Genomic DNA, 57,671 nt, shown 5'->3' on the forward strand with positions numbered 1-57,671 from the left:
CGGTTCCGCTCAGCGGAACCGTAAACGACTGGAGGACGCCCACCTGGACGGGTTTGGAGTGCGGTTAACCCATGTTGATTGAAGCGGGAGACCAGACGCGCGACCCCTTCACCGGATCGACGCCCGCACAGCCGAGCCGCTTCGGTATACGGCACACCCGTCGAAACGGCGAGAATCGTCTTCGCCCGACCCACGATGATCGCGGCCGTGTGATGCGACCGGCTCAATCGCTCCAACATGGTGCGTTCTTCTTCGGTCAGGAGACGCAGCGGGTTCTTCTGGACACGAGCCATCCTCATACCCTACACCTATGGCAAGTGACCCACTAGGTTCAAAAATAATTGTTGAGTTCCGATAACCCGCAGAGACTTCGAGAAAGGGTTGAAGCTGTAGTCGTGGGTGAACTTTTCTAAAAAGCTGTCTCTGGATGCAGAACTGGCCACGGTGGGAGTTGAAATAATTGCGCCGACCCGCAAGAAGCAGAAGACACAAGATGGATGACCGCTGCGCTGATACAAGCGGCGCTAGAAATTTGAGCGAACCATCGCTTGGTCGCAGTTCTTCAGCCCCGACTACCAGTCAAAACTCGGCATCAGGGCGTGTAACGCCCGCCAGGACGAGGGCGAAGGGTGGAGCAACAGATCCTGCAGATGATCCAGCCCCAGTCGAAACATGGACACCGCACGGTGTCCATGTTTCTTGCGCTTCACAGGCCCAGATGAATGCCGCAGAGACGCACATGAGCAGGGTTGAGACGCGTTCAGCCTGAGTCAAGCCCGTATCTTCGAGATTGAAGCCTCGGGTTTTCAGGGCGGAGTGCAGGTTTTCTGCCTGCCAGCGCTGAGCGTAGCGGCGGAGATTGACCGAAGCATGGCCTCGATACGCGAAATACAGCACTTCTCCAGCGGCATTCTTGGTGGCACACACTCGCAAAGACACGCCGTAAACGACCAGAGGGCGGTGCCAAGGACGGATTTCACCCACCTGTAGCTTTTTGAAACATGCCCAGACTGGAAAGCTGCCCGTTCCAACGGTCGCCGTGGCTGGCAGACGGATACAAGGGACGATCCTGTGTTGGTTCAAAAATGTGAACCACGACTTGCCAATGAACTCGCGGTCTGCAAGCAGACTGCTGACGGAGCGCTCTGGACAATACTGAAGGAATCGGCTCAGAAGCTCTTCATGCGTCTGTTGGGAACTGCAGCCCCCATGGGGCAACAGCGTCCACATCAGCGGCAGACTGAAGTCGTCCCAGACCGCAGAGAGCAACAGAATGTTGACATCCTGGCTACTCAATTTCCAGTTGGTGCGATCCAGAATGAGATGCAGTTCGCCGTCCGGCAGGAAGGACAGAGCAAAACGCGCAAATAGCTGTTCAGGGAATGCGAAGCGGACAAAGCGGCGCAACCGCTGATACCGCATTTCCAGTGATCCGGGCAACTCGACGTGGGTCTTGAGGGTGTAGACCACCACGCTGCGAGCTTGCACCATGGTGAGAATTAAGGCTGCGAAGACTTTAAGGCGACGGGCATCAACTGGGAAGGTAGATCGCAGCGCAGTCTGCAAGGTCTCGTGTGGGTGTCGGCTCTGGTGTGTCTTCATCGCAGAAACACGCTATGGGAGCCGCTTTTTCATATCCGCAGGAGTTTTGACTGGTAGTCAGCCTTTGGCCATATTCGAATCCATGACGAGCGCAAAGCCCAGAACCTCCTAGACGTGAGTTCGGGTTAAGCGGCGAGCTTCAAAGGTCCTGCTTCAGGGATTAGCGAGGGTTTCTTGGGCTGACGTGAATAGGCAATCAGTCCACAGACGAGGTTGACCATGAAATTGACGGGGCTGCGGTGACGGGAATGCTCGACCTGGCTGATGTTTTTCAGTTGGTCAATGACGGACTCGATGATGGCTCTCTTCCTGAGGAAGAGAGCATCTTCGCTCAACACGGGGACAGCGCACTTCATGTTCTTGCGGAGCCGGGTGTGCAACGCCACTTGGTGCTCCTTCAGGAGCTCAGTGACGAGGGCTTGTGAAATGTACCTGCGATCTGCAAACACCTTCCCAAACAGGGAAAACAGGCCGTGCTGGAAAAAATCCCGCAAGGCTGCGCGGTCATCTCCATTTCCGGGAGTGAGGCCCACCCACAGCAGTTCACCCGTGTCGCCGCACATCAAATGCAGCTTGAAGCCGTAAAACCAGCCCATGGAGGTCTTGCCCAAGGCGGCGTTCTCTTTGAACACCCGGTGGGTGTTCATCCGCTTCAGCCGACAGACTTCCAATTTGGTGGAGTCAACGAAAGAAATCCCGGTACACGCCCCGAAGCTGCGATAGAGGGAGATCACCAGATGCAGCAGCGCCCGTGGCATCAATTCGACGAAACGGGAAGAGGTTAGCGCTTTTGGGAAGTCGGCTCGCCCATGCGTCAGGATTTCCGTCGTGTAGTACGCCTTGAACTGACGGTAGCTCGATTGATGGAAGGCGATGAGGATCGTCATGATTTCGCTGAGGTGCAGTCCAGTGGGACGATTCCGGATGAGGTGGGAGTGCAGGGCCTGCTCTGGGAGAGCAGGTTTGGTGAGCGACACTTGGAAGGGTGGGAGAGCTTGGCAGAAGTCGTCGACGTCGCAAAACAATTCGAGTATGTTCATGGTGGCTCCTGAGTGGGTGTCCAAACCAATCATCTCAGTGAGCCTCAACTCTCGCCAAATGTTCGTCTTTAAGCGTAATACATGGCGATAGTACGCTAATAAGCTTAACCCGAACTCACGTGTACGAAGCAACTTCAGGGCCAGTTGTGCAGGTGAGGGCGTTCCTTTGCCCCGCCACACCTGAACGGCCCAAGGCAACCGGAGTTGACCACAACACAGATACAGCACCACCAGATGGACGCCATGAACACTGTTGAAGGTGTGCATCCAGTCGTCAAGGTCAGCGAACTTGCCACTGTTCTCCAAGCTGGTCAAATCGACCAGCAGGTCGAGGCGAGGTCGCTGATGAGGCCGAAGTCGCCATTCATGCTGTAACAGTTGCAGGGCATGCTGGCGCATGACCCGGCAGAACTGCCGGGTGTTCCACGCGGCGTGATTCAGAAACCGGCTGATCGCTGCCGGTGATTTCACGGTGGCCCGTTCTGGTAAAGGCCGGCCAGAACCATCCAGCAACAGATCGAGGAACACCTCAAACGAGGCTCGATGTTGCGACCTTGAAAAGCACGTGAGGATGTCAGAATACAGGCGTCTGGAGCGCGGTTCTTTTGGGTTCACACCCCACTATGGGGCCAAAAGTGCGTTCCAGACATCGTTTTGAAAACTCGTAAGATGTCAGTGAACCGGGATGCGCTGCGGCCAGAAAATTACGGCAAGGAAGTGACGCTCGTCGCCGCCATTCCGACCAAAGTCGAAAATTACAAAGTTAAGTACATTGCATTTAACATCTAGATAAACTTCGCTTCAACAAGCCTCAAGCGAGCAAGGCGGGCCGTGCCTAACTCTAGATGTTAAATGCAACCTACTTAGTCCCTAACATTGATTCATTCACCGCGAATAGATAGCGTTGTTTTCGGATGGTGTCTACGTGTGGCCCACCACTCCTTGTGGCTATTTCACACGGCGCAGAGTTGATCTGAACATGCTTACGGTGGGATCTACAAACTGTTCTTACTGCGCCTGTGATGCACGTGCCGTAGTTATTTGTTTTTCTCAGCAAAGTAGGATTTGAGAATCGTATCTCAGTTAATTTAGGGCCACTCTACAAGCACGTCTGTAATATCCCGGCCCTTGATAGTTTTCACTGGAATAGTGCCATTGGGTCGTAGTGTGCATACATTCAGGTTGCCTTGACAATAGACCTGCTCCTCACCGCCGCCATTTTTAAGAGTTAGGACTAGAACGTTTATGTTCTGGGAACACTTATTCACAGCATAGAAGTTATTTACACGCCTTAGACAGTCTCTGGCAACACCTTTGAATGCATTTTTGCCGAGATTCCTTACTATGTTTGCGACCATAATGCTGGAAATAGGCTCAGACTTTGAGTATCCAGGATCAATCTGAACTAAGTTCCTCTGCTCCTTGAGCTTGGCACTGATGATTCCAGATGCTGTCTGGCGTGCTTGTGTCTCTAAATCGTAAGAAGCATATATATACACACTGGCGAAGGTGTCAATACCCATTGCCCTATACTGCATGACATGCGTGAGCTCATGCGCAACTAGCTCGGTATCATTTAGTAGATTGCTATTACTAAAGACAATAACGTTATCTAGCGTTATCGCCCCCTCCTGTTTCAGCCAGTCTCTCAAAATTTTGGCGAGAGATAGGCTACCAGGATTGTCGGTCCAGCGCACTTGGTCGAGAATTTCTTTTGGAAAGTACCCTGTTAATTCTTGTTTCAAAGAATCTGGAAGAGGCTTAGTGTTTTTCGCTGCATTTTTTGAGGTTCGAATAGCTAAAGCTAAAGCGTTTCCCGCTGGATTCAAAAAGAACTGAGCAGCATCTTTCGGAAGATTCTTTAGCATCTCAGGGATGGCCTTTGGCTCAGGTTTTGAAAACTTTACTGTCGCTGTTGAAAAGTCGATGCTAATACCTGTAATCTTACTAAGCCAGCTGGCGCTGGCATAGCTTATAAACAAAAGAAGCGACAAGGCGGTAATGAATCTCATTATTTTCATTACAGGTCTCCTTTTACACTATTTCTCTGTTAGTATAAAAAAGCTCACAGGATACAATCAGCGGTTGTTAGGCGAAATATATAAATATAATAGCTTGTACAGTTTTATATAGAATCGAAGTAGCGATCAAGTCAATGACTAGTTTTATAACTCTCTTTACACCTACGGAAGAACATTGTTAGAGGCCTATAAGGGATGCTGAGACGTGGATGTCGCTATGCATATCTGACGAGACTAAGTTCACCCCCTCTCCCAATCGTACACCCTAAACGCGACATCGGGTCATCAAAAAGACTGCCAAATTGGCCTACCGCGAATAGAGACTGCCCATTGGAGAATCAACCGTTGAGGTCGATGAATTTCGTGTTGTGCGCCAGGACATTCAGAGACACTTTTAATGGCAGGCTCAAGTGTGTTTTGACCTGACCCCAGCGCAGTCCTGCACCTACAACCACCGAGAACGCCGACTCCACACATGTTCTGGCCGCCCTATGTTCCGGCTTCCAGCATGGATCAACCCGTTTTGCATTGACCTTTGGAGGTGTCAGGCACGTTCCCGACTGGTAGTCTTTATCTCCGATCTGTTTTGGCCCGCCATAAGCATGCTAATCCCTATTCATTTCGCACAGCACGCTGAAATCGTGCTCATTCGCAGGACGAATCTCGGATTTAACGATCTTGCCGTTCAGCGCACTCCAAGCGTGCAATTTGAAGCCATAGACCGGCCCAGCCGTGCTGAATCCATAACGAGCGCCACGAAATTCGCATCGTGGCGCTCGCTTGAAGGTCGAGACAGGAAGCGGCTCCGAATCCACAGCGACGAAGTCCAGTGTCTGGACTTCGGTAGCCAGCTACTCGAAGACAGGGGTCAATCGCGCGAGCCGGATTCGGGCTTGCGGTTCAGAGGGGAAGTGCGGAAAGTGGTTCGGCTTCAGAAATTGCCACCGCCGGCTGAAATAGAGCACCTTGTGCAGTTTTTGAAGCAGTGCGACGGCCACGAGGTCAGCGTCCGAAATGTTTTCGTGTGGATGGAGCAGTTTCGGTGGAATGTGGGGTGCGATCCAGTGACTGAGGAGGGTAACAGCGGTGGAAAGCGATTGTAAAGTGAGGTCGGGACGGCCCATAGTACCGTCCCTTTCGCATGTTTTGCGCTACAGATCAACCCCTACTCGCGGTTATTCATCAAAACATAGAAGATTTTCGAACGTTATGCCTACTGGATGAGGAACTCTAGTGGGTCACTTGGTGAAGGTGTAAGGTTTGAATATGCCTCGTCGCCAGAAAAACCCGCTGCGTCCCCTGACGGATCAAGAGCGTCTGGAATTAGAGCGATTAAGCCGATCGCATCACGGTGCCGTGGTGGTGGTCGGGCGTGCCAAGGTGTTACTCGGCGTTGCCGCTGGTCTGCCCTACACCCAGGCGGCGCAAGAGGCGGGTCGAACCTCAGGGGATGGCGTGGCTCACTTGGTCGCGCGATTCAACCAACACGGTCTCAACGCACTGGCCACACGTCCAAGTCGGCGTCCTCCCCGTACTTACGGTTCCGCTGAGCGGAACCGGATTCTCGACACCGCCCGTCGTCCGCCAGATCGAGAACAGGACGGGACAGCGACTTGGTCGCTCTCGACACTGCAACGGGTCCTGCGCCGTGAGCCCGGCTTTGAGCAGCTCAGCACGTACACGATCTTGGGTGTGTTACGCGAGGCCGGCCTGACGTGGCAGCGAGACCGGACGTGGTGCGAGACGGGAGTGGCGCAGCGACAACGTAAGAGTGGCGTGGTGAAGGTGACTGACCCCAATGCTGAGGCGAAAAAAAGCTGATTGAACGTGCCTACCTCGAAGCTGAACAAGGTGGAATAGCGGTGTGGACGGAAGACGAAGCTGGCCCCTATCAGGCCATTCCCCACCTGGGATCCAGTTGGCAACCGCAAGGCGAACCTGCTCGTCAGTCTCACGAATACATTCGAGCGGGCACTGCTAAGTTGTTGACCCTCTTCCACCCCGCCAGCGGAGCAGTCCGCGTTCAAGGCGTCACGAGCTGCACGAATGCTGTGCTGCATCCCTGGATGCAGCAGACCCTGACCGACATCTTGGCGAGTCTGCCAGAGGCAAAGGTAGTGCCACCGGCAGAGAACCGAGCCATTTGGGAGCGTTGGCAGGAAGGACTGAGTGTGAAATGGACGCTGCAGGAGAAGTTGCCCCCCCTGCGGATGTTGCTCGTGTTGGACAATCTGAGTGGACACAAGACCCCGAAACTGGTGCACTGGTTGATGGCACAGGGCATCATGCCGCTCTATACGCCTATTGCAGGCAGTTGGTTGAACATGGCCGAGTCCATTCAGCGCATCCTCGTCCGCCGCGCGCTCGCAGGTCAGTCTCCCACCAATCCAACACAACTCATTGAGTGGTTGGAAGCCACAGCACGAGGATGGAATCAGCACCCGACACCCTTTATCTGGGGAGGCAAGCGACGAGCCCGCCGTCAGCGGGCTCAGACACAACGACATTCTCTGGGTGGGTCTGGTGCTTACACTCTACAGGTCATCCACTGAATCCTCATGCCTTGACCAAGTGACCCAATAGTTGATTTTGCCGTCGATGACCAGTTGTACGGCTTCGCGGCCACCGTCGATCGACAGCACCAGCACGTCTTTGCCAGGTTTCTTGCCAGCGGCTTCCAGCGCGGCGATCGCCCCGATGGCCATTTCGTCGTTGTGGGCGTACACCACGTTCACGTCGGGGTGGGCCTGCAGCAGGGTTTCCATCACCTGGCGGCCCTTGTCGCGGGCAAAGTCGCCGGTCTGAGAAGCGATGATCTTCATGCCGGGCTGCCCCTTGATGGCGTTCACGAATCCTGTGCGGCGGTCATTGGCTGGAGAAGACCCGGTCGTGCCTTCCAGCTGGATGATCTTGGCCTTGCCTTTGGTGGCCTTGACCAGCCATTCGCCCACGCGCTGGCCCTCCTTGACGAAATCCGAGCCGATAAAGGTGACGTAATCGGTGCCTGCCTTGGCAAGCTTCTGATCGACGTTGCGGTCGAGCAAGATCACGGGGATTCCGGCGGCCCGCGCTTTTTTCACTGCGGCGGCCAGCGGTTTTTCTTCCCGGGGTGCCAGAAAGATCATATCCACGCGCTGGGCGATCATGCTGTCCACGTCGCTGACCTGCTTGGCTGCCGAGCCTGCCGCGTCGGTGTAGACCAGCTGGTAGCCGAGGCGCTTGGCCTCGTCCTGCATGCTCTTGGTCTGGGCCAGGCGCCAAGGATTGTTGCTTTCGGTCTGGGCGAAGCCGACCTTGTAGGTGGCTTTCTGGGCCAGCTTCGGCAGCCCCTGGGCCACGGCAAATACAGTGAGTCCGGCGGCGGCGGTCGCGAGTACGGCGGTCAGGGCGCGCTTCTGTTTCATGGCTCCATCCTTGTCGTCCTGGGCAGGACGGGTGAGGGCGTTCCCAGCTCCCGCCGCTGTGGGCCGGAAGTCTGGTCAAGAAGACGGAAGTCAGCACTGCATGCTGCCCGAACTGGGCAACACCTGACTACACCTTATGAAACGTGGATGTATCTTTATTTACCCCCAATTCTCGCGGTTTGTCAAGCGGCTGCCTTGCACTGACCACCCCATTACTTTCGTCATTGTTGCTCACTCAACAGACTTCATTGCTGTATAACAGCTCAACCAGATCGTTTTGGCCTGTTTGTCAGAAGTTGAAACTTTCATTGCTTTCATTCTTGAGCAGCGTCATCCGGGAGTGTGGAGAGGTGTTTGAAGACAGCCGTTACGTTGGACATGGCCCCCCGGCTCAGCCCACAGGAGGCCGCAGATGAGGCAGCGCCACATCGAGATTCTTTCGCTGCTGCACCACAAAGAGCGGGTCAGCGTCTCCGAATTGGCGGTGGTGCTGGGCACGTCGGAGGTCACCATTCGTACCGATCTGGCGGAACTGGAAGACCAGAGTTTGTTGCGGCGCGTACGCGGTGGGGCGACCCGGCCCCTGCTGCCCTACCCCGAAACGCCGCTGGAAGAATCGCGCAAGCACCACGCCGAGGCCAAACGCCGGATCGGGCAGGCGGCGGCGGCCCTGATCCAGAACAACGACACCGTGTTTCTGGACGTGGGCAGCACCACCACCGAAATTGCCCGCCACCTGCCGCTGACCCTGACGGGCGTCACGGTGATCACTAACGGCCTGAACATCGCGCTGGAACTCGAACGCCTGCCGAACGTGCATGTCGTGGTCACGGGCGGCAGCCTGCGGCGGCTTCAGCACTCGCTGGTCAGTCCCTACGGGCTGGATATGCTCTCGCGCTTTCGGCCCGACAAACTGTTCCTCGGCTGCAACGGCGTCGACGCCGTGCAGGGCGTGACCAACAGCAATCACGAAGAGACCGAAGTCAAGGTGCGAATGGTGCAGTTTGCCCGCGAAACCGTCGTGGTGGCCGATCACAGCAAGCTGGGGCAGGTGGCCGCCGCCTTCATCATGCCCACCGCCGACGTGCAGACCCTGATCACCGATCACCGCAGCAAGCCGGAGCAGGTGCAGCCTCTGCGCGATCTGGGACTGCGCATTCTGATGGTGTAGGGCGCTCAGGCGTCAGCGGGCCGTGAGATTGGAGAATCCCAGGGCATACTGGCGCACCACCCGCACCTGCTGGCTGGCCCCTGGAGCAGGCAGGGTTTCGAGCTGTGCCAGCACCAGATCGGCCCGGTAAATTTTGCCCAGTCCGCCCTCCATGCCGCGCCGGAACACCTGAAAGACCACCGTTCGCGCCTCGCCGGGTTGCAGTTGCAGGTCGGTGGCCGCCTGCCGCGCCTCCAGCACGCCTATGCCGGAGGCGCTGGTGTCGTGGGTGCCCGCCGTGCCCCAGAAGTAGCGGTGGCCCAACTCGTCGGTGACGGTGCCGGTGGTGCCCACGTAGGCCAGAATCAGCGGGTTTTTGGTGGTGTTGGTCAGTTCTACGCTGATTCTGAGCAGGTGGTCACGGCGGTTGGCCGATACGCTGGCGCTGAGGTCGGTGACTCTGGCCGTAAATGGTCCGAGATTTTGCACGGCGGCCTGTTCGGTTCCGGGAGGCGTGACCTGTAACCTGCGGAATTGCAGCGTATACGGCGCACCCAGCGTCAGCTGTCCGGCGGCGGTGGGCTGAAGCTCGCGCAGCACCAGATCGAGGCCAAAGGTGCTGCCGATCCGGTCGCCCGCGCCGGGCCGCCACAGAAATTCCAGCCGCAGGTCACTGCCCGCACCGGGAGCCACTACGAAAGAGGGATCGCTGCTGCGCTCGGTGACGGTGCCGATGCCGCGAACCCCGGCGTCGCTGCCGATCACGTAGCGGTGGCCCTGGTCGTCGGTGGCGAGGGCCGACCCGCGCACCAGTCCCAGGATCAGGGGCCGCGCCGCCTTGTTCTCTATTCGCAGGCTGACCGCCAGAAACCGGTTGGCTCCGACCGAGCTGGCCCGCACGTCCGTTACCCTGGCCCGGAATGGGCCGACCTCGGCGGTGGGCGATGACTGCGCCGTTGTTTGCGCCGCTGCCTCTACTCCCCAGACGTTCGGCAGCCCCCAGCCGACCAAGAGCGCGAGGATCAGCCGCCACACCAGCCCCCCCTTCCACTTGCCCATATCGTCCTCCAGCAGCGCCGATTCAGTTCGGCTGGACTGTGGGGCACAGGCAGCTGAAGCGCGGCGACTGGGAAGCGAGTGGAACGGGAAGATGACCGCAGGCAGCCTGCCGGAGCCTCACCCCAAAAGTATATGGGGGAGCGGAGGCGCTGAGAAAGGGGCGGCGCATTGTCCGCAGCGCGGCCCAGGCTGCACAATGAATCATGATTCCTGCGGTGAGTGCAGAGCTGCTGCCTGATCGTCCAGCCCGCCGTCCACAGGCCCGAATCCTGTGGGCCGCGCTGCTTGTGGTTCTGCTGCCCGGAGCCGCCGCCCGTCAGTCCAGCTCAGCGGTGGCCACTCTGCCCGTTCCCACCGGAGCAGCTCTGCGCGGCCCGGTGCGCGAATTGGCGCTGGCGGCTGCCCCGGACGGCTCGCTGGTGCTGGCCCTGATGTCCGATTCGGGCACGTTCAACAGCGGGCGCGGCCTGTTCACGGCCCGTCGCCTGACCGCCTGGCGGGCCGAGAGCACCGACGACGACGGTGCCCCGGCGTGGCAACCCCTCGGCGGATCACTGAATTACGATGATCCCCGGCCCATTTCCAGCCTGAATCTGGCCCTCGACGGGGGCGGCGCACCTGTCCTGGTCTGGAACGAAAACTACGGCGATAACGATGTGGTGGTGTTCCGGGCCTACCAGAACGGAGCGTGGACGAGCTGGCAACCACGCTATCTGGGCGACGACCTGCCCTACGCGGCCCGCACCCGCGCCGTGGCCGCCCGGAACGGGGAGCCGGTGCTGGCGTGGGGCGAGTGGCTCCGCAAGCCGTACGGCAGCCGCCTGACCGTCAGGAGCTGGGACGAGGCGGCCAGAACGTGGACCCGCAGCCCCGCCTTCAACGATGTCAGCGCCTTTTCCAGAACGCCCGCCATCGCCCTGAACGCCGCCGGGCAGCCCACGGTGGCGTGGTTGCAGGGCGAGGTGCTGGAGAGCAATGTGTTCGCGAAACGCTGGACAGGCACGGCGTGGGAAGCCCTGGGCGGCCCGCTGAACCGCCGCCCCAACTCCTACCTCGCCTCCACCCGCATGGTGCTGAATCCGCAGGAGCAACCCGTGGTGGCGTGGCTGGAAGATCAGGACGGCGAGGACGCGTTGTACGTTTCGGAGTGGAACGGAACGGCCTGGACGGCGCTGGGCGGGCGGCTGGGTGAGGCCTCGGCTTCCGCGCCCTCGTTGGCGATAGGCCGGGACGGGCAGCCGGTGGCGGCGTGGGTGGAGGAGCGTGCAGGCGTGGGCCAGGTACATGTGGCCCGCTGGCAGGGCGGCGTCTGGCAGGACCTCGGCAGCGGCAACGAAGGCGCGGTGAATCTGAACCTCAAGCGCGACGCCCGCTCGCCGTCGGTGGCCGTGGACGCCTCGGGCGCGGTGGTGCTGGCGTGGCGGGAGGATGTGGGCGGCGTGTACCGGGCGCAGTTGCGGCGCTTTCGGCCCTGAATTCTGCCGGGGCGGGGGCGGCCCTGGTCCGCACGCTTTTTGGCTTAGCGCCCACAGCACACTGTCCTATTCCTGCCCCGCCGCATCTGCCACAGTAGAGCCGTGAGCACTCTGGTCATCGTGGAAAGCCCGGCCAAGGCCAAAAAGATCGCCAGTTTTCTGGGGGCCGGCTACGTGGTGAAGGCCAGCCTGGGCCATGTGCGCGACCTGCCTGCCAGTAAGGCCGAGTTGCCCGCCAGATACCAGAACGAACCCTGGGCCAATCTGGGCGTGAACCCCGAAACGTTTGTGCCCATCTACGTGGTTCCGTCCAAAAAGGCCGCCACCGTGCGCGACCTGAAGGCGGCGGCGGCCAGGGCAGACCGGGTGCTGTTCGCCTCCGACGCCGACCGGGAAGGTGAGGCGATCAGCTGGCATCTGTCGCGCCTGCTGGGGGTGAAAGACCCGCAGCGCATGACCTTTACCGAGATCACCAAAGCGGCCCTGCTGCGGGCAGTGGCCCATCCGAGGCCGCTGGACCTGCAACTGGTGGCGGCCCAGGAAGCGCGGCGCGTCATCGACCGTCTGGTGGGCTGGGAAGTGTCTCCGCTGCTCTGGAACAGCGTGGGGCGCGGCCTGAGCGCGGGCCGGGTACAGAGTGCGGCCCTGATGCTGCTGGCCGCCCGCGAACTGGCCCGCATGCGCTTCGTGCCCGCCGCCTACTGGCTGATCCGCGCCGACGCCCAGACCTCGCCGCCGTTCGTGGCAACCGTGGTGGCCGTCAAGAGCCGGGAATTTCCGGAAGGCAAGGCGCTCGCCAGAGCCAGCGACTTTACCCCCGATGGAGCGCTGAAACCCGGCGTGGACGTGCTGCAACTGAACGCGGAGCGGGCGGCGGCGTTGGCGGCCCATCTGGATGGCCGGGCGGCCAGCGTGACCCAGGTCGAGCAGAGTGAGGTGCGGGTACGGCCCCCGCCACCGCTGACCACCAGCACCCTGCAACAGGCGGCGGGCCGGGTGGGAATGGGCGCAAAAGCCGCGATGGACACGGCCCAGCGGCTCTATGAGGGCGGCCACATCACCTACCACCGCACCGACAGTCCGGCCCTGAGCGATGAGGCGCTGGACGCGGCCCGAACCGAGGCCGTGCGCCTGTTCGGGGCCGGGGCCGTACCCGAAAGGCCGCGCCAGTACGCCACCCGCAGCGCGGGCGCACAGGAAGCCCACGAAGCCATTCGCCCCGCAGGCCACGGCCCCTGGCATTCTGCCGATGAGCTGGGCCTCGGCGGGCAGGACGCGGCCCTCTACCGCCTGATCTATCAGCGCACGGTGGCCTCACAGATGCACGACGCGCTGTACGACAAGACCAGCGTGACCCTGCACTGCGGCGCGGCCACCCTGACCGCCTCGGGGCGCGTGCTGACGCAGGCCGGATTCACGGCGCTGACGGGCGCAGAGGACGACGCTGCCGATCCGCCCCTGCCCGCCCTGACGGTGGGCCAGACCTTTCCCCTGAAGGCCCGCAAACCCGAAGAGAAGAAGACCAGTGCGCCCACCCGCTACTCGGAGGCCACGCTGGTCAAGGCGATGGAACAGGCCGGAATCGGGCGGCCCAGCACCTACGCACAGACCGTCAATACGCTGCATCTGCGCGGCTACGCGGTGGGTCTGGGCAAACATCTGGCGGTCACGGCCACGGGCCTCCTGGTGGTCGCCTACCTCTCGCGCCACCTGCCCGATGTGCTGGAACGCACCCTGACCGCCACGATGGAAGCTGGGCTGGACGAAATCGCGGGCGGTCAGATCACGCGGGTCGCCTACCTGACGCGCTTCTGGACGAATGGGCTGGCCCCGGCGGTGCAGGGAGCACGGCGGGAAGCGGCAGTTCTGGCCCTGCCCCACCTGCCCGGAGCCAGCCTGATCGCGGGCTTGCAGGGGCCGCGCCTGCGCCTCGCCCTGCCCGATCTGCCTGTGCGGGAGGTGCCCTGGCCGTCCCACGCCCTTCCAGGCGAGATCACCGCAGACGACCTGCCCACGCTGCTGGCAGGCACATTCCAGGCAACGGCTGGAACGGGTCAGGCCAGGACAGGTCAATCTGGGCGGGGTCAGACTGGATCGGCAGCGCCGTCTCAGAAACGGGCGCGGCGCACGGGCAAAGGCGCGGCCAGAGCGGGTGCACCGGCTCCTGAGGGCACGACCGCCAGAACAAAGGCCACCAGAGCGAAGGCCAGCAAGACCACGGCGGCCAGAAGCGCGGCGGCCAAGACAGAAACCCAGCCTGCCAGTACCGGAGCAGGCACGGTCAGGCGGCGGGGCAAGAAATCCGGCATCTGAAGAGGGTTCCAGACTCGCCCACAACTCAGGATTCGCAGCACCTGCGCCCCTGACGCCCGCTTCTGATGACTCAGCGCCGACAGAACGTTCTGGCCGAGTGATCTGACTAGCGGTACAACCCAGTGGCATCACGGAGCCTGCTCGTCTTCAGACGCGGCCCTGAGCGTGAAATGAACCGCGCTTCCGCCTGCTCCGGCCGACTCCAGCCAGATTCGCCCGCCGTGCCGCTCCACGATTTTTTTGCACACCGCCAGGCCAATGCCGTTGCCACCCGTTTCGCTGCGGCTGTGCAGGCGCTGAAACATCACAAAGACCTGCTCGGCGTGTTCGGGGGCCAGTCCGATGCCGTTGTCCTGCAACGAAAACTCCACCTCTGCCCCCCTGACCTGCGCCCGCAGGCTCACGATCAGCGGGGCCGCAGAGCGGAAGCGGATGGCGTTGCTGAGCAGATTGGTCAGGAGTTGCCGAATCTGACCTTCCTGAGCCAGCACTGGCGGAAGCGGCCCGGCGTGCCACTGCGCGTCTGCGGGCCAGGGCAGGCTGGCCGTCACCTCCTCCCAGAGGGGTTCGAGTGCCAGCAGCTTCAACTCGGGCTGCATGCTGACCTGGGCCAGCGTCAGCACGTCTCGTACCAGCTGGCGTGCCCGCGTCACCTGCTCGCCGATGTGGCCCAGATAGCCCTCGGCCCGTGCGTCCAGGGTGCCCTGGTAGCGGTGGCGCAGCACATCGGCGTAGACCCCGATGGTGCGCAGCGGCTCCTGAAGGTCGTGCGAGGCCACAAAAGCGAACTGGGCCAGGTCGCGGTTGCTGTCTTCCAGGGCCTGATTCTTTTTCTCGATGGCCTGCTGGCTGGCTTCCAGCTGCGTGTTGAGGCGGGCCAGGGCCTCCTGACTCTGCTGCAATTCCGCCGTGCGTTCGGCGACTCGCTCTTCCAGCGTGCGGTTGAGTGCCCCCACCTCCAGTTCGGCCAGCTTGCGGCGGGTGATGTCCTCGTGGGCCACCAGTGCCAACCGCTGCTGACGCTGCTCGAAACAGGTGACCCGCATCACGAAAAATCGGCGCTGATAGGGCGTATCACAGGGGTATTCCAGCTCGAATGCAGGTTGCAGGCCTGCCAGGACGGCCCGGATGCCCGCTGCGGTGGCGTGTGCGTCGGCCTGCTCTGGCCCCTGCGCCGCGTCGCAGATACGCAGGTAGTTGCTGCCGACCGTGTCGCCGCCGCCCGACTCCTGGGCAAAGGCTGTCCAGGCCTGATTCACTTCCAGAATCGTGCCGTCAGCGGCCAGGACAGCCACCTGGGTCAGCAGGGCATCGAAGGCTTCCAGCAGGTAACGCCGCGCCGGGAACGGTAAAGGCTCCATTATTGTTTGAGGATCAGGCCAGAAGAAGAGGACATATACCCTACAGTATGCCTATGTCCCGTGCACCTTTCACGGTCTTGCTCGTTGAGGACGAGTTGGCCGACGCGCTGATGTTTCAGGAAATGTTGGAAGAGGTTTCGGCAGACGTGTCGTTTCACCATGTGGTCAACGGCCAAGAAGCCCTGCATTTTCTGAACCGCGCCGAAGGGTATGTGGCGGTCCCGATTCCTGACCTGATCGTTCTTGATCTGAATATGCCAGTCATGAACGGGCACGACTTTTTGCGGCGTGCCAAGAGCCTCGATGGCCTGCGCCGCATTCCTGTCCTGGTCCTTTCGACTTCCGACGATCCCAACGACATTCACCGCTCCTATGACCGGCAGGCCAGCGGATACGTCGTCAAACCCAGCACCTATGCGGAATACACGCGGATCATGGCGACCATCGATGCCTATTGGCGCGGCGTGGTACGGCTGCCCACCCTGTCCGACATGAGTTTGCAGAGCTGAGGAAACCGCAGACGGCGCGGCGCACACCCAGGTTCTGATCGTTGGCTGTCTTTACCTTGTCCTCAACCGCGCTGGCGGGCCGTCAGGCTAGGCTCGGGCATGACCCTGCTTTCTGCTGCTGCACTCGATACCTCGGCGCTGTCGGTCATCGGCTTTTACCAGCGTTGGTTGTCGCCCTATAAGGGGTTCCGGTGCGCCCACGCGGCCCTGTACGGGGGCGAATCCTGCTCTGCGGCAGTGGCCCGCCTGATCGGAGAACAGGGCCTGATGGGCAGCGCCCCCGCTGTCCGTGCCCGTTTTCAGGCCTGCCGGGGGGCCTTCGGTCAACTCCCGATCGGCCCGCAGATGACCAGCGGGGCGCGGGTGCGTGGGGTGTGTTGCTGCGGGCCGTTGCCCATTCCCTTCCGCTGCGGCTGACGCTGCTTTCATTCCTTCCCCGGAGGCTTTCCATGACCCTGAACCCTGACCTGAACACACCGGACGACCTGACCGCATTGCCCCGCCCCGCCGACCTGCCCGCCCCCACCACCGAGGCTCAGGCCCGCCGCCGACGCTGGATACGCCTCGGCCTGACCGGGCTGACCGGAGCCGTGACCGTGACCCTGCTGAACGAAACGGTACGGCGGATGATGCCCCATGCCCCGCGCATCGAGATTATTGGCGAGCGTGCCCTCAGTCAGTCTCTTCAGGCGCTGGACGTGACCCCACCACGCGGCCCGGCCCTCTACCGCTGGACGCTGCTGGGCGATCTCCTGTCCAATTCCATCTACTTTGGATTGGTGGGTCTGGGCAAGTCCGGAGGAGCTTGGAAGCGCGGCGGCGTGCTGGGCGTGGCAGCTGGAGTGGGCGCGGTGATTTTGCCCGAACCGCTGGGCCTGGGTAGGCAACCGGGCGCACGCGCTCCCCTCACGCCGCTGCTGACCGCCGCCTGGTATCTGGCCGGAGGTCTGGCTGCGGCAGCTCTCGCCCGCAGGATGGATTCGGAATAGGCAGCCGCGTCTAACGCCCCCGCTCCCGCCGTTCCTGCTGACGCATAGGCATGGTGTCGATCAGGGCGTTGACCGTGCTCAGCGCCGGAAATGCCCTGTAGCTGGCCTTCACGCCGCCGTCTTTGCCGATCAGGGTGGCCGGGCCGTACGGCTTGCCTTCTTTACCTCCCTGATCCACCAACAGGGTCAGCATCAGGGTGAGTGGCCCCTTGAGGCGGGCGTCTCCGGCAGGCAGCAGGGCCACGATGCGCAGGTCGCGGACCTGCAACTCGGTGTCCTGGCGGCGCATCTCCTGCAGATAGGTGGCGGGCGGATTACGAACGATCAGCACGCGCTCCCGCCCCCGGGCCTGACTCAATGACTGAGTCAATGACTGGGCCAGTGACTGGGTCAGTGGAGCAGAGGCGGCGTCTGTCAGGCCCGCACCCAGCAGGGCGGCGATCATCAATGGGCGGAGGGTGGACATGGCCCCAGCGTAGAGCCGCTGGATGGGACGCCCTCCCGAAAACCCTGAAGGTGGGATGACCTTCTGAATCTCAGGCAGCCGGTTCCTCTTTACCCCGCCACCAACTGCGCCGCCCGTTCCAGTTCGGCGTACCGTCCCTGTTGCCGCCGCAAGACCTCCGGCGCTCCCTCTTCCACGATCTGGCCGCCCTCCAGCACGATCACGCGGTCCACGCTGCGGGCCAGCGACAGGCGGTGGGTCACGATCAGGGCCGTGCGCCCACGCATCAGGCGTTCCAGTGCTTCCACAATCACGGCCTCGGAGGTGGTGTCCACGGCGCTGGTGGGTTCGTCCAGCAGCAGCACGGCGGGCTGGGCCAGCAGCACCCGCGCGATGGCGAGGCGTTGGCGCTGTCCGCCCGACAGTTTTACGCCGCGCTCTCCGACCACCGTATCCAGCCCCTGTGGCAGCGCGGCCACGAATTCGCTGGCTCCGGCCACCTCCAGCGCGTCCTGCACCTCCTGCGGCGCGGCGTCCGGGCGGGCATAGCGCACGTTCTCCAGCACCGAATCGTGAAACAAGAAGGTGTCTTGCTGCATGGTGCTGGCTGCCCGGCGCAGGGAAGGCAGGGTGAGGTCGCGCACGTCGTGTCCGTCCAGCGTCACGCGGCCCTGATCGGGGTCGTAGGTGCGGGTCAGCAGGCCCATCAGGGTGCTTTTGCCCGCGCCCGACGTGCCCAGGAGGGCCACCCGTTCGCCTGCCCGGATCCGCAGATTCAGGCCGCGCAGCACCGGCTGGGCCGGATCGTAGCCGAACGTCACGTTCTCGAAGACCACCTCGCCGCGTGCAGGCAGGGGCAGAGGCTGTGCGCCCGGGCGTTCGCTGACGCTAGCAGGCGCGTCCAGCACCTCGAAAATGCGCCGCCCACTGGCCTCGGCCCGCTGAAGCAGGTCGTTGATATTCACCAGATCATCGATGGGGCCGTAAAAGTAGCGCCCATATCCCCGGTAGGCCAGCAGGCCGCCCAGCGTGAATTGCCCCGCCATGATCAGCCACACGCCGCCGCCCAGCATGATGATGTTGCCGAAATTGGACACGAAGCGCACCAGTGGAAAAGTGCGGTTACGGATTTTGACGGCCTTGAGTCCCTCGGCATACAGCGCCTGTCCGATGAACGCCACCTTCTGCGCCTCGGCCTCTTCACGGGCAAAACCCTGGACCACACGGATTCCCGACAGGCGGTCGGCCACCAGCGCCGACAGGTCGCCCAGGCGGGTCCGGGCCGCCCGGTAGGCGGGGCGCACGCTGGCGTTGTAGCGCGTCAGCATCAGCGCCACCAGCACCATCGGCAGCGTGACCATCAGGCCCAGCACCGGTTGCAGCGCGATAAAAATACCGATGACGCCAATCAGCCTCAGGGCGTTGCCCAGCACGGCGTCGGTGCCGCGCAGCAGCACGTCCTGAATGCCGTCCACGTCCGCCGTGACCCTGGACAGCAGGTCGCCCGTGCGCTGGGATTCGAAGTAGGCCGCCGACTGCCCGGCAAGTTTGTTGTACAGCCGCATTCTCAGGTCCAGCGTGAGTTGCTGCCCGGCCCGCTCCAGCAGCAGGCCGCGCCACGCCGACAGCACCTGCTGCACGGCGAAGATCGCCACCAGCAGCGCCAGTTGCCAGCCGATATAATTCCAGTCGCGCTTCATCAGGCCCACATCCACCACCCGGCCCCACACCAGCGGCGGGTACAGTTCGGCGGCCACGCTTCCGATCAGGCACAGCATGCCCAGGAACACGGTGCGGCGGTAGGGGGTCAGCAGTCCGTACAGGCGGCGCACCACCGAGCGGTCAGGGGCAGGTGAACTGGGACGAGACGACATGGACATATGCGGGCGAGCGTAGCGCAGGGCGGCGGGCACTCACAGGGCGATGCGCTGCCTTGGGGGGCGTTCGTTAAGGTTCTGGACAGGTCTCCGGGCGGTCTATTGTGCGGTCTACTCTTGGGTCGGCGCTGGCCGGAAAACTGACTTACACTGCTCGCATTCGCGCCGTCCCCGCCCTTTTCCCGTCAGAGGTTCGCCATGTTCAGCTTCACTGCGTATGGTTCGCGTATGGTCAAGGTCACCGCGTATGTCTGACGCCGCCCTCTACAGCGCCACCCTGGGCCGCACACACCACCGATTTGCCGACCTGAAAGACGTACTTGCCAAAGCCTCGCCCCGCAAGGCTGGAGACGAACTGGCGGGGCTGGCCGCCCGCAGCGCCGCCGAACGGGAAGCGGCGCGGCTGTGCCTGTCGGAATTGCCGCTGACCCTGTTTCTGCAAGACCTGCTGATTCCCTACGAAGACGATGAGGTGACGCGCCTGATCGTGGACAGCCACGACGCCGCCGCCTTTGCGCCTGTGTCGGGCCTGAGCGTGGGCCAATTTCGGGACTGGTTGCTGTCGGACGCGGCCACGCCGGAAGCGTTGCGGGCGCTGGCCCCCGGCCTGACCCCCGAAATGGTGGCGGCGGTGTGCAAGTTGATGCGGAATCAGGATCTGGTGTTGGTGGCCCGCAAATGCGAGGTGATCACGCGCTTTCGCACTACGCTGGGGCGGCGCGGGCACTTTTCGACCCGCCTGCAACCCAATCACCCTACCGACGACCTGCGCGGCATTCTCGCCAGTACCCTGGACGGCCTGATGTTCGGTGCGGGCGACGCGGTAATCGGTGTGAATCCGGCGCTGGACAACGTGGACGCCTGTGTGCGCCTGCTGACCATGCTGGACGATCTGCGGCAGGGGCTGGGTGCGCCCATTCAGACCTGCGTGCTGACCCATGTGACCAACACGTTGCAGGCCATCGAGCGCGGCGCACCGGTGGATCTGGTGTTTCAGTCGGTGGCGGGAGCGCAGGGGGCCAACGCGGGCTTCGGCATCGATCTGGCCCTATTGACCGAAGCCCATGAGGCCGCGCAGTCGCTGGGGCGGGGAAGCTTATTTGCCGATGGGCAGCGCGGCCAGAACGTGATGTACTTTGAAACGGGGCAGGGAAGTGCCCTGTCGTCGGGTACCCACGCGGGTCTGGATCAGCAGACGGCCGAGGCGCGGGCCTACGCGGTGGCGCGGGCCTATTCGCCGCTGCTGGTGAATACGGTGGTCGGCTTTATCGGCCCCGAGTACCTGTACGACGGCAAACAGATCGTGCGGGCGGGCCTCGAAGACCATTTTTGCGGCAAGCTGCTGGGCCTGCCGATGGGCTGCGACATCTGCTACACCAACCACGCCGAGGCCGACTCCGACGATATGGACGGGCTGCTGACCCTGCTGGCGGCGGCGGGCGTGACCTTCATCATGGGCGTGCCGGGGGCCGACGACATCATGCTGGGCTACCAGTCCACCAGTTTTCACGACGCCTGGTATGTGCGTTCCGTGTTCGGCTTTCCGCCTGCGCCCGAATTTGCCGCCTGGCTGGAAGGAACCGGAATCACGCGGGAGGGGAGACTGCAGTTGCCCCCGGCTGGCTCGCCGCTGCGCGAGCAATTGCGCCAGTTGGGGGCCGGATGAGTGGCCCGCCTGACCTGCCCGAGCTGTTGACTCCCTGGGAACGTCTGCGCGAGTACACCGACGCCCGGATTGCGCTGGGACGGGTCGGCACCTCGCTGCCCACCGCAGAACTGCTGCGCTTTGGGCAGGCCCACGCCCTGGCCCGCGACGCGGTGCAGGCAGAGTTGGATGTGGCTGCATTGGCACAGGCGCTGGGCGGTGAGGTGGTGCAGGTTCGCAGTCAGGCCGCCCACCGTTCCGAATATCTGCGCCGCCCCGACCTGGGCCGCAGGCTGCATCCCGATTCAGCCCAGCTGCTGCGGGCCACACGCCGCACCCCTACCCCCGACATCCTGATCATGGTTTCCGATGGCCTCTCGGCGTTGGCGGCCCAGCGGCAGGCGGCGGCGGTGCTGCACACGCTGTTGCCCGGTCTGCACGCGGCGGGGTTGCAGGTCGCCCCGGTGCTGATCGCCACTCAGGCCCGCGTTGCCCTGGCCGATGAAGCTGCCGAACTGTGGGGCGCACGGCTGGTCATCCACCTGATTGGAGAGCGCCCCGGCCTCAGCAGTCCTGACAGTCTGGGCGCGTACCTCACCTATGATCCACGCCCCGGCACGCTCGATTCTGCCCGCAACTGCGTGTCCAATATTCGTCCGGCAGGACTGGATGCAGGCGAAGCGGCGCGGCGACTGGTCTCGCTGACCGTGCGAGCTTTGCGGCGCGGCCTGAGCGGAGTCGAACTCAAAGACACAGATTTGCTGCTGGAAGGGCAATTGGAATGATGTGAAAAGTTAGACATTTTGCCCTGCCAGTGCTGCCCTGCTGTGGCCTGTGAATGCCCTGCTGCACGGCCTTTCGGCCTCTTTTCGTTCCTTTCAGGGTCAACTTCAGTTTCCCTATTATGAAGACCTGTTCTCTTGTTTTTTCATAATTTATGGCGTTACATTTATCACGTACAAATAATTTAACCCTGACTTCCTGTTCGGCAGTTGTGGGGGATGATCATTGTCCTGATCGGCTCTGAAGCTGGAAAATGACCCTATCCGCGCGAGTTGGTTTTTGGCGGACAGCAGGGTGCTCTATCGTTTGATTTTCTTCCTGACCCTTGCTGTTCGGTCTCTATGTCTCCAGGGGAGCCGACTCCACGCCTGGAGTGCCGATGTTATTTTTCCTTCTGGCGGGAGGGCTGCTCTGAGCAAAAGAGACCTCTGTGTGTCCTGGGACAGCGGGCCGAGCAGTCCTGCAGAACTGATCCACACGGCCCGACTCTCATCCCACCAATTCACCATCCTGCTTTGCCGTACTGGCCCAGCCCAATTTCGGCCCGGTCCAGAAGGAGAGTTATGAAGCGATCTGTTCCTGTTGCCGCCTCCCGTTCGCCCCGTCCTGCCGGAGAAAACAGCATCGGCAGTCGCGCTACCGGGAAGCACCGCCGCACGCCCACAGCCGCTTCTGCCCGGCCCTGGGCGCTTCTGACCAGTGTGATGCTGCTGATCAGTGCCTGTGGTTCTCCGCAAACGCCCGTACAGGCCTCCGAAGAGGGCGGCCTCGAGGCGCTTCATGCCCCTCAGAAAGGCGGCGATCTGGGCACCCGCGTCACGGTGTTCGATCCGTCGATGCCTGTGGCCACGATTCAGGCGATTCTGGACGCCACCTATGCCAAACAGGTCGACAACGAGATGGGCAGCGACCGCTACGCCTACCTCTTCAAGCCCGGCACCTACGGCACCGACGCGCAGCCCCTTCAGATCAAGGTCGGGTATTACACCGAAATCTCTGGCCTGGGCGCTTCACCGCAGGATGTGGTCATCAACGGCAAGGTGGAGGTCTATAACCGCTGTCTCGACAATGGGGGCACCAGCAACTGCATCGCGCTGAACAATTTCTGGCGCACGGTGTCCAATCTGACCGTCAAGGTGAACGGCGCAGGGCAGGACGGCTGCCGCGCTTCGGCCAATTTCTGGGCGGTGTCACAGGCGGTTTCTCTGCGCCGCGTCAACATTCAGGGCGCGAACCTGTCGCTGATGGACTACTGCACGGCAGGCCCGCAGTTTGCCAGTGGCGGTTTCCTGGCCGACAGCAAGACCGACTTCATCATCAACGGGTCGCAGCAGCAGTGGATCACGCGCAACAGCACCATCGGCGGCTGGTCGAATGCCGTCTGGAATCAGGTGTTTGCCGGGGTAGAGGGTGCGCCGGACGACGTTTCTTTCCCCGATCCGGCCTACACGACGCTGGCAACCACCCCGGTCAGCCGCGAGAAGCCCTACCTGTTCCTGAACGCGCAGGGCAGCTATCAGGTGCGGGTGCCCGATGCCCAGACCAACAGCCGGGGCACCTCCTGGGCCGCTGGCATGACGCCGGGCCGCAGCCTGCCGCTCAGCGATTTCTTCATTGCCCGCCCATCGGACTCGGTGCAGGTCATCAACAATCAGCTGGCCCGTGGGCGCAACCTGCTGCTGACACCGGGCATCTATAACGTGGACCAGACCATCTCGGTCAAGCGGGCGGGCACAGTCGTGCTGGGCATCGGACATGCCACCCTGACTGCGGTGGATGGCTCGACGCCTCTGACCGTGGCCGATGTACCGGGCGTGATTATTGCTGGCCTCACGATTGATGCGGGAAGGCGCAAGTCTTCAGTGCTGTTGCAGGTGGGCAAGAAAAACGGCGGCGACCGGGGCCACAGAAACAGTTCGTCTGACCCGGTGACACTCAGCGACGTGTATTTCCGGGTGGGCGGCCCGCACATCGGCAAGACCGAGACGGCCCTGGAGGTCAACAGCGACTACGTGCTGATCGATCACACCTGGGTCTGGCGGGCCGATCACGGCATCGAGGGTTTTTCCGGCGACACCGAACGTTGGAACACCAACAAGGGCCGGAACGGGGTCATCATCAACGGCGATCACGTCACGGCCACAGGTCTGTTCGTCGAGCATTTCCAGCAGTACAACACGATCTGGAACGGAGAAGACGGCACGACGGTGCTGTATCAGAACGAACTGCCCTACGATCCACCCACCCAGGCTGACTGGATGAACGGCAAGGTCAAGGGTTGGGCCGGATACAAGGTCGGAAACCGCGTCAAGACCCACCAGTTGTTCGGAGGCGGGGTGTACGTATTCAACCAGAACAATCCGGCTATTCACACCGAAAACGGCTTCGAGATTCCCCAGACCCCTGGCGTCAAGCTCCGGCACATCATGACCGTCAACCTGGGTGCGGGCACGGTGGATCATGTGGTCAACGGGGTGGGTATCGCCGCCGACACCACCAGGATAGGCGTCCCGGTGTACGTCACCCAGTATCCCTTGCCCTGATCCGGGGCCACTCGGCCTTCCAGCTCTAACAACATCCTGCTCCCGCTGAGCCAATTGCGGAGGCAGGATGCTGTGATACGAATTGCGCCTGAAGACCGTGCATTTCGGCTCTGATCCGAGCGGACCCGAAGAGCTATGCAGTAGAGCGAATGGAAAAGCTTCCGGGCTGCGCCATATGGACGCGCAGCCGGTGGGCTTCTCAAGAGGCCGGAAGCCATCCTCGGATGAACCGGAGCAGTTTCAGGAACGCCTCTAAACTTTGGCGTTGTCCTGAAGACCGGGAAATCGAATGCTGTCCGCATCAGTGGTCAAGCCTGCGCCCAGTGGAAACAGCAGGGTGGCCTCCGGGCGGCGCGGCAGGTCGGCGTGCGAGTGCGGCCAGTCGAAAGAGAGCTTGCCCGTAAAGGGCCGCTCTCCGTACAGCACGTCCGCCACGCCCTGCCCCTCTGTTCCGGGGAGCCAGGCGGCCACCAGCGCGTCCCACTGCGGCAGCTGCTCGGTGATGATCAGGGGCCGCCCGGACAGCAGCACGACCACCAGGCGGGTACAGCGGGCGCGAACCCGTTCCAACAGGGCCACTTGATCGGCGCTCAGCGAGAGGTCGCTGCGGTCGCCCATGCCCTCGGCGTAAGGGGCTTCGGCCAGCACCACGACGCCTACAGGATAGTCGCGGTCTACGACGCCGTCGGGACTGAAATGCACCTGCCCGCCTGCGGCCTGCAACCCTTCCAGCAGCGTGGTGCCGGGCGTCACGGGGCCGTGGCCGCCCATCCAGGAGATGGTCCAGCCGCCGCACTGGGCACCGAGGTCGTCGGCGGCCTCCCCGGCCACCAGCAGTTCGGGTCCGGCAGGGTCGAGCGGCAGCACGTCGCCCACATTTTTGAGCAACACCAGAGATTTCTGAACCGCTTCACGGGCCAGGGTGCGGTGTTCGGCGCAGCCCACCAGATTCAGCAGGGCCGGATCGGTGCGGGGATGCTCAAAGAGGCCCAGAGCGACCTTGGCGGTCAGGATTCGCCGCACAGCGTCGTCGATGCGGCTCTCGCTGACCTGACCCGACTGCACAGCTCGTCCCAGACTGGCGATAAAGCGTTCGTAGTCGAACGGCACCATCACCATGTCGAGGCCCGCATTGATGGCGTCTACTACGCAGCGGTCATAGTCGCCGGGGTGAATCTGGTCGATGGCTTCCCAGTCCGAGACCACGAAGCCCGCAAACCCCAGTTCACCCTTCAGAACCTCGGTCAGAAGGTAGTGCTGCGCGTGCATTTTCAGGCCCTGCCAGCTGCTGTAAGACACCATGACATTCAGTGCGCCCGCCTCGATGGCGGCCTGATACGGCGGCAAATGCACGGCCCGCAGGGTAGCCTCGTCGATTTCGGAGTTGCCCTGGTCGATCTGCCACGCGCCCAGATCCAGCAACTCCACAAAGCTCTGGCCCATCTGGGCAATCGCCAGGGTGCGGTCCGTCGCCAGCGTGCTGCGGTCGGCCCGCCTGGAAGTTCCCCAGGTAGTCGCGGCGTCGGCAATAAAATGTTTGACCGAGGGGAGCACCGAGGTCGGCGTGGCCCAGCCGTCTCCCCGGAAGCCCTCGATCAGGGCGGCGGCCAACTCGGAGACTACCCCCGTGTCCTGGCTGTAGCCCTCGTAGGTGCGGCCCCAGCGAACGTCCTGCGGCACGCTGACGGCGGGTGCAAAGTCCCAGCGCACATCGGTCGCGGCCACCTCCAGCGCCGTGGCCCGGCCAATCCGGCGTACCAGATCGGCGTCGCGGGTGGCCCCCAGACCGATATTGTGTGGAAAAACGGTGGCACCGACCACGTTGTTGTGGCCGTGGACGGCGTCCACCCCGTACAGCAGGGGAATCCCCAGGCGCGACTGCTGGGCCTCCTCATGAAAAGCCCCCACCATCTCGCGCCACGACTGCGGCGTGTTGGGGTCGGGATTGCCGCCGCCGCCGCTGAGCACCGAGCCGAGCGAAAGCCGGGTCACGTCGCCGGGTTTCACGCTGTTCTTCTCGGGTTGGGTCATCTGCCCGATTTTTTCGCTGAGGGTCATGGTCTCAAGAAGCTGCTCGACAGACTGCTGCTGCGCTGAACTCAGGGGGTGGGGGGCCATGCGTGAACTCTCCTTACTGAAATGGGATTCCAGAACATCGGGCGGACAGGGGAACGGGTGAGGGGGTCCGGCGGGCGAAGCTGGATCAATAGACTGGATTGCGGGTTTCGCCTGCTTCCAGAACTTCCAGGGTATCGCCGACACGCAGGTGTCCGGTGCGCTCACTGAAGGGCGCGTGCTGCACCAGATGCTGCCCAAAAATGATGGCCTGACCTTCCCGGCGCACCCGGCCCATCGACCGCAGCGGCTCGGCAGACCTCGTGCCAGCCGCCGTCACATTGACGACGCTGCACCGGGCACAGCTCTCGACCACCTCAAACGTCAGGTCTCCGATCTGGATCAGTCGCCAGAAATCTTCCTGGTACGCCGAGCCGCCGCCAATGACCAGATTGGGGCGAAAGACATCCACATCGACGGGCTGCGTGAGGCTCAGGTTCAGGTCGGCCACTGACGCCTCAGACACCAGATGAAAAGGATTCCCATCGGCGAACCCCAGTTGTGAGCGGTAGGGGCGGCCCTCCGATTGCCAGCGCTGCTCTTCCTCGGGCATGTAGATCAGGTCGCTGGGTCGGCCCAGATACGTGCTGAACCACGCCGCCGCCTCTGCCGAAACCGAGACGCCGGCCAGAGGTTGGCCCCACATATCACTTTCTCTGCGGTGGCCCACAGGCTGCCAGGGCACGGCGAGCGGCGGCATTGCTGGGGCGCAAACCTCCAGCCCATCTGCCTTTATCGTTACAGCGATCAGCCGCATTTCTGGGCACTCACGCTGCGTCAGGGGACGTGCCGCCTCGTCGATGACCATCCAGCGGCGGTCATGTTGCAGGCCACGTGGACCGATCTGGGCACTGTCCAGCGCAATGCGCCCTGCCGATTTGATGGGATAGATGAAAAGGGCGCTGAGAGTCAGGAGAGGCGTCAGGAGAGACATAGATGATCCTTTGAGGAGAGGCGGAAGCGGGCGGTGTGGAGGGTGAGTGCGTTCTCAGGTTACGAACAACGAGTCGTCGGGGCAGGTGTCTTCCAGTTGCTGGAAGAGGGTGGGGGTGATGGGCACGCCCCCCAACTCCAGCGCCCGCAGCAATGCCCCGAATACCGGTTCGTGGTGGCTGGGTTGCCAGGCGACCCCTGGATGCTGTTCGTGCACCCGCGCCAGCAGGGCTTCGCGCAGGATAGGCGAGGGGTGGCGCATGACTCCGCCGGAAGTGGTCAGCAGGTACTCTCCCGCCAGGCCGACCTTGCGGGCTGCGGCCAACGCGTAATCACCCAGCGACGCGCCGTGTTTTTGCACGAGGCGCAGGCTGGTCGGGTCGCCCGCCTGGGCCTCGTCCAGCAGCACGCGGGCCAGGCGGCCCAGCCGTCCTCCACGCCGCCCGCGTCTGGTAAACGAGTGCAGCAGGGCTTCGGCATTCGGGGTGCCGTAATGCGCCAGCACCCGCGCTGTCAGGCTGGTCGGCGGATCAATGCCGAGGTCGGCGCGGTAGACGGCCCGCAACGCCTGCTGCGCCAATTCCTCGGCTCCTTCGGGTTCCTGCCAGTAGCTGGTATGCCACGCCGGACCGCCAGGGGCCCGTGCCGCGATGCCCGCGCTGGTGCCGCAGACCACCGTGACGCCGTTTCCCTCCAGTGATCCGGCCCGGAGTGCCCCGACCGCGTCGTTGACCACCTCGGCCCGCTGTGCCCAGTTCCAGCGGTTCAGCTCCTCCTGCATCACCTCGAAATCTTCGGGCCAGTCGGCTCCGGCGGCGCTGAGGGTGGCCGCCAGAAAGGGCGTCTGACCTTCCAGATCTCCCAATCCAGCACTCTGGCTGGCCCGCAACACGGCGGTTTCCAGCGCTTCCAGAGAGCCTGACCTTGACACATAGATGTTGCAGCGTCCCGCCCGCCCCCAGCCCAACACCCGGCCCGACGTATCCGCGATTAAGGCGATGGTTTTGGTGTTGCCGCCGTCGATGCCCAGCACCAGATTGGTGTGCTCTGCGCCGCTCTGCACGGCGCTGCCCTGTTCCGCGCCGTTTCTGTCGAGCACACTCTTGAGGGCCGTCTTCATGCCCACGCTGCCTCATCGGCCAGCACGGTCAGCGCCGTGCCCCTCAGCAGTGAGGCGGGCAGATCGGGGGTCTGCGGCCCTTCCAACGTGCGGCGCAGTATTGCGCGTTTATGTGCCCCAGACACCAGCAGCAGCGTCTGCCGGGCCGACAAAATCAGGTTCATGCCCGCCGTGACCGCGCCCGTAGGCACAGGCAGGCCGTCCCAGTACACGCGGTTGCTCTCCAGGCTTTCGGGCGTCAGCGTGACGGTGCGGGTGGGGGCGTCAGGCGGGCTGGGCGGTTCGTTGAAGCCCAGATGTCCGTTGGGACCCAGGCCCAACAGGGCCAGATCGATGCCGCCCAGTGCGGCCACTTCCCGGTCAAATTCCTCCGGCGTGTGGAGGCGAACGGTGCGCGTGATGCCCAGCGGGGCCACAAAGGAACGCTGCATCCAGCTCCACAGGCTGCGCGGGTCGTCGTCGGTCAGGCCCAGATATTCGTCGAGCTGAACGGCGGTGACGCGGCTGAAGTCTATTTCTCCGTGCTGAACTCGCTGCGCCAGTTCGGTATAGGTGGGCATGGGCGTGTTGCCCGTGGCGACCAGAATGCTGAGGTCGGGGTTGGCCCTCACCGCCGCGCAGATCAGGTCGGCAGCGGCCTGGGCCAGCGCCTGCGTGTCTGGCACGGTCTTCAGAGTGACGCCCGCCCCCACCGCCTCTACCACAACCGCTCCGGCAGGTGGGCGCGGTGGGCCTGACTGAGTTCGTCGTAGAGGGCCTGCGCTACCGGCAGGGTGCGGACCAGCGGATTGCTGTTGAGCGCCTGAACCGCCTGTTGCCGGGTCCCGTCCCACGCGGCGTCGGCGGCCAACTGCTGGTATTCGCCCAGCGCCCCCAGCAGCCCGCGCACCGGCGGCGGCACGCGGTAGCCCGCAATGGGCCGCACGCCCTGACGGTTCACCAGGCACGGCACCTCCACCACGCGCTCATCGGGGAAATCCGCGATGGCTCCGCCGTTGACCACGTTGGTGGGCCACACCTCATTCTTGTCGTTGAATACGGCGTCCATCACGTCCACCGCCACTTCCAGCTCAAAAATTCCGCCGCGAGACAGCGCAGGCTCCAGCGTGGGGCGCGGGGCATCGGCCTGCTCGTGGTAATGCTGCCAGTAGCTCGGCACGTCGGCCAGAATGTCCTGGGCGCGGGTGGTGGCTTTGGCCTGAAGCTCGCGGCGCATCTCGTCTTCAAAGTAGTAGTACTTCATATAGGAGGCGGGCAGGCTGTTCATGGTCACGGCGAGGCTCACCCAGCGCCGCGTCCAGTCGTCGGCAATGCCCTCTTCCAGCTTGCGGGCCAGCAGCGGAAGCATCGGCTGGCCGTCGTACTCGGCTTCGGCGCTCCAGCAGGCATGGTTCAGGCCCAGCATCACCGCCCGCACCTTGGCCGGATCGAGGCCCACGAGTTCGGCAATCTCGCCGGGAAAGACAATCGGGCCTTCGCACAGCGACACCACCCGGATGGGCGAATGGTCGGCCACCGCCTGGGCCACGATATTCACCGGATTGGTGTAGTTGAACAGCGTGGCGTCGGGGCAGACCTGCTCCATGTCTTCCACGAGGCCCCGTGCCACCGCGATGGCCCGCAGCGCCATGAAAAACCCGCCCGCACCCTGCGTTTCCTGCCCGATCAGGCCGTGCCGCAGCGGAATACTCTCATCCTGATAACGGGCCTCGAACCCGCCCGGACGGTAGCTGGACAGCACGCCTGCACAGTCGCTCAGGGCAGCCCGGCGGTCCGTGGTGGCCGTGATCCTGATGTCTGCGCCCTCGGCCTCAGCCATCTTCACCGACAGGCGGCGCACGAGTTCCAGCCGCTCTGGATTCAGGTCGTGCAGGGCAATTTCGCAGCCCGCAAAATTCTGGGCCTGCCGAATAAACGAGGCGACGGTGCCGGGAGCGCGGGTGCTGCCGCCACCGATATAGGCAATTTTGACGCTAGCCATAGGGAATTCCTTTGAGTGGGGGAGAGAGCAGGGGAGAGGGAGCAGGGCAGCCGGGGAGAACTCAGCCGCTCACGGCGCGTACCCGGCCACCGCCTGCCTTGCTTTGATCGCCGGGTCGTGCAGCAGACACCGCGCCTGATGCTCTCCGCCCACGTCGTACATCCTCGGCAGGCCGTCTTTGCATTCCCGCATGGCATACGGGCAGCGCGGCTCGAAGGGGCAACCGGGCGGCAGGGTGCTCAGGTCGGGCACCTCGCCCCGCGCCTCGATGTGGTCGGGGGTCAGGCCCGCATCGGGTTTGGGGGCGGCACTTTTCAGCAGTTGGGTGTAGGGGTGCTGCGGCTGGTCGATGACCTGCACGGCGGGGCCGATTTCGACCAGAGTTCCGGCGTACAGCACGGCCACGCGGTCGCTCATGTAGCGTGCCCCGGCCAGATCGTGCGTGATGAACAGCATGCTCAGCCCTTCCTGATCCTTCAGGTCCAGCATCAGGTTCATCACGTCCAGCCGGATAGAGACGTCAAGGGCGCTGGTGGGTTCGTCGGCCAGAATCAGCTCGGGCTGCGCGGCGAGGGCACGGGCAATGCCGACCCGTTGCCGCTGCCCGCCCGACAGCTCGAAGGGCCGTTTGGCCGCGTAGGTCAGGGCCGGAGTCAGGCCCACCCGTTCCAGCAGCACCCTGACCTGCGGATCGGTGTTTCCGCGTGCCAGACGGTGAATCTTGAGGGGCCGCGCCAGGGTATAACTGACCGGATGCAGCGGATTGAGGCTGGCATAGGGGTCCTGAAAAATCATCTGTACCCGCCGCCGCAACTGCCTCAGCCCGCGCCCACCCAACTTGTGCGGCACGACTTCTCCATTCAGGCGAATTTCGCCGGAGGTGGGCTGATACAGGCGGGCAATCAGGCGGGCGATGGTGCTTTTGCCGCTGCCCGATTCACCCACCAGTCCCAGCACCTCGCCGCGCCGGATGCTGAAGGTCACGTCGTTGACGGCCACCACACCGCCGCCTTTGCCGCGCCCCCCGAACACCTTGCGGAGGTTCACGATATCGAGGGTGTTTGGCCCGGAGGTGGTCTGAGACAGGGGAGAGGGTTGAGGCTGTGCAGAGTTAGTGGAGAGCGGAGTTTGGGACGGATTCAAGCTGCACCTCCTTGGCGATCACCGGATTGAGGGCGTGGCTCAGGGCCAGCTCTTTGGTGGCTGGCGACACTGCCGGGTCATATAGGAAGCAGGCCACCGTGTGCGCTTCTCCCACCGTGAAGGTTTCCAGCGGTTTCACGTCACAGGTTCCGGGCATCCTTACCGCGCAGCGCTCGAAAAACGGGCAGCCGGGCAGCGTTTCACTCAGAGAGGGTGGACGGCCCGGAATCCCGCTGCGGCGCTCACGGGGGCCGGTCATCGGCGGAAAAGCCTTCATAAGTTGCTGGGTGTAGGGGTGGGCGGGGTGGGCATAAAGGTCGTGCGCCGGGGCCTGTTCCACCAGTTCTCCGGCGTACATGATCGCCACGCGGTCACTCATCTCCACCAGCAGCGACAGGTCGTGGGTGATGAACACGATGCTGATCTGGAGGCGGCGGCGTACCTCGGCAATCTCTTGCAGAATCTGGCGTTGCACCACCACGTCGAGGGCAGTGGTCGGTTCGTCCATCACGATCAGTTTGGGTTCGAGGGCCAGCGCGATGGCAATGACCACCCGCTGCTTCATGCCGCCCGACAGTTGGTGTGGATAGCTGTCCAGATACCGGATCTGGATGCCCACCAGCGCGAACAGTTCACGGGCGCGGGCGTCCAACCGGGCGGGGTCGGTGATGCCGTGCGCCTGCATCGCGTCGTAGACCTGTTCGCGGATTTTCAGCACCGGGTTCAACACATTCATGGACGCCTGGAACACCACGCTGAATTCCTTCCAGCGCACCTGCCGCAGGGCTTCGGGGGTCAGGGACAACAGGTCATGTCCGGCCAGCGACACCGAGCCGCCCAGCACCTCGCCGGGAGGATTCAGCAGGCGCGTGGCGGCAAAGGCCAGCGTGCTTTTGCCGCAGCCCGATTCGCCCGCCAGCCCCACGAATTCGCCGGGGGCCACGTCCAGACTGACCTTTCTGACCGCCCGCACTGTGCCCTGCGGGGTCACGTACCCCACATCCAGATCACGCACGGCCAGCAGCGCGTTTCCGGCGGCAGGCGGCGTGGGGGCCAGTTTGCGGCGCGGAGATTTGACGCTGCCCCAGCCCAGGCGCGGGTTGCCCAGTTGGTCGATGGCAAAGTTCAGCAGGGCAAACGACGTGCCCAGCAGCGCGATTCCCAGTCCGGGCATCGCCACCCACCACCACGCGCCCTGAAGCAGCGCTCCTTTGGCCTGCGCCCAGTACAGCATCGTGCCCCAGGTGACCAGCGAAACGTCGCCCACGCCGATAAACGACAGACCTGCCTCGCTGAGCACCGCGTACAGGGCTGCGCCGAAAAAGTTGGCGGCGATCAGGCTGGTCATGTTGGGCAGGATTTCCATAAAGATGATGCGCCCCGGCCCCTCGCCCGACGCCACCGCCGCCTGCACGAAATCGCGCTCGCGCAGGGCCATCGCCTGTGCCCGCAGCACCCGTGCGCCCCACGCCCACCCGGTCAGGCTGATGACCAGAATCACGGGCCACACGCCGCCGCCCCGTAAAAAGGCCGCCGCGATAATCACGAGGGGAAGTCCGGGCAGCACCAGAAACACGTTGATCAGGGCGTTGATGGCTTCATCGACCCAGCCGCCCACATACGCGGCAGTCAGGCCCAGAGTCACGCTGAGAATGGTGGCGATCAGTCCGGCCACCGCGCCCACCAGCAGGGTCAGGCGTGCGCCGTACAGGAGCTGGGCAAAAATGTCCTGCCCGATGGCCGTGGTGCCCAACGGGTGCTGGGCCGACAGCGGCATGAAGGGGCCAAATTCCAGCGAATTGGGATCGTAGGGCGTGATCAGCGGGGCGAGCAGGCCCATCAGCAGCAGCACCAGCAGGATGCCTGCGCCGACCAGACTGCGCGGCTGCCGCAGCAGAATTCGCACCCCGTTCATGTCCGGCCCTCGCGGATGCGTGGATCAAGCAAGACGTTCAGCAGATCGACGGCAAAATTGGCCGCCAGCACCGTCAGGGCGATGATGAAAAACAGCGCCTGCATCAGCGGGTAATCCAGCCCCACCACCGCCTGATACAGGTAAAAGCCCAGCCCCGGATAACTGAACACGATTTCGGTCAGGATGCTGCCGCCCACCACGAAGCCCAGCGCCATGCCGAACGAGGTGAAGCTGGGCAGCAGGGCATTTCTGAGCACGTAGCGCGACAGAATCCGGCGCTCGGTCAGGCCCTTGGCGCGGGCGAACGCCAGATAATCCTCGCTGGTCACGCTGACCACGTTGTTCCGCATGGTCAGCAGCCAGCCCCCTACCGACGTGACCAGAATGGTGAACATGGGCAGCACGGCGTGGCGCAGCAGCGATGACCACCAGCCAGAGCTGAAATTTGGCCCCGGAAATGGATCGAGTGCGCCGCCCAGCGGAAACCAGCGCAGCTTGAAAGCAAAGATATAGAGCATCAGCAGCGCGAACCAGAAGTAGGGCATGGAATTCAGAAACAGGGCCACCGGGGTCAGGCCGTCGGCCACCGGACGCCCACGCCGCCAGCCGCTGTACAGCCCCAGCGCACTGCCCAGCAGGAAAGACAGGATGGTCGTGATGCCCACCAGTCCCAGCGTGTACGGCAAGGCCTGCCCGATCACGTCGGCCACCGGCGTCGGAAACAGGCTGATCGAGCGCCCGAAGTCGCCGCGCAGCAGTTGTCCCAGATAACTGAAGTACTGCGCTACCGGGCTGCCGAGGTCGTTCAGACCATAGGCGATTTTGAGCGCGTCCACGGCGCTGGGGTCAAGGCGGCCCTGATATTTCGCCAGCATGACGCTGACCGGATCGCCGGGCACGAGGCGCGGCAACACAAAATTCAGGGTGGCGGCCATCCACAGCGTAAAGACCAGAATGACCAGTTTTCTGAGCAGATAAGACATTCCCACCTCCCGGTCAGGCGTCTTGACAAGGGCTAATGTGCGTTCAGTTCCTCTGGAGGGCGGCCATCCGTGTCCTCCTCACTCCTGCGCCTTCAAATTCCAGGCGTGTGGAGACGTGGAGGAGGAGGGCCACCAAGCCGCCCTCCTCCTCTGGATAGGAATGCTGCCGACTGCTGGACTGAACAGAGAAAAACTTTGTTCTTACCGGCCCTGCTCGGATTGAAAGCCGCACATGTTGGCTTTCAATCCGAATCCGTCTTACTTGGGCTTGACGTTCAGGTACATCAGGCGTGCGCCAGGCTGATCGTCGGGCGAGGCGTCGTTGTAGGGGTTGGCGGCGCTGGGGAAGCCCGTGAAGCGGCTGGTGTTGTACAGAGAAAACTGCGTGCGGTCGGTCAGCGGCACCCACGGCATGTCCTTGAGGACCGTGCTGACGATGGTGGTCATGGCCTTTTTCTGGGCGGCCTTGTCGCTGGTCGTGCTGAAGTCTTTGAGGGCCTTGGTGATGGCCGCATTGGTGTAGCGCGACAGGTTGCTGGGCGCAGTTTTGCCGACCGGAGCGCTGAATTCCGGGTTAAAGGCCGCGTTGAAGGTGTAGTACGGACTCGAGCCGTTGCCCCAACCCCAGCTGATGCCCATGTCGTAGCTGCCGCTCTGCAGGCCGCCCGAGTAACTGCCCCACGCCTGCTGGTCGATGGACGTGTTGATGCCCACTTTCTTCAGGTTGTCGCCCACGACCTGCGCCATCGTGATGAAGTCGGTCCAGCCTGCGCCCACCAGAATTTTGTAGGTGGGCAGGGGTTGGCCGTTTTTGCCGAGGCGCACGCCCTGAGCGTTCTTCTTGTACCCGGCGGCAGTCAGCGCGGCGTCGGCGGCAGCGGCATTGAAGGCGGGCATGCTGGTTTTGGCACTGGCCGGCAGCCAGTCGGCCTGCTGGGTGGGAAAAATAGCGCTGGGGCTGGCAGCGGGCACCGCACCTGCGTAAGCCTTGAGTGCCACATCCTTGGTATTGATGGCCTGAGCGACGGCCTTGCGGAATCCCACGTCGTTAAACGGCGCTTTGACGGTGTTGAAATACAGGAAATTGATGTTGTTGGTGGGCCACCAGTAGGTGTTGTTCGGCCCCTTGGACGCGTAGTTTTTGGGGTCGGAAATACCGATGTAGCCGTAATCCACGTCGCCGCTGAGCAGTTTCAGGAGGCCCGCGTCGTTGCTGCTGGTCGAAACCCACACCACCGCGTCCACATACGGCTGGTTGGGCATCCAGTAATTGGGGTTTTTCAGCACCCGGATGGCCTGCTGGCTGGCACTCTCGAACACGAACGGCCCGGTGGCGACTGGCTTGGCATTGGTAAAGGTGGCCGGGTCTTTCACGTCTTTCCAGAGGTGTTGCGGCACCATCGGCGTGTTGGCGAGGTACTGGAACACAGGCGTATTGGGGGCGCTGAAACTGAAGACCAGGGTGGTGGGGTTGCTGGCCTTCACGCTGGTCAGGCCACTTTTCCAGATGCCGGAGGTGTCCAGCGCCGGATACTGCTTGAGGTAATTGAAGGTGAAGGCAGCGTCGTTGGCGCTGAAGGCCCGCCCGTCCGTCCACTTGACGCCGCTGCGGGTGGTCACGGTCAGGGTCTTGCTGTCTTTGCTCCAGGTGTATTTGGTGCCCAGTACCGGCGTGACCTTGCCGTTCAGCGAGTTGACATAAAACAGCGTTTCGTAGATGGCCGAGTTGGTGGGCAGGAGGTGTTGGTCGCCGGGGGTGAAGGGGTTCATGTTGGCCGCGCCCCACTGGGTGGCCCGCACCACCGTAAAGGTGGATTTGGGGTTCTGGGCGAGGGCCGCGCCGAACAACAGCGCACTCAGGGTCAGGGTGAAGGTGGCGGCCAGCTTGGTACGGCGGGTGCTGTTCATGGTTCTTCCTCCAGGAGAGAGAATGCGGGCGATGGGGCGGCAGAGGAGAGCAGAGCGGGACTGTGCTGATCGGGTGGGCCAGTGGATTCGCGGCACACCAGCGTGGGGGCAAAAATTTGGGGGGGTCGGGGGCGGCCAGCCAGCAGGCTCAGCACCAGTTCGGCGGCGGCCTGACCCATCAGGTCGGCAGGCTGGCGAATGCTGGTCAGGCGCGGGTAAAGCAGCGAGGCGATCACGGCGTCGTCAAAACCCACCACCGCCACGTCTGCGGGCACGCGCAGGCCGCGCAGATGCAGGGTACGCAGCACGCCCGCCGCCATCAGGTCGCCCGCTGCAAAAATGCCGTCTGGGGATGGTTCTCCATCCTGTTTCAACAACGTCTCCGCCGCCATCAGGCCGGACGCTTCCGAGTAATCGCCCATAAAGCGGCGGTAGCTGAGGCCCGCCTGCGCCAGTTCTGCGGCAAAACCGCGCTCACGGTCAGCACTTTCCCGGCCCGCTGCACCCACATAAGCCAGTTGCCGCCGCCCACAGCGCAGCAGTTCACGCGCTGCCAGTCTGCCGCCGCTCTCATTGTCCAGTTCGACCCGGTGCGGCACAGTCGGCAACTCCGGCGCGACCTGGACCCAGTTCATGCCGCGCACGGTGGGCAGGCCAGATCCCGCCTGAGAATTGATGACGATGCCGCCGTCTACCGCGTGCCTCAGCAGGTTGTGCGCTGCCCGAGTTTCGGTGACGGCGTCGTCGTGGCTGGAGGCCAGCAGGACGCTCATGCCGTGGGCGCTCAGCACGTCCTCTACAGCCCGGATCATCTCGCCGTACAGCGGAAAAGACAGGTTGGGCACCAGCAGCCCGATCAGAGAACTGCGGCCCTGTACCAGGTTGCGTCCCAGTGGACTGGGCGAGTAGTTCAGCGAGGCGGCCAATTCCATGACCCGCTGGCGTGTTTCCAGATTGACCGAATCGGCGTTGTTGAACACCCGTGACACGGTGGCGGTAGAGACTCCAGCCTGACGCGCCACCTCACGGATGCCCGCGCCCCGTGGGGCGTTGTGTGGAACGGCACCTTCTCCTTCGTTCACGGCTTCTCCTGTCTCTCCAGCGCTGCCCTTCCAGACCACGTGTGCCCAGAGCGGCACGTCAGAAAAGGCCCATCAGAACTCACCAGATCACTTTGCGGTTTAAGGTTGTGCGGCTCCCACACCATTCTTCAAACACCAGTCAGAGAAGGCATGATGAGGGATCAGGCGAGGCAGCGGGGCCTCAGAAAGAGACCAACCAACACCATTGAAAACGTTACATTGAGGACACCTCAAGGTAAGTGGCTGGATGGAGAATGTCAAGCGGTGATCAACCAAATTAGAGTCTGTTTTCAGATGAACTGACCAGAACGGCTATTAAAACAGCGGGTCAGAATGGGGAAAAATACTTGCTCTGATGTTCTGGGCAGATGTGCTTTACTTCCAGTTCAGTTCAGTATGTTTACTTCACATTGCGCCTTCCCAGAACACTGCTGAAACTGTTTCATTCCCAGTACAACGTCCTTTCTTTAATATCCGCTTCGCTCGATTTATCTAAAAGATCAATGCGACTTCCTTAACTAGGGGAGGGCGTCTTAGGTGTGTGTCGCTCGGTTCGTTTCCGGCCCAAGCAGTTAGCCGCTAGGCTGCACGGCCCAGTGCTTGAATGAAAAGAACGCCTACTTGGGCAAGAGAATCTTGGGGTAAAGTCGCCCATCTTGAGGGGTCTGGGTACGCGGCAACGGCCAATTGCTGTCTCGGCCCTGAACGGAGTAGCTTGCTCTGGCTGCTCCTGACCGGATTGCCGCTGACCTGAACCTCTGCCCGCTGGTGATCCCTGATCCTGTGAATTTCCCACCCCTGTACTGCTGGAGGTTTCATGCAATTTGATCTGCCCCTGTCCGAGCTGGAACGTTACCGCCCAGTTGAAGCCGCCCCCGACGACTTTGATGCTTTCTGGGCCGATACCCTGACAGCCACCCGCTCTTTTGACCTCAACGCGCGTTTTGAACCTGTGTTTCCCCTCCTGCGCCAGGTGGACGCCTATGACGTCACTTTTGCTGGGTTTGGAGGCGCGCCGATCAAAGGCTGGTTGTTGTTGCCTGCGGGTGCCCGCGAGCCTCTACCCTGCGTGGTGGAATACATCGGGTACGGCGGTGGGCGCGGCTACCCCACCGACTGGCTGTTGTGGGCCTCTCTGGGATACGCCCATCTGGTCATGGACACGCGCGGACAGGGCAGTGCGTGGCGTCAGGGCGATACGCCGGATCCTCAGGCGGGCGGCGAACCTCATCTGCCGGGCTTCATGACGCAGGGCATCTTGCACCGGGACACGTATTACTACCGCCGCTTGTACAGTGACGCGGTTCGTGCGGTCGAGGCGGCGCGTGCCCATCCACTGGTGGATTCCAGCCGGATGGCCGTCATGGGCGGCAGCCAGGGCGGAGGGCTGGCGTTGGCAGTGGCCGGACTGATTCCCGACTTGAAGTTGTGTCTGGCAGACGTGCCGTTCCTGTGTCACTTCAGCCGCGCAATCACGCTCACCGATGACGCGCCGTTCAGCGAGGTGGCACGCTACTTGCGAACGCACCGCACCCAAACGGCGGCAGTGACAGAAACGCTGCGTTATTTTGATGGCCTGCATTTTGCAGCTCGTGCCCAGGCCCAGGGCCTTTTTTCAGTGGGCCTGATGGATACGGTCTGCCCACCCAGTACCGTCTATGCCGCCTACAACCATTACGCGGGTCCAAAAGAGATTCGTGTCTATCCTTTCAACGGCCATGAAGGGGGCGAAAATCTGCAGACGCTGGAAAAGATGCGAACCCTGTCTAGCCGCTTGCCGCTGCTCTAGTGGGTCAGCTGCCAGGCGGGACGGCACAACGAGGCGCTCCTCTCCTGGGATTGGGATCACGCCAGGACGGGGTTTTCATGACCCATCGCAAAGCACACATCCTCCGCCCCTTGACCGGATTCGGACACCAGTCACTGTTTTGCCTGGCGCTCACAGCGTGTCCCTGCCTGGCTAAGCCAACGGCGCTTCGACCTGCCAGTGGTCCCAGGTCCAGTACGGCCCGAGTGGGCAGCAAGCCATCCTCAACCCCGTCGCCCCCGGAACTGCATAACACCAGGACGTCGTTCCACCCTGCTCGAGGGAGGGCATCCGAATCCACCTGCCTGTTAATCCTGCGCTGACACTGTTTTGCTTGTCCTGAACCTGCCGCTTCTCAGGAACTTGACCGCCAGAGTTACTGCTCAGGCAAAGGCACCGTAGCTGGTGGTGAGGGTGCCTTCAGGCGTTGCTGAACCTCACTGACGACGTTCTCGCGGTCTACCCCGGCAATGGTCAGGTAAGGGAAGAGGGCATTGATGCCTGCAGCGGTGGCGCGGCGCCCGGTCTGCGTCAGCGGCACACCTACCGTTTCCCACAGGGCGCGAACCTTGTGTGCAGGACTGGGCACCGGCAACAACCCGAACACCAACAGGTCGTTCAGGGTGGTCTGTTCTCCTGGCTGTGTCAGGGGCAGCGTACGTTTTCCGTGTGGGTCACGCCCCAGATCTGCGGCGAGCCACTGCGGAGCGAAGGCCTGGAGGCTGTCGTCAAAGGTGCGCAGATACTGATCAAGGCCGACCGTCAGACGGCTCTGAGGGTGTACCCAGGTATGGTCTTCAGACAAGACCGTGACGCCAGCGGCGGCCAGCCGCAGGGCCGCTGTACTTTTCCCCGCGCCGCTGACCCCTGCCAGCGCCACACCGCGCCCAGCCTGCATCAGGACTGCTGCATGGAGGGGCAGCCACCCTGCTGCCCGGTGGGCCTCCGTGAAGGCCAGGAGCCAGGCCTCTCCAGAGACGGGAACAGCCCCGAAGGTCAACTGCACATCCTGGCCCTGAAGCCCGAAATGCAGCTCGTTGCTCAGCCAGAGCTCATCTCCTGCGGCCCACACCTGCAGGGACGTGCGGGCCACCAGGATGTCGAGTGGCGGTGCATCCGGAACTGCGGGCAACGCGCCGTGAACCAACGTGATGGTTCGCCGGGGCGCAGTGCCGACCGAATGTCCCCAGTGGTGCTCAAGCAGATGCAGCACTTGCTGGCTGACCAGCTCACCCCGAACCTGGGCATCCAAACTGATGAACAGGCTGGCAGCTTCTGTCATGGCTGCTGCCGTCGCTGCTCAGTCATCAGGCAGTTCAGAAACAGCTTCTGGGTTCGGACGGCGGCAACGGGGAGGCGCTCACTGCCCAAACCAGTCACGAGCATCTCTGAATGGAGGTTCCACATGGACTCAAGGTAACGCGCCGGGTCACTGGAAAGAACACCAGCACAGTCCCTTTGAGGAGCGTGACCCAACCACAGGACTCAGTGAGAGCACAGGCAAGAACCCTCAAAATCCTGGACTATCGGTCTTGGCGAGCTGATCCCAGCAGACAGGGGAGAGCTTTCTCAATGCGTCAGAGAACGGCTGCCCGCCGCACCAGCTGGCAGGCCTCCAGATCGCTCAGCAGCGCCCTGAGGTCATATTCGGCTGACGCGTCTTCCAGGCCGTAGCCTTCCATCAACAGGGTCTTGAGCTGCGGTTCGGAGGCCGGCAGGGCTTGCCAGATCAACCGTCCCGTCTGATTCAGGCTGAACATCACGCTGCGTTGGGGATCCATCAGCACCAACTCATCCCCCAGATCGGTGGTCAAGACCTCAGAATTCGCTTCCCACATGGCTGCAGGCTAGCGCCTGAGGCCCAGCGGATAAAGCCCAGAGATCAAACTGATGCTCAGCGCCCGGGGCCAGAAGAGCCGGAGGTGAAAACCAGCTCATCTCCTGCCACCGCCCTGACCGGAGGCCATGACAGCAGCGGATGGCCCGCTGCTCTAGACTCGGATGGATGGCCTCTCCTGCAAGCCCGGTAGTCCGCGCCCTGACCACCACGCCGCCTGATGTGGGTGCGGCAGATGTGCCTGCACTGCGGGCCGCCTGCCTGGGCGGTGAGGTCCGGCAACGCCTGCCGGCCGGGCATCCTCTGCGGGAGGTTCTGCGTACCGATCACCTCCAGTTGGGGGCACGTCACGCCCTGATCCGTGCTGAGCTCCGGCCTCTGCTGCGGCTGTGGCATCAGGCAGGCGTGCCCGCCATGCTGATCAAAGGCTTCGCTCTGGCCGAATTTGAATACTCCACCCCCGGTGAGCGCTTTTACGGCGATGTGGATGTCCTGATTCCCGATGACCCGGACCAGATCGGCCGGGCCGTGCATCTGGCCCTGGCGCATGGGTGGCGCAGCGATGGTCAGCACGCCCGCCCCTCCCAGTGGACGCACGAGTGCGCCCACCTGTACAGCCCGGACGGGCACATCCGCCTGGATGTTCACCGCTACGTGACAGGCTGGGTCGCAGGATCAACCCAACGCGTACGGTACCTGACCGGGGCGGTGTGGGCACAGGCGCGTCTGACCGACTGGGACGGCCTGCCGGTCTGGCGGCCCAGTCCTGTCGACGCGGCCCTGGTCAATGTGGCTCTGGGGCGCTGCTGGGGCGGCGATGCGGGGGGCCTGAAACCCGCAGACTACCCCGATCTGAGAACCCTGGTGGCCCGGCATGACCTGACGCCCGGCGCTCTGAAGGACAGGGCGGCAATGCTGGGCGCGGTCTTCACCTGGCAGGCCTTCACTCAGGTCTGTGACCCCTTCCGGCAGCAGTTCGCGCTGGAAGAGGCAGGCACCCGCGCCGCACTGCTGGCAGGCCTGCGGCGCGACGGGTATCACCCCCGGTTGCTGCTGTGGCAGAGCCGGTGGCACAAGCTTCCCCATCATCTGTACTGGGTGCCGCGCGTGCTGCCCGACGTGTACTGGGCGTGGCGGGCCGTGCGGCAGGGGGGCGATCCCCGCGGCCACCTGCACCGCTGGACGCCGCCTGCTTCCGCGCATCTGCCCCCTGAGAGGCTCGATCCTGCCGTGAGGGTGGTGGCCCTGCTGACCAGACTGGCCTATCCACGGCAATCCAGAATCGGCACGTGTGTGCCGCGTGCCTACGCCACCTACCGCCTGCTTCGGCGGCTGGGCCACCCGGCGGTCTTTGTGAGTGGTGTGGCCCGCAGCGCCTCTGGGGCCGTCATCGGGCACGCGTGGGTCGAAGACGACCGGGGCGAGCTGAGCGCCTACGCTGAGCCCAATGCGCGCCAGCAGTTCCGCACGGTCTTTGAATGGGGCGCTGACCCCGCCTGATCAGGAAGATTTGGTTAGGGGCAGCGTGCAGCGAAACCAGAACAGGGAGACCAGCGTTTTTGTCGGTTGACCGGGCCATAGGTCAGCGTCTCCTAAACGTTCAGGAGAACGGCAAGTTCCTTGACTTTCCTTGCTGTGTCCTGAGCAGCAGCTTTCAGCCAAACAGGTAAGGCTCGATCCAGCCGCTGCGGAGGCCGGTGCGGTGGGCCGTGAGCAGAGGATGGGTGGTCGGCGCGGAGGCCAGGGGCGTCTGGCGGCCCCCTGCGTCCTGCAGGTGCAGCGGCGCACGCAGCAGCCCTGAGGCGTCCATGTTCAGCGCTCCCCGCACCCCGGCCACCTGAACGCCAGAGAGGGCCGCGACGAGTGCCACAGGCGTGATCTGTGTGAGGTGCTGCGCCGCTGCCGCGATCCACAGGCCAGTGTCGTAGCCCAGCGCCGTGAGGGTCTGGCTGGGGGTGGCCTGTGCCGGTTGCTCCCACCCCGGCTGTCCCAGCTCTCTGGCCGAACTGATGCCCACCGCCGAGGCCGCGTCCGGCCAGCTGAGTGCGCGGGAATACGCGCCGGCAGTCAGGCTCCCGACCGTGACCTGCAGGCCCAGGCGGACGCAGGCCCGCAAGATCTCGGGGGCGTTGGTCAGGTCGCTGGCGATCAGGTGCATGTGGGCGGCCCCGCTGTCCCTGACCAGCTGCGCCAGTGCAGCGGGCGAATACGTCTCGGCTCCGTTGACGATGGTGGTTCCCGTCAGGAGGCCGCGGGCACTGCTCAGCCCCGCCGTGAAGGCAAAGGGCAGGTCATAACCGCTCTCCAGCAGCGACATCAGCAGGTGGGTGGGCCGCCCCCGCTGACCCAGCAGGCTGCCGTGCATCCATTCGGCTTCCCAGGCGTGCAGGCTGGTCGTCAGGGTCAGGGGCAGGGCTGCCCCGCTGTCCGGCATGCGGGCTCCCACCTCGGCGGCAATGACCGGAAGAGGGGCGGCGGCCAGCGCGGGCTGCATCAGGCGGGCCAGGCCGTCTCCCAGCGCAATGAGAGCGTCGGGGCGGGCCGACAACGCTGCCCGGGTGGCCGCGCTGATCTGCTTGAGGCGGGGGCCGGTCAGGTGGATGCTGAGTTCGGTGCCTGTTCGGCGCAGCACGGGAGTCAGGCCACGCACAAAGGGTTCGGTCAGGTCGGCAGGGCCGCCGAAGGCCGGGGCCACCAGCGCCAACCGCAGCGGACGCACAGCCGGGCGGGCGGCCTGCACCTGTGCGCCCACTGTGCCGGTGACAGCGAGCGGCAGCGCCGCAGCAAGGGCTTTGAGCAGACTCCGGCGCGAAGAAATGAGGTTGGGCATCAGGGCCTCTGGGGGAAAATGCCGACGAGGGCAATAATAAAATTCACGGTGAGAAACGGCGGCATGTTGTTGTGGGGCTGTGACCCGCCCGCCGGAGACAGCGAGGCCGGGGCCAGACTGGTCACCGCGCTCCCTACCGGGCCATAGGCGCTGAATTCCGTGCTGCGGGCCAACGAGCGGTCTGTGGGCGCCGTGCTGGTGCCGGGCGTATCAAAAGCTTTGAGGGTATGGATGTGCGCGGGGATTTCCTGCTGAAGCAGCGAGACCTGTGCCTGACCGGTCATTTCCCCCTGCACATACTCGCTGAGGCCCTGCCCCTGCCCCATCCCGAGCGGCGACCTGCCCCGCAGATCCGGCAGGCCGAAGGTCGCTCTGCCGTCGCCTCCGTAGGTGGTGCCCAGCAGACTGAACAGGGCGGTGTTCTGCGAGATGGAGAGGATCTGGCCGTCGCACAGCGCCCAGCCGTTCGGAGCAAAGTTTCCGGCGAACATCCGAATTTCTGCAATAAAAGGTTCCATGGTCGTCCTTTGATCTGGGCGTGCTGCTCCGGGGTGCTCGGGAAACGTTCAGGCCTGAGAAGGAAAAATTCCTGCCCAGCAGATGATAAAATTGATGGCCAGCACCGGAGGCATGTTGGTGTGAGGCTGCGAGCCGCCGCTGACCGTGACCGCCTGGGCCGCCAGCGCCGTGGGCCGCCTGCCTGCACCGATATACACGTCACCCGTGGCGGGTTGGCCCAGCCACTGCCCCGCGGGAGACGGGACAGGAGGAGTGGGCGCGGGTCCCGTACTGGCGACCAGCGCGTGACTGTGGGCAGGGATCTGGTTGGAGGTCAGCGTGACACTTTCCGTGCCAGTCTGCTCTCCAAGCACGTAGGTGGTGCCGCTCAAGCTTCTTCCCATATGCAGCGGCAGGCGGCTCTGCAAATTGGGCAACGCAAAGGTGCTCTGGCCGTCGCCGCCGTAGGTGGTGCCGATCAGGGTAAACAGAACCTCGTACTCCGAGATCGGCAGGAGTTGGCCGTTGCACATCAGCCAGCCCACAGGGGCAAAATTGCCCGCGAACATCCGAATCGTTCCTATGTACTCGCTCATATCAGGCCTCTGTGGTGCGGGGAGGGGTCAGCGTCTTGAATGGGGTGCAGGCGGGGAGGGCCACTGGATTGACCGGGGCACCTTCGGCCCAGACCGTGTCCCCAGACCTTCAGTTGCGCGAGGGAAAAGTGCCGACCAGAGCGATCACGAAGTTCAGCGTCTGCACTGGCGGCATATTGCTGTGCGGTTGTGAGCCGCCCACCACGGACAGCGACGCCGGGGCCATCTGGTTCAGGGCCGCGCTGCTGGAATCGTAGAGGGCGGCGCTGGCCAGCAGATTGCCCGCAGGAACAGGAACCGTGCCCGCCGCGGTGAGGGCCTGCACCTGGTGGGTGTGGGCGGGCAACTCGCCGGAGGTCAGCGTGTGCTGCTCCTCTCCGGCCCGGTCGCCCGGGATATAGCCGTTGCCCACATGCAGCGGCACCCGTCCCCGAAAGTCGGGCAGCGCGAAGGTGGTTCTGCCGTCGCCGCCGTAGGTGGTGCCCAGAAGGCTGAACAGCGCCTGATTCTGCTGGATGGACAGGAGTTGCCCGTTGCACAGCGCCCAGCCTTTCGGCGGAAATCCGAAGGCCAGGATATCGATTTGACCAAGAAAAGGTTCCATAAACCGTCCTTTGCGTGAGGAGAAACAGAACTTGTCTGGAATGGGGCCCACGGGCCTCTGGCGCGCGCTCAGAAGGTCGGCAGGCTGCAGGTCAGATTGGAGACGTTGGTGGTGTCTGCAAACACGGTCGAAGGGGCGTTGCGGCCGCTCACAAAAGCGGCGACATTGGCAGGACTGCTGCCGCCCCCGGTCAGGCCCTGCAGGGCCAGCGGATTGCTGCCCACCTGCCACACGTAGATGCCCGTGAGACTGGGATCACTGAGGTTGCCGCGCATGAGGTTGCCCGAAAGGTTGGCGCACAGCGTGGTGTTTTCTGCGGGCGTGCCGTTACCACTTTCAAGCATCATGCTTTCCAGGCCGAAGCCGACGTTGGTCTGCGCGACGTTGTTGGTGGCCGTCACGTCCAGCCGTCCAGTCTTCTGTCTGGCGGCAAATTCCAGTCCAAAGTTGCCGTAGCCGCTGACCGTGTTGTTGTTGACCGCGAAGCGGGCCGTTCCTGTACCTGCAACGATCAGCGAGAGGCCGTTGCCCGCGCCGAGGGGATTGAGGTTCACCTGATTGCCCTGCACGTAGCCCTGATCGTTCTGGGCGCTGGCGTGCGTGCTGCGGTAGGTAAAGCCGCCCCCCTGCGAGGTGGTGTTGGTGACCGTGTTGTTGGAGAAGGTGACCTGCGCGTCGGCCTGCCCATCGTGCCGGAACTGCATGGCGGTGCTGCCGTTGTCCAGGAAGACGTTGTTGGTGGCGACGATGTTGGCCCGCCCGGTTTCGCTGGAGGCCGTGCTGTAATCCACGCCCAGGCCAGCGTTGTTCTGCAGGCGCATCCAGTTCAGGCTGACATTCAGCAGGCGGTTCTGGGGACGAATGGACACGCCGCTCAGGACGGCCCCGGAAACCGTGCCGCCTGAAGCGGGGGTGCCTGTTCCGCTGACCGTCAGGGTGCCGCCCACATCGCTGAGGGTCAGCCCGTTGGAAGGCGAAGCAGAGGAGTCGAGGCGGGTAAAAGACGCGGCCAGCACGCCGGCGCTGAGGTTGAGGGCCGGGCCAGCCGTGGCCCCGACGCTCAGGGTATCGGCGGTCAGGGTGCCGAACGTGCTGCCCGACAGTCCCGCGGTCTGGCCCGTGATGCCCAGGCCCCGAACGGTGTTGTTCTGGGCCAGGGTAATGCCTACCCCGGAAGCGTGACCGATCAGGCTGGGACTGCTGCCCGCAGGCAAAATGGGGGTGGCTCCCAGCGTCAGGGGCACCCCCTCGCCCAGCAATACCTGATTGTTTTTCAGGGTGATTCCGGCGTTCTGGCCGCTGGTGGTGCCGTTGCCCCGCGCCACGTACAGGGTATCGCCCGCGCCCGATGCATTCTGGGCGCCCAGCAGGGTACTGAAGGGGGTCTCCTGGCGGCCATCGCCGTTGCTGCCGCTGTTGTTCACGTACCAGACCCGGCCAGCCACATTCACGTCCACGTTGATGTCCGGACTGGAGCAGGTGCGGTCATCGGTCACGCGGTAGGTCAGGCGGTCGGTGACCGCAGGCGCTCCGTCACCCACCTTGGGCCGGAACACCACATCTCCCGCTGGCTCCACACTCACGTTTCCGCCCCGCGCACTGCTGGGCTGGCCGCTGAAACTGGGACTGGCTCCGGCATAGGCCGAGTAGGCCCCGGCCAGTCCTGCGCCCGCGGGCACGTTCAGGCGCGTATTGCCGATGGCGCTCAGGGCCGCCACCGGAGACTTCAGGGCCAGGTCGCCGCCCAACTGCGCCAGTCGGTTGGTGTTGCCCGCCGTAGTGGCCGACCCCACAAACAGAGCCGTGTTGCCCGCAAAGCTGCTGCCGCAGAGCGTCACCACCGGGGTGGCGGCTCCCAGCGCGGCGGCGCGGACGCTGGCCTGACTGCCCGCCCCCTGCTCCTCCACGCTTTCGGTCACGCGGGTCAGGCTGTCGTCCATGGCCTCAAAGGACATGGTAAAGCCGAAGGGATCATCAGCCACGGCGGCCTGCAGCGGCACTTTGACCGCCAGCGTGACGACGCCGTCGAATTGATTGGCGGCGGGACTCGCTCCCAGCGTGCGGCTGCCCGGGGTGGTTCTGTTGCGCACCACAAAGCCGTAAGGGAAGAGACGCACCGCGCCTGCCGGAACCGCGCTGACTTCCTGCTCCGCAAACACCTGGAGATCTTCGGCCCCGTTCAGCGGTGTGGGCCGGTCATTGAGACGGTCGAGCGTCATGGCGTGCGTGGGCAGGATGGTCGGGGCAATGGCCGGATCAGCGGCGCTGCCGTCGAAGCGGGTCAGGTTGCCCAGCGCTGTTTCTCCGATGGTGCTGGGGGTACTGGCGGCCACCAGCGTCAGGTTGGTGCGGGCACTGGCGTAGGGCGTGCCGTTCTGGGCCGCATTTCTGACCCGGAAGGTGGCGTACAGGTAGCGCATGCCGCCCGCCCCCCGTTGACCCAGGGTAAACGAGCCATTGGACAGGGATTCCAGCTGAATGCCGCCCCGGTCGGTGAGGGCCTGCGTCCCCAGGCCAGCTTGGGGAATCTGCTGCGCCGTAAAACTGCCGTCGGCCTGACCGGTAAAGGCGATCTTCACCACGCCCAGCGGCGTCAGCTCGGCGGCCTGGGGAGCGGCGGGTACGGTGGCCGGAGGAACCTCACCGACGTCCACATTGGGAAGAGTGACGGAGGGGACAGCGGCCGTGGGAGGGACCGCAGGAGAGCTGCACGCTCCCAGCAGCAACGTTCCCAACACAGCGGCAGACGTCAGTGGAATGGCCCGCATGGCAGCTCTCCTCATGGGCACCCGTTGACCAGGTAGGCGGCGGTCGGCGCACCGACGAGGTCAGCCGTCCGAACCTGACAGACCAAGCGGGAAGGAAACGCGGCACTGGCGTATCCCGTTCCGGGCAGCGTATTGATCAGGGTGGGATTGACGGTGGCGGCACGCGCCAGAACGCTCGCGTCGCCCAGGGACTGTTCTTCCAGACTCTGGGTGATGCGGGTATCGGGGTCTTCGACCACCAGAAAGGTGATCCGGAAGGCCCAGGGATCGCGCCGATTGCCCTGCGGCGGCACCTGCTGGGCGTCGTCGGGCTGGAGGGGCAATTTGACGCTCAGGGCCACCCGTCCGTCGTACTGGCCGGCGGCGGGGTTGGCCGTCAGGGTGCGCCCGCCTGCTGGGGTATGCACCACATAGCCGTAAGGGAACACCGTTTGCACGCCCAGTTGCGCGTACGTGCTGACCGGGGTTCCGGCCTGCGAAAAACTGCCCGGCAGGACTTCGGCTTCCGTAAACACCTGCAGATCCTCGCCGCCCCCGGAGAGCGTGGCCCCGCCGGCCAGCGGCGAGTACTGCATGGCGTGGGTGGGTTTGAGGAGCCTCGCCGTGCCGCCCGGCACCGCTGAACCGTCAAAAGTCGTCAGGCCCCGGAAGGCGGTGCCGTCTGCATTGCTGGGCAACCCGACTGCGATCAGCGTGAGATTGCGCCGGGCCGTGGCCGAGGGCGTGCCGTCCTGCGCCGCATTGCGAACGGCGTAGGTCGAAGTGATATAGCGGGTGCCGCCTGCATTGCGCGCCCCGACATCAAAGACGCTGACGCTCAGGGCCTTGAGATCGATGCCGGCCCCCTGTTCGGGCAGAACCAGTGGCCGAACCGTGCTGGCAACCTGCCCAGAGCCGATCTGATCGAAGCTGATCTCTATCAGGCCCAGGGCCTGCATTCCCTGGGGGTGCGGCGGAGTCTGGGTCGACGCGCAGCCCATCAGCGACAGGCCCAGGCCAACCACCACCGGCCAAGAGCGGGATACGGTGATCAAAGTCATTCCTCTTGCTCCTCCACTGCGCTTACCCCAAAAGTGCATCAGGTTGACCTGTTGCGCCCGGACCCGTCACGGCCGCTCCAGAAAAAGGAGAAGCCAGAAATGGCGCCGCGTCTCAGTCCAGATCCCTGCGCCTGCCAGCAGCTAGTAACTGTCGTCGGAAGGGAAGCCGAAGCTGCCGGGACCAATAGGAACCGACTGGATCAGGGTCACGGCTTCCCAGCGTCCCAGCGGCGTCAGTTGTGGGGGAAGATAAGTGCTCACTGCAGAATGCAGAGGCTTGGCCGCAGCACTCTCATCGGTTGACTTTATAATCTCTTGCTTTTGCTTCACAATCTTCATTTTAGAGTCGATCATCCAAAGGACATGTTAAGTTTTCGGCTTTAGAGAGGGGCCTTGATCTCTTGATATTGGGGGCATAGAAGAGCCCAAGAGTGGCAATAAGTTCAGGCCAAGTCTCCGGGGCGACGGGAATCAAGTGGCTGACCTGGAAGATAAATCTCTATGCCGCTGGCAGGGGCTTTTGTCTGAGAACGTGGGGCTCCTGAAAAGCGGACCCGCTGCGGTCGTCCGGCGAGATGATAGAGAGTTGCTGGAAATGTCTCCTGTGGGTTTTCCCTACTGATATGCAGTGGGAGTGACTTCCCTGACCGGATTATCCACCCAAGTCCACCTGCTTTGAACGCTTTCAGGAGTGGGAGGAGTACGCTGTGTTTCTGAACGTGTTGGGCACCTCTCACGCAGCACCGCCGTCGGGATGAGGCCTGAGGGAAACTCCTGGTGAGGCGACATCCTGTCCAGTCTGCCCAGAGTCGGAAGGGATGTCTATGACCACGAAAGGGTCGTCGGTGATGAACTGTCCAGCATTCCCGCCAGTACGCCTCTGGAGCCTGAAGTCTGGGAAGTCAGGCGGCTTGGCGGTTGTGGTGCCTCGGCCGTGAACCCGTAGAGTGACGGCGGGATCTGCCGCGCCGCTGGCTCATGCTGCGGCAGTGACCCGGCCAACGACAATCAGGAATGGGCTTTGAGGATGACCCCTTCAGCATACAGACCACCGAAAACGGCCTGGTTCGTATTTCACGCGGTGGCCGGGTCATCGTCGTGACTCTGGGCGGTGAACGCGCTGCCCGGCTGAACAAGGCGCTGGAAGGCACCCAGAACGAAGACGCCCGCCAGCAGCTTCTTGCCCGCATCACCGGAAACGACAGACGCGGCAATGAACGGCCCTGAGAGTCACGGCTCAGATTCGATCTGTGGCTGAGGCGGGTGGAAACACGGAGGCATCTTCGGCCGACCAGAAGTGCGGCTCACACCCCCAGATACGCCTTGATGATGTCGGGGTCGCCCATCAGGTCGCGGCTAGGGCCGACTTTCACCAGTTTGCCCAGCTCCAGCACGTAGGTTCGGTCAGTCACCTTCAGCACCTGCCGCACGTTCTGTTCGACCAGCAGCACGGTCAGGCCCAGTTCCCGCAAAGAGCCGATCACGCGCATGACTTCGGAGACCACCAGCGGCGCGAGGCCCAGGCTCGGTTCGTCCATCAGCAGCACCTCGGGTTCACTCATCAGGGCGCGGCCAATGGCGACCATCTGCTGCTCGCCGCCCGACAGGGCAGCGGCGGGCGTGCTGCGCTTGTCCACCAGGCGGGGAAAAAAGTCGTAGACCTTTTGCAGATTCTGGGCGCGGCGTGCGCGGGTGCGCGGCAGATACGCGCCCATCAACAGGTTTTCTTCCACGGTCATCTGCCCGAACAGTTGGCGGCCCATCGGTACGTGGGCCACACCCAGATCGGTGATTTTGTGAGGGGGCACGCCGTTGAGGTTGTGCTGGCGGTAGGCCGCGGTTCCGGCCCGCGCCCTCAGCATCCCCGACAGCACGCGCAAAATGGTGCTTTTGCCGCTGCCGTTGCCGCCCACCAGTCCCACCAACTCGCCCTTAGACACATGCAGGCCCACGCCGAACACGACCTGCACCTCTCCGTAGGCCACCTCCAGATTTTCTACGTTCAGCACGCGGTCCTGGGCATTCACGAAGGACGCGGCGGGCGGGGCGGAAGGCAGGCTAGTCATGGTCGTCTCCGAGGTAGGCGCGAATCACGTCCGGGTGGGCCGCCACGTCTGCCGGGTGGCCTTCGGCCAGCAGTTCCCCGAAAGCCATGCAGATCACGTGATCCGACAGGGTCATGATGACGTGCATGATGTGCTCGACCATCACGATGCCGAGGCCCGACTGGGCGAGTTCGCGGATCAGGGCCACCATTTCCTGCTGTGCAGGCGGATTCAGGCCCGCGATGCTTTCATCGAGAAACAGCAGACGGGGTTCGAGGGCCAGCGCCTTGGCCAGTTCGAGGCGGCGGCGGCGGGCCAGATTCAGTTCGGCGGCAGGCTGCGCGGCCCGGTCAGCCAGCCCCACACGCTCCAGCACGGCGTAGGCGTGGTCCTCGGCAGCGCGGCCCCGGTGACGCAGGAAGGCCGCCACCAGCACGTTTTCCAGCACGCTCAGGTCTTCAAAGGGGCGCTCGACCTGAAAGGTGCGGGCCATGCCCAGCCGTGACCGGGCCTGCGGTTGCAGATGCGTGATGTCGCGCCCGTCCAGGGTCACGCGCCCTTCGCTCAGGCGCACGAATCCGGTCAGGCCGTTGAACAGCGTGGTTTTGCCTGCACCGTTGGGGCCGATCAGTCCCAGAATCTCGCCTGGGCGCACACTGAGATTGATATTTTTGACGGCGGTGACGCCCCCGAAGCGGATGGTGATGCCCTCGGCGGTCAGCAGCGGCGCGGCCCGTTCAGCGGCGGGCACGCCCCTGGACTCTGCCACGCCCGTCATCTGTTCACGCCCAGTTTGAGGCCGCCGCGCCGGAACAGTCCCATCAGGCCGTTGGGCGCGTAGATGGTGACGGCCAGAATCAGCACGCCGTAGATCAGCAGATTGGCACTGCTGAACACGGTCCGGAACAGTTCGCCAAAAATGCTGAGCAGCAGGGCCCCGATGAGTGGCCCCTGAATAGAGGTGCGCCCACCGATGATCGCCATCAGCGCAATCTGTACGCTGATCGGCAGTTCCAGCAGGGTGTGCGGCTCGAAGGCCTGCAGGTAGACGGCGTAGATGCTGCCGCCCAGCGCGGTCAGGGCGGCGCTGATCATGAAGGCGATCAGTTTCATGCGCGTGGGATCGATGCCCAGCGCCCGCGCCCCGTCTTCATCCTCGCGTACCGCCTGAAGGCCGTAGCCCAGCCGCGAGCGCCGGATCAGGTGCGTGATGATCAGGGTCAGCAGCACGAACGCGAACGCCAGGCCGTATTCCACCTTGCGGTCGAACAGGTCCAGCCCGAACAGGGTCGGCAGTTCGGGCATGAACAGCCCTTCTGAACTGCCTGTCCATTCCGAATTGATGGCGACCAGCCGCAGCACCAGCGCCACCGCGATGGTAGACAGCGTGAAGTAACTGCCCCGCAGCCGGAAGGTCAGGCCGCCCCAGATGGCCGCCAGGAGCACGGCCAGAATCATGCCGACCAATGCGCCCCACCACGGAGCCAGCGGCGCGGGCAAAAAGGCGGGCAGGCGTTCGGGCGTCGCCAGCAGCGTCATGGTGTACGCGCCGATGCCCAGCAGCGCGGCGTGGCCGAGGCTGGTCTGTCCGGCCCAGCCGCCCAGAATGTTCCAGCTCATGGCGAGGCCCGCAAAAATCAGGGTGGATACCCCAAAGTTCATGGCCTTGCCGAACACGAAGGGATACAGCGCGATCACGACCAGCAGCGCCCCCGACAGCCACAGGTTGCCGAAGGTGAGGGCGCGGGGCCGGGGAAGGGTCGCGGCAGCGGTCATACCCGTTTCACCGTCTTGCCGAACAGTCCTTCGGGACGCAGCAGCAGCACCAGCAAAAAGGCGATCAGTCCGTAGGCGTCGCGGTAATTGTTGCTGATGTAAAAGGCCCCCAGCGATTCGATGACGCCCAGCACCAGCCCGCCTGCCACCGCGCCCGGAAGGTTGCCGAGGCCGCCCAACACGGTCACGATAAAGGCTTTGGTGGTGTAGTTTTCGCCCACCGTGGGAAAGGTGTACAGCAGCGGCATCAGCAGCACGCCCGCGATGGCCGCGAACGCCACGCCCAGCCCGAACACGATGGCCTGAATCTGGGTGGTCTTGACGCCCTGCAACTCGGCTCCCAGCGGATTCTGGGCGGTGGCCCGGATGGCGCGGCCCAGCTCGGTGCGGTACAGCAGCAGATTCAGACCCACGATGGCGACCAGGGTACCCAACCCGGCCACCAGCAGCGACACGCTGACCTGCACGCCCGCAAATTGAAAGGTGCTGGTGGCATACGGCACGTTGATGCTCTGCGGCTGCGCCCCGAAGGTCAGCAGCAGCGTATTGCTGACGATCAGGCCCAGACCCAGGGTCGCCAGCATGGAGCCTTCACCGAGGCGGTCTCCCAGCCGGGCCAGCACAAACCGCTGAATGACGAATCCCAGCGCGAATCCGGCGGGCGCGACCACCAGCAAACTCAGGTAGGGGTCGATATGGAAGGCCTTGAACAGCGCCAGCGTGATGAACATGCCGATGGCGAGAAAGTCGCCGTGCGCGAAATTGATGACCTTCATGACGCCGAAGATCAGGCTCAGGCCCGTGCCGATCAGGGCGTACAACCCACCCGTCAGCAGGCCCTGAACCAGCGTCTGAAAGAAGGCGGTGACCGAGGCTGAGTCCATGCAGGCTCCTTGCAAGCGGGGAGGCAGAGGTGGGGCGCGGGGGGGGCAGAGAGTCCTGCTCGCCCCCCGCGCCGGAAGCTTGAAAAAGGCCGGGGGGCCTGAGAGCGGCCCCGTCCGGGTTCAGGCTTCAGCGTTCAAACTTGATGGGGCGCGGAACCACGCTCTTGGGGTAGATCGGCACGAACACGCCGCCCTGCACCTGCTGGGCCACCATCGCCAGCGGATTCTGGTTGCGGAAGCCGTCGTAATCCTTGAACTGCACCGGGCCAAACGCGGTGGTCATGTTGATGGCGTTCAGCGCGGCCTTGACCTTCTCGCGGTCGGTGCTGCCGGCCTTGCGGATCGCCTCGGCGGCCACGATCACGCCCGCGTAGGCCTGCGCCGCGTGATAGCTGGGTTCCTGTCCGCCCAGCGCGGTTTTCAGGTCCACGTTCAGCTTCTGCACGCCCGCGTAACGCAGTTGCGGCACCCACGCGGTGGCCGTGATCACGCTCTCACCCGCGCTGCCGCTGTCTTTAATAAAGTCGGGCAGGGCAAATCCCGCCGCGCCGCCCGCAAACAGGCGGGGTTTGACGCCCACTTCACGCGCCTGACGCATCAGGGCCACGCTGTCTTCGGCGTAGCTGACCATCAGAATGCCGTCGGGGTTTTTGGCCTTGATGCGGTTCAGCACGGGCCGGAAGTCGGTCAGGCCCTTGTCGTAGCGCTGGTCTTCCACGATGGTGATGTTGTACAGCTTGGCAAAGTCCTGGGCGGCGTCGGCCACGCTCTTTTCAAAGGCTCCGGTTCCGGCGATGATCGCCATGCTCTTGAATTTGTTGTCCCGGAAGATGTTGAGAATCACGCGGGCGTACTCGGTGGCCGGTTGATTCAGCCGGAAAATATAGTCGCTGCCGGGTTTGGTGATGTCGTCGCCGCTGCTGGTGATGACCAGATTGGGCACCTTCTGGCGGGCCAGATACTGCGCCTGCGCCTTCACGAGGCTGCTGGAGTACTCGTTCAGCACCAGCGGCACTCCGGCGTTCACGAGGCGTTCGGCGGCGGCCAGTCCCTTGTTCACGTCGCTGGCGTTGTCTTCGATGATCAGTTCGATCTTGCGCCCGCCGATGCCGCCTTTGCGGTTCACTTCGGCCACCCCGACCTTGAATCCGGCCAGTTGCATCTTGCCGAATTCGGCGAAGCGTCCCGTGACCGAGGTGATGGCCCCGATTTTGATGGTTCCAGTGCCGCTCTGGGCGCTGGCGGGCAGGGCCAACAGGGGCGTCAGGGCGAGGGTCAGGAGGGTAACTTTACGCATGGCAGGCTCCTAGAAAACGGGGAAGGGAAGAGAGGGTGAAAGGATGGACGTCAGCGGCGCTGATGGGCGGCCACCGTGTGGGCCACGCGGGTCAGGTGGGCGTGCATGGCGAGTTCGGCGGCGGGGGCGTCCCGTTGCCGCAGGGCGCGTTCGATCTCGCGGTGTTCCTCGTGGCTCTGTTTCAGGTGCCAGCTTTCGTTGATGTGGAGCGGCCCCGCCAGCCGCATCTCCCGCGCCAGCAGCTCGGCATGCCGGGCCAGCCGCCCATTGCCGCTGGTCTGCACGATGATCTGATGAAAGCGGGCGTCGAGTTCCCGGAATCCCCGCCAGTCTCCGATGGCCGCCGCGCCCTGGGCGTCCAGTACGCCCCGCAGCGCAGCCAGATCGGTACTGCTCATGCGGGCGGCGGCCAGCCGTGCGGCGAGGCTGTCCAGGTTGGCCCGCAGTTCGTACAGTTCCAGCAGATCGGTCAGGGTGAGATTGACGACCTCCACGCCGCGCCGCGAGTGCTCGACGGCCAGTCCTTCTCCGACCAGCAGCAGCACCGCTTCCCGCACCGGAGAGCGGCTGACTTCCAGTTGCCGGGCCAGTTCGGGCACGCTCAGACGGCTGCCCGGCGCAAGTTCCCCACTCAGAATGGCGCCACGCAACCGTTCACGGACAACGTCCACGACCCGCGCGCTGGCGACTGGCTTGAGCAACGTCACCCCTCCTTTCACCGCGCAGGCAGGGCTGCGGATGATCTGAACTGCTGTTAAGTTGTGGAACGAGATTGAGTGTTACATGCAACAGGTAAAATTACAAGCGGTGGGCCGAGCGGCTGCGGAAGGCGTCGGCGTGCCCTCCTGCCCCGGCCCACCTCTCCCGCGCGGCTCAGGCTGAACTCGGCAGGGTCCGGCCTTTCACCGGACTCCGGTCAGTTCATGGGGGTGATCTCCCTAGCGGATGGCCACTCCCAGGATGTACTGAATACGGATGCGCTCCTTCTCGCCGGTTTTCAGGTCGCGGGCCTCCAGATAGGGGGTGGAGCCAGTACGGTCAATCCGCAGCGGTTGAAATTCGTCGAGGCGGCGTTTGCCCGCCGTGATCCGGCTGCTGTACCACCCGGAGCCGACAGTTTTTTCCTCGTTGTACTGGAGGAGCAGGTTGTGACCGTTGCGGATGGCTTCCTCCAGAAACTCGCGCTTTTTGCGGGTGTCGGTGATCACCAGCAGGTCGGACGCCGCGCCCTGCGGAACAGCAATCTTGTGGTCTGGGGCCAGGCCCAGGGCGCCCAGTGCCGTTTCGAGGGCCTGCGCTTTGCCGGACTGCACGGTGAATAGGGTGGGGCCGAGGCTGGGGCCAATGAACTCTTTCAGGGCAGGATGTTGCGCCAGGGCCTGCGCCTGTGGGTGTTGCAGGAGCGTGACCGCGGCAACGCCGGGGAGCGGCATCTGCCCGCTCCAGACGCCCAGTTGAAGGCGCAGCGTGGCGGGCAGACGGCCCACACTGCGGGCTTCCAGATCATTGAGAAAAGAACTGGGCAGGCCGCCCGGTGAGGCTGGGCGGACAGTGTACTTCTCTTTCCCAGCGGCCATGAGGCGGCCTTCCAGCAACTGGCGGGTCAGGAAATCCAGTTCGCCCGTCACGGTAAATGAGCCGTCTGCACTGAATTTCAACGTTTTTGCGGGGGCTTGGTCGTAATTCAGGAGGGGGACGCCTGACGGAATCTTCTGTTCCGGCCCGAGCAGCCGCAGGGTGTCGCCCACCGCCGTTCCGCCTGAACGGAGCGCGGCGTCCCGCTCGGCGCGGGTGGGGTATTCCAGCAAGGTGACCCCCCGGTGGACCGTCAGGCGCTCCCGCCGCGCCGCCCAGTCCTGAATGGTGCTCTGCACGCTGGCGGCCAGGGGCGTGGCCGAACCTGCCCGCAGGCCGTCCAGCAGGGCTTCCTGACTCAGGCCGCCTTCCAGCGCCGCGTACACGCTCTCGCGGGTCAGGCGGTAGGTGGCGGTCTGGGGGTCAAAGCGCACGGCCTCCGCTGCCTGCAACAGCAGAAATTGCTGCGGCTGGAGCTGGGCCGGATACACCAGCAACTCGAAGTTCGGCTGCAAGATCCAGGCGGGCGGCGCGGGCACGGCGCGCGGGCGTTCGGGCTGGATCTGCGCCGCGGCGTGCAGCGCGGCGTTCGGGATCACCACCGCGGCGCCGTCACGCTGCTCTACGCTGACCAGCCCGAACTCTGTCAAGGTGCCGCGCAGGGTGGCCGCCAACCAGGCGGCCCACGCCTGTGGGTCGGTTCCCTGCCGACTCATCA

Annotated in this window: 48 protein-coding genes and 2 pseudogenes (1 of these 50 running past the window's edge); 14 read left to right on the forward strand and 36 right to left on the reverse strand. The window is 63.6% G+C overall.

Translation table 11 applies throughout. The features are described from left to right. The 5 genes and pseudogenes from F561_RS27915 to F561_RS27920 form a co-directional block, all read right to left on the reverse strand. Positions 1–293 (reverse strand): helix-turn-helix domain-containing protein (locus F561_RS27915; RefSeq protein WP_245556533.1); only part of this gene is annotated, 293 nt, incomplete at its 3' end. A 279-nt stretch (positions 294–572) separates the two neighbouring features. Continuing rightward, positions 573–1,602, reverse strand: a pseudogene (locus F561_RS25550) (IS4 family transposase). Positions 1,603–1,727: 125 nt separating this feature from the next. Further along, positions 1,728–2,642 carry an IS982 family transposase gene (locus F561_RS30520; RefSeq protein WP_019010728.1) on the reverse strand — a complete coding sequence of 305 codons (915 nt, stop codon included), beginning with the start codon at positions 2,640–2,642 and terminating at the stop codon, positions 1,728–1,730. 1,088 nt (positions 2,643–3,730) lie between these two features. After that, positions 3,731–4,663 carry an eCIS core domain-containing protein gene (locus F561_RS27260; RefSeq protein WP_019010731.1) on the reverse strand — a complete coding sequence of 311 codons (933 nt, stop codon included), beginning with the start codon at positions 4,661–4,663 and terminating at the stop codon, positions 3,731–3,733. A 338-nt stretch (positions 4,664–5,001) separates the two neighbouring features. Further along, a pseudogene (locus F561_RS27920) lies at positions 5,002–5,787 on the reverse strand (transposase). 142 nt (positions 5,788–5,929) lie between these two features. On the opposite strand from F561_RS27920, the gene F561_RS30340 reads away from it, so the two are divergent. Next, entirely contained in the window at positions 5,930–6,484 is a 555-nt protein-coding gene (locus F561_RS30340) for a helix-turn-helix domain-containing protein (protein ID WP_026298939.1), read from the forward strand. Between the two features lie 41 nt (positions 6,485–6,525). Next, positions 6,526–7,215, forward strand: a complete 690-nt coding sequence (locus tag F561_RS25565; protein ID WP_019010734.1) for a transposase — start codon at positions 6,526–6,528, stop codon at positions 7,213–7,215. On the opposite strand, the gene F561_RS0114770 is transcribed toward F561_RS25565, so the two are convergent. Then, the gene (locus F561_RS0114770) at positions 7,198–8,067 is read right to left on the reverse strand and encodes an ABC transporter substrate-binding protein (RefSeq protein ID WP_019010735.1); all 870 of its coding nucleotides are present in this window, start codon (positions 8,065–8,067) and stop codon (positions 7,198–7,200) included. The genes F561_RS25565 and F561_RS0114770 overlap by 18 nt on opposite strands. Before the next feature lie 412 nt (positions 8,068–8,479). On the opposite strand from F561_RS0114770, the gene F561_RS0114775 reads away from it, so the two are divergent. Then, a complete protein-coding gene (locus F561_RS0114775; RefSeq protein WP_019010736.1) occupies positions 8,480–9,238 on the forward strand; it encodes a DeoR/GlpR family DNA-binding transcription regulator in 759 nt (252 codons plus the stop codon). Positions 9,239–9,250: 12 nt separating this feature from the next. Here the strand turns inward: F561_RS0114775 and F561_RS0114780 are convergent, their stop codons facing one another. After that, entirely contained in the window at positions 9,251–10,276 is a 1,026-nt protein-coding gene (locus F561_RS0114780) for a hypothetical protein (RefSeq protein ID WP_019010737.1), read from the reverse strand. A gap of 203 nt (positions 10,277–10,479) precedes the next feature. On the opposite strand from F561_RS0114780, the gene F561_RS0114785 reads away from it, so the two are divergent. Together F561_RS0114785 and topA are read left to right on the forward strand one after the other, a co-directional pair. Further along, complete coding sequence (locus tag F561_RS0114785) at positions 10,480–11,751, forward strand: hypothetical protein (protein ID WP_019010738.1); 1,272 nt, start codon at positions 10,480–10,482, stop codon at positions 11,749–11,751. 102 nt (positions 11,752–11,853) lie between these two features. After that, complete coding sequence (gene topA, locus F561_RS25570) at positions 11,854–14,064, forward strand: type I DNA topoisomerase (RefSeq protein ID WP_019010739.1); 2,211 nt, start codon at positions 11,854–11,856, stop codon at positions 14,062–14,064. 128 nt (positions 14,065–14,192) lie between these two features. On the opposite strand, the gene F561_RS0114795 is transcribed toward topA, so the two are convergent. Beyond that, positions 14,193–15,425: a sensor histidine kinase gene (locus F561_RS0114795; RefSeq protein ID WP_019010740.1), complete on the reverse strand. Its 1,233-nt coding sequence runs from the start codon at positions 15,423–15,425 to the stop codon at positions 14,193–14,195. Positions 15,426–15,478: 53 nt separating this feature from the next. Here F561_RS0114795 and F561_RS0114800 point away from each other — a divergent pair, with 53 nt between their 5' ends. From F561_RS0114800 to F561_RS25575, 3 genes are all read left to right on the forward strand, one after another. Further along, positions 15,479–15,934, forward strand: coding sequence for a response regulator (locus tag F561_RS0114800; RefSeq protein ID WP_019010741.1), 456 nt, complete (start codon positions 15,479–15,481; stop codon positions 15,932–15,934). A 99-nt stretch (positions 15,935–16,033) separates the two neighbouring features. Beyond that, on the forward strand, positions 16,034–16,351 hold the full coding sequence (gene yidD / locus F561_RS0114805) for a membrane protein insertion efficiency factor YidD (protein WP_019010742.1): 318 nt from the start codon (positions 16,034–16,036) through the stop codon (positions 16,349–16,351). A 32-nt stretch (positions 16,352–16,383) separates the two neighbouring features. Then, positions 16,384–16,923 (forward strand): hypothetical protein, encoded by a 540-nt coding sequence (locus F561_RS25575; RefSeq protein ID WP_019010743.1) that lies wholly within the window; start codon positions 16,384–16,386, stop codon positions 16,921–16,923. Positions 16,924–16,933: 10 nt separating this feature from the next. On the opposite strand, the gene F561_RS0114815 is transcribed toward F561_RS25575, so the two are convergent. Together F561_RS0114815 and F561_RS0114820 are read right to left on the reverse strand one after the other, a co-directional pair. Continuing rightward, positions 16,934–17,389: a DUF4174 domain-containing protein gene (locus F561_RS0114815; protein ID WP_157451896.1), complete on the reverse strand. Its 456-nt coding sequence runs from the start codon at positions 17,387–17,389 to the stop codon at positions 16,934–16,936. Positions 17,390–17,478: 89 nt separating this feature from the next. Then, positions 17,479–19,248, reverse strand: a complete 1,770-nt coding sequence (locus tag F561_RS0114820) for an ABC transporter ATP-binding protein (protein WP_245556534.1) — start codon at positions 19,246–19,248, stop codon at positions 17,479–17,481. Positions 19,249–19,492: 244 nt separating this feature from the next. Between F561_RS0114820 and F561_RS0114825 the strand changes: the two genes are divergently transcribed. The 3 genes from F561_RS0114825 to F561_RS0114840 all read left to right on the forward strand — a co-directional run bounded on the left by F561_RS0114825 (position 19,493) and on the right by F561_RS0114840 (position 24,216). After that, entirely contained in the window at positions 19,493–20,911 is a 1,419-nt protein-coding gene (locus F561_RS0114825) for an ethanolamine ammonia-lyase subunit EutB (protein ID WP_019010746.1), read from the forward strand. Next, positions 20,908–21,675, forward strand: a complete 768-nt coding sequence (gene eutC / locus F561_RS0114830; RefSeq protein WP_019010747.1) for an ethanolamine ammonia-lyase subunit EutC — start codon at positions 20,908–20,910, stop codon at positions 21,673–21,675. Before F561_RS0114825 ends, eutC begins: the two co-directional genes overlap by 4 nt. Before the next feature lie 561 nt (positions 21,676–22,236). Then, a complete protein-coding gene (locus tag F561_RS0114840; RefSeq protein ID WP_019010749.1) occupies positions 22,237–24,216 on the forward strand; it encodes a glycosyl hydrolase family 28-related protein in 1,980 nt (659 codons plus the stop codon). A gap of 252 nt (positions 24,217–24,468) precedes the next feature. Here F561_RS0114840 and F561_RS0114845 read toward each other — a convergent pair whose 3' ends face one another. The 10 genes from F561_RS0114845 to F561_RS0114890 form a co-directional block, all read right to left on the reverse strand. Then, complete coding sequence (locus F561_RS0114845) at positions 24,469–26,334, reverse strand: glycoside hydrolase family 3 protein (RefSeq protein WP_019010750.1); 1,866 nt, start codon at positions 26,332–26,334, stop codon at positions 24,469–24,471. Positions 26,335–26,419: 85 nt separating this feature from the next. Then, positions 26,420–27,265, reverse strand: a complete 846-nt coding sequence (locus tag F561_RS25580) for an MOSC domain-containing protein (RefSeq protein ID WP_019010751.1) — start codon at positions 27,263–27,265, stop codon at positions 26,420–26,422. 54 nt (positions 27,266–27,319) lie between these two features. Further along, positions 27,320–28,384 carry an N-acetylglucosamine kinase gene (locus F561_RS0114855; protein WP_019010752.1) on the reverse strand — a complete coding sequence of 355 codons (1,065 nt, stop codon included), beginning with the start codon at positions 28,382–28,384 and terminating at the stop codon, positions 27,320–27,322. Continuing rightward, positions 28,381–29,088, reverse strand: a complete 708-nt coding sequence (locus F561_RS0114860; RefSeq protein WP_019010753.1) for a glucosamine-6-phosphate deaminase — start codon at positions 29,086–29,088, stop codon at positions 28,381–28,383. Before F561_RS0114860 ends, F561_RS0114855 begins: the two co-directional genes overlap by 4 nt. Further along, positions 29,082–30,365, reverse strand: a complete 1,284-nt coding sequence (locus tag F561_RS0114865; protein ID WP_019010754.1) for a family 4 glycosyl hydrolase — start codon at positions 30,363–30,365, stop codon at positions 29,082–29,084. The genes F561_RS0114860 and F561_RS0114865 overlap by 7 nt, the downstream gene beginning before the upstream one ends. A 69-nt stretch (positions 30,366–30,434) precedes the next feature. Beyond that, entirely contained in the window at positions 30,435–31,508 is a 1,074-nt protein-coding gene (locus F561_RS0114870; RefSeq protein ID WP_245556535.1) for an ABC transporter ATP-binding protein, read from the reverse strand. Further along, a complete protein-coding gene (locus F561_RS0114875) occupies positions 31,477–33,423 on the reverse strand; it encodes a dipeptide/oligopeptide/nickel ABC transporter permease/ATP-binding protein (RefSeq protein ID WP_019010756.1) in 1,947 nt (648 codons plus the stop codon). Before F561_RS0114875 ends, F561_RS0114870 begins: the two co-directional genes overlap by 32 nt. After that, positions 33,420–34,406, reverse strand: a complete 987-nt coding sequence (locus F561_RS0114880; protein WP_019010757.1) for an ABC transporter permease — start codon at positions 34,404–34,406, stop codon at positions 33,420–33,422. Before F561_RS0114880 ends, F561_RS0114875 begins: the two co-directional genes overlap by 4 nt. Positions 34,407–34,664: 258 nt before the next feature. Next, positions 34,665–36,314 (reverse strand): ABC transporter substrate-binding protein, encoded by a 1,650-nt coding sequence (locus F561_RS0114885; protein ID WP_019010758.1) that lies wholly within the window; start codon positions 36,312–36,314, stop codon positions 34,665–34,667. Beyond that, entirely contained in the window at positions 36,311–37,396 is a 1,086-nt protein-coding gene (locus F561_RS0114890; RefSeq protein ID WP_169389519.1) for a LacI family DNA-binding transcriptional regulator, read from the reverse strand. Before F561_RS0114890 ends, F561_RS0114885 begins: the two co-directional genes overlap by 4 nt. Before the next feature lie 817 nt (positions 37,397–38,213). On the opposite strand from F561_RS0114890, the gene F561_RS0114895 reads away from it, so the two are divergent. Further along, positions 38,214–39,185 (forward strand): acetylxylan esterase, encoded by a 972-nt coding sequence (locus F561_RS0114895; protein WP_019010760.1) that lies wholly within the window; start codon positions 38,214–38,216, stop codon positions 39,183–39,185. A gap of 394 nt (positions 39,186–39,579) precedes the next feature. Here the strand turns inward: F561_RS0114895 and F561_RS0114900 are convergent, their stop codons facing one another. Together F561_RS0114900 and F561_RS0114910 are read right to left on the reverse strand one after the other, a co-directional pair. Beyond that, on the reverse strand, positions 39,580–40,485 hold the full coding sequence (locus tag F561_RS0114900; protein WP_019010761.1) for a hypothetical protein: 906 nt from the start codon (positions 40,483–40,485) through the stop codon (positions 39,580–39,582). A gap of 295 nt (positions 40,486–40,780) precedes the next feature. Continuing rightward, positions 40,781–41,041, reverse strand: coding sequence for a PqqD family protein (locus F561_RS0114910; protein WP_019010763.1), 261 nt, complete (start codon positions 41,039–41,041; stop codon positions 40,781–40,783). Between the two features lie 167 nt (positions 41,042–41,208). Between F561_RS0114910 and F561_RS0114915 the strand changes: the two genes are divergently transcribed. Continuing rightward, positions 41,209–42,540: a lasso peptide biosynthesis B2 protein gene (locus F561_RS0114915; protein ID WP_019010764.1), complete on the forward strand. Its 1,332-nt coding sequence runs from the start codon at positions 41,209–41,211 to the stop codon at positions 42,538–42,540. A 154-nt stretch (positions 42,541–42,694) separates the two neighbouring features. On the opposite strand, the gene F561_RS0114920 is transcribed toward F561_RS0114915, so the two are convergent. From F561_RS0114920 to F561_RS0114950, 7 genes are all read right to left on the reverse strand, one after another. Continuing rightward, the gene (locus tag F561_RS0114920) at positions 42,695–43,870 is read right to left on the reverse strand and encodes a type 1 periplasmic-binding domain-containing protein (protein ID WP_019010765.1); all 1,176 of its coding nucleotides are present in this window, start codon (positions 43,868–43,870) and stop codon (positions 42,695–42,697) included. Next, positions 43,870–44,388 (reverse strand): phage tail protein, encoded by a 519-nt coding sequence (locus tag F561_RS0114925; protein ID WP_019010766.1) that lies wholly within the window; start codon positions 44,386–44,388, stop codon positions 43,870–43,872. The genes F561_RS0114920 and F561_RS0114925 overlap by 1 nt, the downstream gene beginning before the upstream one ends. Before the next feature lie 48 nt (positions 44,389–44,436). Further along, positions 44,437–44,964 (reverse strand): phage tail protein, encoded by a 528-nt coding sequence (locus tag F561_RS0114930; RefSeq protein ID WP_019010767.1) that lies wholly within the window; start codon positions 44,962–44,964, stop codon positions 44,437–44,439. A gap of 109 nt (positions 44,965–45,073) precedes the next feature. Next, positions 45,074–45,568 carry a phage tail protein gene (locus F561_RS0114935; RefSeq protein WP_019010768.1) on the reverse strand — a complete coding sequence of 165 codons (495 nt, stop codon included), beginning with the start codon at positions 45,566–45,568 and terminating at the stop codon, positions 45,074–45,076. A gap of 68 nt (positions 45,569–45,636) precedes the next feature. Next, positions 45,637–48,336, reverse strand: a complete 2,700-nt coding sequence (locus tag F561_RS0114940; protein WP_019010769.1) for an autotransporter outer membrane beta-barrel domain-containing protein — start codon at positions 48,334–48,336, stop codon at positions 45,637–45,639. 11 nt (positions 48,337–48,347) lie between these two features. Then, entirely contained in the window at positions 48,348–49,376 is a 1,029-nt protein-coding gene (locus tag F561_RS0114945) for a hypothetical protein (protein WP_019010770.1), read from the reverse strand. A gap of 141 nt (positions 49,377–49,517) precedes the next feature. After that, positions 49,518–49,730 carry a hypothetical protein gene (locus F561_RS0114950; RefSeq protein WP_157451897.1) on the reverse strand — a complete coding sequence of 71 codons (213 nt, stop codon included), beginning with the start codon at positions 49,728–49,730 and terminating at the stop codon, positions 49,518–49,520. A 660-nt stretch (positions 49,731–50,390) separates the two neighbouring features. On the opposite strand from F561_RS0114950, the gene F561_RS0114955 reads away from it, so the two are divergent. Then, positions 50,391–50,603 (forward strand): hypothetical protein, encoded by a 213-nt coding sequence (locus tag F561_RS0114955; RefSeq protein WP_019010772.1) that lies wholly within the window; start codon positions 50,391–50,393, stop codon positions 50,601–50,603. A gap of 77 nt (positions 50,604–50,680) precedes the next feature. Here F561_RS0114955 and F561_RS0114960 read toward each other — a convergent pair whose 3' ends face one another. From F561_RS0114960 to F561_RS0114990, 7 genes are all read right to left on the reverse strand, one after another. Continuing rightward, on the reverse strand, positions 50,681–51,442 hold the full coding sequence (locus F561_RS0114960; protein ID WP_019010773.1) for an ABC transporter ATP-binding protein: 762 nt from the start codon (positions 51,440–51,442) through the stop codon (positions 50,681–50,683). Next, positions 51,435–52,199, reverse strand: a complete 765-nt coding sequence (locus tag F561_RS0114965) for an ABC transporter ATP-binding protein (protein ID WP_019010774.1) — start codon at positions 52,197–52,199, stop codon at positions 51,435–51,437. The genes F561_RS0114960 and F561_RS0114965 overlap by 8 nt, the downstream gene beginning before the upstream one ends. After that, entirely contained in the window at positions 52,196–53,197 is a 1,002-nt protein-coding gene (locus F561_RS0114970; protein WP_019010775.1) for a branched-chain amino acid ABC transporter permease, read from the reverse strand. Before F561_RS0114970 ends, F561_RS0114965 begins: the two co-directional genes overlap by 4 nt. Beyond that, positions 53,194–54,081 (reverse strand): branched-chain amino acid ABC transporter permease, encoded by an 888-nt coding sequence (locus F561_RS0114975; protein WP_019010776.1) that lies wholly within the window; start codon positions 54,079–54,081, stop codon positions 53,194–53,196. Before F561_RS0114975 ends, F561_RS0114970 begins: the two co-directional genes overlap by 4 nt. 127 nt (positions 54,082–54,208) lie before the next feature. Further along, positions 54,209–55,378 (reverse strand): ABC transporter substrate-binding protein, encoded by a 1,170-nt coding sequence (locus tag F561_RS0114980; RefSeq protein ID WP_019010777.1) that lies wholly within the window; start codon positions 55,376–55,378, stop codon positions 54,209–54,211. A gap of 50 nt (positions 55,379–55,428) precedes the next feature. Continuing rightward, a complete protein-coding gene (locus F561_RS0114985; RefSeq protein ID WP_026298941.1) occupies positions 55,429–56,085 on the reverse strand; it encodes a GntR family transcriptional regulator in 657 nt (218 codons plus the stop codon). A 231-nt stretch (positions 56,086–56,316) separates the two neighbouring features. After that, positions 56,317–57,671: the 3' portion of a helicase-associated domain-containing protein gene (locus tag F561_RS0114990; protein WP_019010779.1), read on the reverse strand. The gene runs 1,075 nt beyond the window's last position; the window shows 1,355 of its 2,430 coding nt (coding positions 1,076–2,430); its start codon lies beyond the right edge, outside the window — the gene reads right to left on this strand; the stop codon is at positions 56,317–56,319.

This window comes from Deinococcus aquatilis DSM 23025, assembly GCF_000378445.1.
GTDB classification, from domain to species: Bacteria; Deinococcota; Deinococci; order Deinococcales; family Deinococcaceae; genus Deinococcus; species Deinococcus aquatilis.

Bases quoted from the DNA above. Each gene is read 5' to 3' on its own strand.
- F561_RS25580 (WP_019010751.1), bottom strand. From the start codon at position 27,265: ATGTCTCTCCTGACGCCTCTCCTGACTCTCAGCGCCCTTTTCATCTAT.
- F561_RS0114865 (WP_019010754.1), bottom strand. From the start codon at position 30,365: ATGGCTAGCGTCAAAATTGCCTATATCGGTGGCGGCAGCACCCGCGCT.
- F561_RS0114800 (WP_019010741.1), top strand. From the start codon at position 15,479: ATGTCCCGTGCACCTTTCACGGTCTTGCTCGTTGAGGACGAGTTGGCC.
- F561_RS30520 (WP_019010728.1), bottom strand. From the start codon at position 2,642: ATGAACATACTCGAATTGTTTTGCGACGTCGACGACTTCTGCCAAGCT.
- F561_RS0114965 (WP_019010774.1), bottom strand. From the start codon at position 52,199: ATGACGGGCGTGGCAGAGTCCAGGGGCGTGCCCGCCGCTGAACGGGCC.
- F561_RS0114895 (WP_019010760.1), top strand. From the start codon at position 38,214: ATGCAATTTGATCTGCCCCTGTCCGAGCTGGAACGTTACCGCCCAGTT.
- F561_RS0114795 (WP_019010740.1), bottom strand. From the start codon at position 15,425: ATGGAGCCTTTACCGTTCCCGGCGCGGCGTTACCTGCTGGAAGCCTTC.
- F561_RS0114775 (WP_019010736.1), top strand. From the start codon at position 8,480: ATGAGGCAGCGCCACATCGAGATTCTTTCGCTGCTGCACCACAAAGAG.
- F561_RS0114940 (WP_019010769.1), bottom strand. From the start codon at position 48,336: ATGCGGGCCATTCCACTGACGTCTGCCGCTGTGTTGGGAACGTTGCTG.
- F561_RS0114925 (WP_019010766.1), bottom strand. From the start codon at position 44,388: ATGGAACCTTTTATTGCAGAAATTCGGATGTTCGCCGGAAACTTTGCT.
- F561_RS0114885 (WP_019010758.1), bottom strand. From the start codon at position 36,314: ATGAACAGCACCCGCCGTACCAAGCTGGCCGCCACCTTCACCCTGACC.
- F561_RS0114820 (WP_245556534.1), bottom strand. From the start codon at position 19,248: ATGTCCATGTCGTCTCGTCCCAGTTCACCTGCCCCTGACCGCTCGGTG.
- F561_RS27260 (WP_019010731.1), bottom strand. From the start codon at position 4,663: ATGAAAATAATGAGATTCATTACCGCCTTGTCGCTTCTTTTGTTTATA.
- F561_RS0114910 (WP_019010763.1), bottom strand. From the start codon at position 41,041: ATGTGGGAAGCGAATTCTGAGGTCTTGACCACCGATCTGGGGGATGAG.
- F561_RS0114815 (WP_157451896.1), bottom strand. From the start codon at position 17,389: ATGTCCACCCTCCGCCCATTGATGATCGCCGCCCTGCTGGGTGCGGGC.
- eutC (WP_019010747.1), top strand. From the start codon at position 20,908: ATGAGTGGCCCGCCTGACCTGCCCGAGCTGTTGACTCCCTGGGAACGT.
- F561_RS30340 (WP_026298939.1), top strand. From the start codon at position 5,930: ATGCCTCGTCGCCAGAAAAACCCGCTGCGTCCCCTGACGGATCAAGAG.
- F561_RS0114855 (WP_019010752.1), bottom strand. From the start codon at position 28,384: ATGAAGACGGCCCTCAAGAGTGTGCTCGACAGAAACGGCGCGGAACAG.
- yidD (WP_019010742.1), top strand. From the start codon at position 16,034: ATGACCCTGCTTTCTGCTGCTGCACTCGATACCTCGGCGCTGTCGGTC.
- F561_RS0114935 (WP_019010768.1), bottom strand. From the start codon at position 45,568: ATGGAACCTTTTCTTGGTCAAATCGATATCCTGGCCTTCGGATTTCCG.
- F561_RS0114880 (WP_019010757.1), bottom strand. From the start codon at position 34,406: ATGTCTTATCTGCTCAGAAAACTGGTCATTCTGGTCTTTACGCTGTGG.
- F561_RS0114975 (WP_019010776.1), bottom strand. From the start codon at position 54,081: ATGGACTCAGCCTCGGTCACCGCCTTCTTTCAGACGCTGGTTCAGGGC.
- F561_RS0114900 (WP_019010761.1), bottom strand. From the start codon at position 40,485: ATGACAGAAGCTGCCAGCCTGTTCATCAGTTTGGATGCCCAGGTTCGG.
- F561_RS0114780 (WP_019010737.1), bottom strand. From the start codon at position 10,276: ATGGGCAAGTGGAAGGGGGGGCTGGTGTGGCGGCTGATCCTCGCGCTC.
- F561_RS0114875 (WP_019010756.1), bottom strand. From the start codon at position 33,423: ATGAACGGGGTGCGAATTCTGCTGCGGCAGCCGCGCAGTCTGGTCGGC.
- F561_RS0114980 (WP_019010777.1), bottom strand. From the start codon at position 55,378: ATGCGTAAAGTTACCCTCCTGACCCTCGCCCTGACGCCCCTGTTGGCC.
- F561_RS0114930 (WP_019010767.1), bottom strand. From the start codon at position 44,964: ATGAGCGAGTACATAGGAACGATTCGGATGTTCGCGGGCAATTTTGCC.
- F561_RS0114825 (WP_019010746.1), top strand. From the start codon at position 19,493: ATGTCTGACGCCGCCCTCTACAGCGCCACCCTGGGCCGCACACACCAC.
- F561_RS0114770 (WP_019010735.1), bottom strand. From the start codon at position 8,067: ATGAAACAGAAGCGCGCCCTGACCGCCGTACTCGCGACCGCCGCCGCC.
- F561_RS25575 (WP_019010743.1), top strand. From the start codon at position 16,384: ATGACCCTGAACCCTGACCTGAACACACCGGACGACCTGACCGCATTG.
- F561_RS0114955 (WP_019010772.1), top strand. From the start codon at position 50,391: ATGGGCTTTGAGGATGACCCCTTCAGCATACAGACCACCGAAAACGGC.
- F561_RS0114945 (WP_019010770.1), bottom strand. From the start codon at position 49,376: ATGACTTTGATCACCGTATCCCGCTCTTGGCCGGTGGTGGTTGGCCTG.
- F561_RS0114845 (WP_019010750.1), bottom strand. From the start codon at position 26,334: ATGGCCCCCCACCCCCTGAGTTCAGCGCAGCAGCAGTCTGTCGAGCAG.
- F561_RS0114920 (WP_019010765.1), bottom strand. From the start codon at position 43,870: ATGCCCAACCTCATTTCTTCGCGCCGGAGTCTGCTCAAAGCCCTTGCT.
- F561_RS0114840 (WP_019010749.1), top strand. From the start codon at position 22,237: ATGAAGCGATCTGTTCCTGTTGCCGCCTCCCGTTCGCCCCGTCCTGCC.
- F561_RS0114950 (WP_157451897.1), bottom strand. From the start codon at position 49,730: ATGATCGACTCTAAAATGAAGATTGTGAAGCAAAAGCAAGAGATTATA.
- F561_RS0114915 (WP_019010764.1), top strand. From the start codon at position 41,209: ATGGCCTCTCCTGCAAGCCCGGTAGTCCGCGCCCTGACCACCACGCCG.
- F561_RS0114970 (WP_019010775.1), bottom strand. From the start codon at position 53,197: ATGACCGCTGCCGCGACCCTTCCCCGGCCCCGCGCCCTCACCTTCGGC.
- F561_RS0114960 (WP_019010773.1), bottom strand. From the start codon at position 51,442: ATGACTAGCCTGCCTTCCGCCCCGCCCGCCGCGTCCTTCGTGAATGCC.
- F561_RS0114785 (WP_019010738.1), top strand. From the start codon at position 10,480: ATGATTCCTGCGGTGAGTGCAGAGCTGCTGCCTGATCGTCCAGCCCGC.